The organism is Halomonas sp. SL18_1, assembly GCF_055755715.1.
Window position 1 is genome coordinate 2,725,353 of sequence record NZ_JBVTRK010000001.1, and the last position, 55,990, is coordinate 2,781,342.

Consider the following 55,990-nt stretch of genomic DNA (forward strand, 5'->3'; position numbering starts at 1 on the left):
AGGATGCCGGAGACGACTTGCCTGCCGACACGGCTTCCCCTCCCCCGGCTCAGGCGGCCAGCGAGCGCGTCTTTCGCCCGCTGGACAAGGACAGTGGCGGCGGCGGTGCCCGCGATCTCGACATGATCATGGACATTCCGGTCAAGCTCACGGTGGAGCTGGGACGTACCAAGCTGACCATCAAGCAGCTGCTGGAGCTGACCCAGGGCTCGGTCATCGAGCTCGATGGACTCGCCGGCGAGCCCATGGACATCCTGATCAACGGCTACTTGATCGCTCAGGGCGAAGTCGTGGTCGTCGACGACAAGTACGGTATCCGCATTACCGAGATCATCACTCCCTCTGAACGCGTCCAGAAACTCAACCGATGAGCGCCCCCCTCTCCTCCGAGGTTCAGCCGCCGCCAGCCGAAGCGATTTCGGCCGGCGGCGATGCGCTTTCTGCCGGTGGCGACGCCCTGGTGGGCATGGCCACGCTAGGCAAGACGGCCGCCGCGCTGGCGCTGGTCATCGCCATCATCCTGATCTGTACGGCGCTGCTAAAACGCTGGAGCCCTCAAGGCCGCGCTGCCGGCCATCACTTGCAGGTGATTGGCAGCACGGCAGTGGGTAGCCGCGAGCGTGTCGTGATCGTCGACGTCAAGGGCACTTGGCTAGTGCTGGGCGTCGGAGGGAATCAGATCACCAAGCTTCACGAACTGGAAGCACCGCGCGAGCCGCAAGGGAGTACGAACGCCCACCCCGCGACGTCGGACGATCGCTTTGCGCGTCGTTTCGCCCGTGCCCTCAAGCAGAACGCCGGCCTGGGAGGCCACGGGCGGGACACGCCATGAAGTCGATCAGCCCCAAAGTACTCGCTGCCACTCTGGCGCTGGTGTTGGCGGTCGTGCCGCTCACCTCGCTGGCGCAGCAGTTACCGGGTATCGTCAGCCAGCCGCTGGAAGACGGTGGCCAGCAGTGGTCGATTCAGCTTCAGACGCTACTGCTACTCAGCGCCATGGCCTTCCTGCCGGCGGCACTGCTGATGATGACCGCTTTCACCCGGATCATCATTGTGCTCAGCCTGCTGCGCACGGCCATGGGCACTCAGTCCACGCCGCCCAATCAGGTCATGCTGGGCTTGGCGCTGTTTCTCACCTTTTTTATCATGTCGCCGGTCTTTTCGATCGTCTACGAGACCGCCTGGCTGCCGCTGACGGCCGATGAAATCCACTTCGATGAGTTCCTGCTGGTGGCCCAGGAGCCCTTTCGCGAGTTCATGCTAGCGCAGACCCGCGAGCCCGACCTGGCGCTTTTCGCCCGGCTGGCCGAGGTAGGCCCCATGCAAGGGCCGGAAGACGTGCCGCTGAGGGTACTGGTGCCGGCCTTCGTCACCAGCGAGCTGAAGACCGCCTTCCAGATCGGCTTCACCATCTTCATCCCCTTTCTGATCATCGATCTGGTGGTCGCCAGCACGCTGATGTCGCTCGGCATGATGATGGTGCCGCCGGCGACGATTTCACTGCCGTTCAAGCTGATGCTGTTCGTGCTGGTGGATGGCTGGCAGCTGATCATCGGCTCGCTGGCGGAAAGTTTCTTTATCTAGCGATTGGATGCCGGGGCGACACGCCTCGGCAAGGAGTGACAGATGACACCGGAAATGGTCATGGGCATCGCTTACCAGGGCATGCGCGTCACCCTCTTCCTGGCTGGCCCCCTGCTGATCACCGCTCTGCTGACCGGGCTGACCGTCAGCCTGTTTCAGGCCGCCACGCAGATCAACGAGATGACGCTCTCCTTTATTCCCAAGATCCTGGGCGTGTTTACCGTACTGGTGTTTGCCGGCCCCTGGCTGCTGAAGCTGATCACCGACTTCACCCGTAATCTCTTCTCCAACATTCCCAACATGTTGATGTGAGCCAACCATGGTCGAGGTGACCTTTGCCCAGCTGCACGGCTGGCTAGTCGCGCTACTGTGGCCCTTCATGCGCATCACCTCCTTCCTGGTTGCCTCGCCGCTATGGGGGCATTCCAGCGTGCCCAATCAGGCCAAGATCGGTCTGGCCTTGCTGATTACGATGGTTGTCGCCCCGGTGCTGCCTCCCATGCCCGACGTGCCAATCGTCTCCTGGGCCGGCTTCGGGCTGGTCGTAGAGCAGATGTTGATCGGTGTCGCGATCGGGCTGGTGATGCATGTCGTCTTTGCCGTGGTGCAGGCTGCCGGCGAGTTCATCGGGCTGCAGATGGGCCTCGCATTCGCTACCTTCTTCGATTCCGGCAGCGGCACTAACACCGCCATTCTGTCGCGGATTTTCTTCATGATCACGCTGCTGATGTTTCTTGCGCTGGGCGGTCACCTGATGGTGCTGGAAGCGCTGGTGATGAGCTTCTATAGCCTTCCCATTGGCGTAGGCAGCTTCAACCCGGCCGCCTTCGAGATGCTGGTTCGTTACGGTGGCACCATCTTCGTGTCTGGCATGTCGCTAGCGCTGCCCCTGGTCGGCTCGCTGCTGATCATCAACCTCGCCCTGGGCATCCTCAACCGGTCGGCGCCGCAGCTCACTGTCTTCAATATCGGCTTTCCTACCTCGCTGACCGTCGGCATCTTTCTGCTGGGAGTCTTGATGACCGATATGGGCCGCTTCCTGCAGCGCTTATTCAGTAACGGGCTGAACTTCATGCACCAGCTGATCGAGATGCTGGCCCCGCTCGCTAGCTGATCGCCGTCAAAAAAACCGCCCTGGCAAGCCGGGGCGGGACAGGGCCCTGGTCATACCAGGGCCGGCAGGGAACAGCAATATCAGAAGTTTAGCGACAGCCCATCACATAAAGTTGAACAGCGACATGCCTTTGACATCGACGAAGGCCTTCTGGGCGGCCTGGAGTCCCAACTGACGAAGACTATATTCAGAGATGGCTTCGTTGTAGTCGAGGTCGACCAGGTCGGAAAGCGTCTTCTCATAGCTCAGCATGCGGTTGCCACCGACCGCATCGACCACGTCCAGCTCGTTGAGCCGCGCGCCCATCGAGGCCCGCACGGTGAGTACATTGTCGAGGCTGTTATCGAGTTCGCGCATCACCGATGACAGGGTATTGCGGAAATGGGCGCGGTTCTCGGGCTGACCGCCCTGATCCATCTCCAGCACGTCGATGGCATCCTTCAGCGACTTGAAGAGATCCTGGTTAGCGGCTTCCGCATTGGCCGGACGCAGCTGGATCTGGTCGCCAACCTCGGGCTCACCCTTCAGCGTAATACTGACCCCGCCGAAGCTCACTGTTTGACCGGACTCATAGGGCGCGTCAGTAACCAGGGTACTGGCCACTGTACCATCGTCATTCAGCACGTTGACTGAGTACACTGGCTCGCCAGCATCTTCACCGAACACAAGCTGAAAGGGCTTGCCGAAATCATCATGACTCGGATCGACTCGACTCGGGCCGCTAAAGGTCACCGAGCCTTCGTTGCGCTCGAATCCCGACTGCGTGCCGATGCTGTCGCCACCAGAATCACGCTCGGACCGGGCCACATAGCCGGCCCCGCTGGGCACGCTCTGGAAGATGGTTCCGCCGTTATCGGCCACCGGCATCAGCCGCGAGGCGTCGATGCGCTGGGCACGTACATTGTCATCGCCGTTGTACTGCACTCCGGCGACCCCCTCGCCACCGGTGCGAGCGAAAGGCGGGGCGTCGTCGTTGTAGCCGCCGAACAGATAGCGGCCGTTGCCGTCGGTGGCATTGGCCTGGCCGATCAGCGTCTCGTAGATGCCGCGCAGCTCGGAGGCCACCGACTGACGATCGACATCGCTGAGGGTGTCGCTGGCGGCCTGGATCATCAGCGTCTTGGCACTGGTGACGGCATCGCCAACGCTGTTGAGCACGCTTTCTGCCTGGGCCAGGGAATTGCGCGCGCTGACGCGTGCATCCGCATACTGCTGGGTCACCGCCTTGGCCTGAGCCACCCCCACGGCACGGGAGGCCGCCTGGGGATCGTCGGAGGGGTTGACCACACGCCGACCGCTCGCAATCTGCTGGCTGACCTTGAGGAAGTCGCCCTGCTGACGATTCATGGATGTCATGCTCTGCTCGAACATGGTCACGGTGCTGATACGCATCGCTGGGGACTCCCTTCTGATCAGTTACGCAGGCCGAGGATGGTATCGAAGATGGTCGATGCGGTATCGATCACCCGGGCATTGGCCGCATAGAACTGCTGGAAACGAATCAGGTTCGCCGCTTCTTCGTCGAGGTTGACGCCGGATTCCGACTGCTGCACAGCCTTGAGCTGATCGGTCAGGCCCTGGCGTGCGTCAAGGTTGACCTGGACGATATTGGTCCGGTTGCCCACGTCGCTGACCATGGCACCGTAGAACTGGCTCAGCGTCGACCGCCCACCCACTGTCTGGGCACTCTGAAGGTCCTGCATGGCCAGCGCATTGCGGTTATCGCCGGTGCCGGTTGATGCACGGTCAATCGTCACTTCCTGGCCCGTGCTCAGCCCCTCCCCAAGGCGCAAAGCAACGCCATCGAAGGCAATTTCATCGCCGGACTGCACATTAGAATGGACCGTAGCATTGCCGTCACTATCAGTGACAGTAACGTCAAAGCTGCCGCCCCCATTAACGGCGGTCACCTCGACACTCCATGGCAGATCGTCCGACGCCAGCGCTCCGCTATCGGCGCGCAGACCACCTATCAAGGCCTGGTCACCTTCAATGTCGAGCAGGCTGCCACCGGCAATCTTGTCCAGCTCCCCCACCAGGGTTTCCATCCCCGCAGCGGCACGCCGCACCGGCTGCACCTCGAAACGGTCGTTGTTGGCCAGGTTGTCCACGTCATCGAAGGTCAGGCTGATGCCGCCAAAGGTCAGCGTATTGCCGTCCAGCGCCACGGTACCCTGAAACTCACGCCCGGTATCCTTGCGAGTGATGGTGAAGTCAGCCTCATCAGCCGGCAAGGCCGTGTTGACTCGGATCTCGTAGTCAGTGGCCTGCAGCTGATCCAGAGTGGCGGGATCGAATTGCGTGCTGTCTACGCTAGCCGTGCCAAGATTGCGCTCATTGAAATAGGTCACCGGCTCGCCCAAGCTGAACATGGCCTGACCCTGCTCGCCGTCAAGATCAACCCCTAGCTGGTGCTGCTGGTTAAAGCTGGATGCCAGCGACACGGCGAGCTGGCCGATCTGATTCTGGGTCTTGTCCAGGGTTTCGGCACGGAAGGTCATCAGGCCACCCAAGGTACCGTCCTTGATGGCATTTTCATCCAACGGCGTCACGTTACCGTTACCGGAGGTGCCTTCACGATAGCCTACAACGGTCCGCTGGGGGTCCGTGGGGGATTGCACCGCTTCCAGCCGATAGGCGTTCGTGCCGGCGACCAGCGGCTGCCCATTGGGCAGGCTGATATTGTAGGTCTTGCCGTCCTGGATATTCAGGCGCACGTCCATGCGCTCGCTCAGCTCATGGACCAGCTGGTCACGCTGATTGAGCAATGCATTAGGCGCCTCGCCGTGGCGCGCCCTGGCCAAGGCGATCTCGCGATTCAGGCTGGCCAACTGCTCGGTGGTATTGTTGATCTGCTGGACCTCATCGGCGATCTGGCCGTTGATGCCGCTCTGCATATCCTGGAGATAGCCATCGAAGGCCCGGAACTGCGCCGTCATGGTATCGGCGGTCCCCAGCACCCCCTGGCGGGCCGCCGGGTCGGAGGGCGCGCCGGCCAGGTCCTCCAGGGAGGAGAAGAAATTCTGCATCAGCGGGGCCAAGCCGGCCTCACGGTCGGCGAGCAGGTTGTCGATCTGGCTGATCTGATTCTCGTAGGTCTTCAGCGCACTGGAAGAACTGGTGGCGGCATTGAGCTGAGACGCCACATAGTGGTTGAACTGACGCTGGATATCGTTGACGCGAACGCCGCCGTCGCCCTGCCCTTCGCCCAGCACCGCGATTTCACGGTTATAACCCGGCGTATAGACATTGCTGATGTTGTTGCTGGTAGTGTTCAGGGCATTCTGGGCGGCATTAAGGCCGCTCAGGCCGATGGAAAACATGCTCATGGTGTCGTTCCCTTTCGCCAATGGTCAGTTCATCGGCCCGAATGCGAAAAACTTTAGGACTCTGAAGAGATTTCCCTCAGTAGCGCAGGAAGACCAGTGAATCGCTTCCCGTTTCGACCGGTCCCATGCTGTTCATCACCGCGATCAGCTTCTCAGCATAGGCCGGGTCGGTGGCATAGCCGCCGGCCTGCAGTTCACGAGCGGCCTGTTCAGCGCTGCCTGCCGTGGTCACCGCCGCGTAGCGAGGGTTATCGCCGATCAGCCGCGCATAGTCGGTAAAGGCCTCCTCGAAGGAGTCATAGACGCGGAAGGTGTCGACAAGCCGCGTACGCTGGCCGTTGAGGTATTCATGGGTGACCACGTCGGTGGTCTTGCCCTGCCAGCTGCTGCCGGCCTTGATACCGAACAGGTTGTGGCTGTTGCCACCATCCTGGGTGGCGATCTCATGGCGTCCCCAGCCGGTTTCCAGGGCGGCTTGGGCCAGGATCAGCTCGGCCGGCACGCCGGTGCGACGACTGGCGGCCTGGGCCGGCGCCGCCAGGCGCTCCATGAAGCGTTCGATATGATCATGGCGCTCGCCAGCCCCCTGGGCCGGTGCTGCCGCCTTCACCCCAGGAGTGGGAGGCGAAGCCCGGTCATCCCCCCCCGAGCGCGGCGCGGCCGCGGGCAGCTCGGCCATAAAGCCGCTGACCCCGGCACCGCGACTACCGCTTGCCGCCACCAACTCGTCGAGGAAGCTCCCGGGCATCTCGACGCCGGCCGTGCCAGACGCCTGCTGGGTCGTCTCCTCCGGCTGCAGCGCATCTTTTCAGCACCCGGGGAGTACCGCGGGGAATGCCGGCAATCAGTTCGTTGAGTTCTCTGTCGGCACTCATCGTTTGGCGAGACGGCTCCACGCCCTGCCCCTCCAACTGGGCCACCAGATGATCAGCGAGCCCGATGCCGCGACCGGCCATGGTCTGGGCCCACTGCTGGTCGAGCAGCGACTGGTAGAACTCCGTCTGCTGGCTGTCGAGCAGGCCGGTGGTCGGAATGGCGTCGCGCATGCTCTTCAGCATCATCTGCACGAAGAGCGCCTCGAACTGCTGTGCGGCGTCCTGCAGGCCGGCCGAAGGGTCCTGCCGCGCCGTGTGCTTCAACCGCTGCAGACCCTGCATGTCGAGGGCGAACTGACTGCCGAAGTCCTGAACGCTCATCAGATGATCTCCAACTCGGCGCGAAGTGAGCCAGCGGCCTTGAGCGCCTCGAGAATCGCCATCAGGTCGCTGGGCGTAGCGCCCAGGGCATTGAGGGCGTTGACCACGTCCACTAGGTCGGCCCCTTCCACCATTCGCAGGAAGGCATCCTGCTCCTGAATCTCGATCTCGGTATCCGGCACTACCACGGTCTCACCATCACCGAAGGGCGGCGGCTGGCTGACCAGAAAGCGGGTATCGATCACGATGGAGAGGTTGCCGTGGGCCACGGCAGCACGGCGCAGCGTCACGGCGCTGTTCATGACCACGGAACCGGTGCGGGCGTTGAAAACGACCTTGGCGGGCGCCTCCATGGGCGTCACCCGGATGTTCTCGACCTGGGCCATGAAATTGACCCGCGCATTATCCGTGGGCGGTCCTTCCAGGGTGATCACTCGACCATTGCGCGCGGCGGCCACGGGCCTGCCGAACTCCTGATTGATGGCACTCACCACGCGCTGTGCCGTGCCGAAGTCCGACTCCTTGAGTTCGAGCTCGAGAAAACCACCGTTGGCCCCCAGGTCCAGCGGGACTTCACGCTCGACCATGGCCCCTCCGGCGATACGACCGCCCGCCTGCTGGTTGATCTGCACCGCGGCACCGCCGGCTTCTGCACCCGCGCCGGCTACCAGCAGGTTACCCTGGGCAATGGCGTAGGTGTCGCCGTCGGCACCCTTGAGGGGGGTCATCAGCAAGGTCCCGCCACGCAGGCTGCGCGCATTGCCGATGGAGGAGACATTGATGTCAAGGCGCTGGCCGGGACGTGAGAATGGCGGCAGGTCGGCGGTGACCATGACCGCCGCGACGTTTCTCAGCTGCATGTTGGTGCCGGGCGGCACGGTGATGCCCAGCTGCGACAGCATGTTGGTAAGACTCTGGCCGGTAAACGGCGCCTGCATGGTCTGGTCGCCGGTGCCGTCCAGCCCCACCACCAGCCCATAGCCCACCAGCACGTTGTCGCGCACGCCGGCAAAGTTGGCGATCTCGCGGATGCGCTCGGCCTGGGCGGGCAGCGTCAGCAGACAGCTCACCATCAGCACCAGGGCGATGCTGAACTGCCTGACGGTGAAACACTTGGGGAACATCATGCGGGCGCCTCGGTAACCATCGAACATCAATAGGGCGATACGTTGAGGAAGAAGCGCTGCAGCCAGCCCATATGCTGCGCCTCGTTGATGTAGCCGTCTCCCACGTACTCGATGCGCGCATCGGCCACCGCCGTAGAGGGAACGGTGTTCTGCCCGGTAATGGTGCGCGGGTTGACCACACCGGAGAAGCGGATGAACTCGACCCCCTGGTTGATGGCGATCTGTTTCTCACCGCGTACCCGCAGGTTGCCGTTGTGCATCACCTCGAGCACCGAGACGGTAATGGTGCCCGTCAGGGTGTTGTTCGCCTGGGAGCTCCCCCCGCCGGAAAAGACGTTTTCACCGGAGATATCAAACCCCAGGTCTTCCAGGAAATCGATGGCATCGGGAACCTGTGCGACATCCAGGCTGCCTGAGCCGCTGCGGGTGGCACTGCTCTGGGAGTTCTTGCTGGCGCTGACCTGCTCATCGAGCACGATGGTCAGGATATCGCCCACCATGCGCGGGCGACGATCCTCGAACAGCGGCTGCGAGCCGCGGTGGGCCTGGTAGATCGCTCCGTTGGCCTGACGCGGCGGCGGCTCGGCGATGCGAATCTGCTCCTGCTCGCCCACCACGGAGGCGCGCGGTATCTGCGCACAGCCGCTCACGACCAGCAGGGCCAGAAACACCGTGCCCCACCTTGCTATCACACTAGCTGCCACGTTCATGCTCTCTCACTTGCTCACCCTATCGCCAGGAGCGGTTACTCAACGCGCCGATCAGAGCTGGCTCAGCCGGGCCAGCATCTCGTCGCTGGTCTGCACGGCACGGCTGTTGATCTCGTAGGCGCGCTGGGTCTGGATCATGCTGACCATCTCTTCCACCACGTTGACGTTGGAGGTCTCAACGAAGCCCTGGAAGAGTCGCCCCGCGCCGTCCATGCCGGGCACCGCCTGGTTGGCAACGCCCGAAGAGGTGGTTTCCTTGTAGAGATTGCCGCCCACGGATTCCAGGCCCGTGGGGTTGATGAAGGTGGTCAGGGTAATCTGGCCGATATCCTGAGCTTGGGCCACCCCCGGCTGGGTGATGGACACCGTGCCGTCCTCACCAATCGTCACCGACAGGGCGGTTTCCGGGATGAAGATAGCGGGCTCCAGCGGATAGCCGTTGGCGGTGACCATCTGGCCGTTTTCATCGATCTGGAAGTTGCCGTCGCGGGTATAGGCGGAGGTACCGTCCGGCATCTGGATCTCGAAGAAACCGTTGCCGTTGATCGCCAGGTCGCGGGAGTTCTCGGTGCGCTCCAGGTTGCCCTGGGTGTGCAGCCGCTCGGTGGCCACCGGGCGCACGCCGGTCCCCACCTGCATGCCGGAAGGAAGCCGATTGAGGGCATCGTTCTGGGCGCCAGGCTGACGCATGTTCTGGTAGAGCAGATCTTCGAATACGGCGCGGCTGCGTTTGAAGCCGTTGGTGCTGACGTTGGCCAGGTTGTTGGAGATTACGTCCAGCTTGACCTGCTGGGACTCCAGGCCGGTCTTGGCCGTCCAAAGCGATTTGATCATGTCATGTTTCCTTGTCTTTCAGGCCATCAGCCCTGGATCGACAGCAGATTGTTGGCGCGCTGGGCGTTCTCGTCGGCAGTGCTGATCACTTTCATCTGCATCTCGTAGCGGCGCGCCACGTCGATCATCGAGACCATGGCATCGATGGCGCCGACGTTGCTGCCTTCGAGCACGCCGGTCGCCACCCGGGCCTCTTCTTCGGCCGCCAGCTGCGCCACATTGCCTTCGGCGTCCGGCAGTGGACGAAACAGCCCATCGTCGCCGCGCACCAGGTCGGCCTGTGGGGTAACCAGCTTGATACGTCCGATATCGGCCAGGGCATCGGGACCCTCGCCTTCGCCGATGGCGCTGAGGGTGCCATCGGCCCCCATGTAGAGCTGAGAGCCCGGGGTATCTGTATCGGGCCACCGTCGCCCATGACCGGACGGCCCCCCACCATCAGCACGCCGTCTCCGGCAATCTGCAGGTCGCCGCGGCGGGTATAGGCCTCGCCTTCTTCGCTCTGCACCGCCAGCCAGGCATTGCCCTGCATGGCCACGTCCAGCTCTCGGCCGGTGGCATTCATGGGGCCCGGTGCAAAGTCGCTGCCCGGCGTGGTGCCCGCCACGGAGACCCGGGTGGGCAGCGCGGCGTCGCCCTGAACCGGTACGGCGCGCATGGCGTGCAGCTGGGCGCGAAACCCGGCGGTGTCGAGGTTGGACAGGTTGTGGCTGACCACCGCCTGCTGATCCATGCTCTGCTTGGCGCCGCTCATGGCGGTGTAGAGAATGCGATCCATCATGCCCCTTGCTGTCTGCTCCGCCACCACCGGGCACTCACCCGGTGACGGCCTCTCGCTGCGTGGCCGGTCGATCAGAGCTGGATGACCGTCTGCAGCAGCTCATCCTGGGTGCTGATGGAGCTGGAGTTGGCCTGGTAGGCGCGCTGGGCCACGATCATGTCCACCAGCTGCTTGGCCAGGTCCACGTTGGAGTTCTCCAGCACGCCGGACTCGATGGTGCCGAACACCCCGGTGCCCGCGACGCCGACGATCGGCAGCCCGGAGGCATTGGTCTCACGCCAAGCGTTGTCGCCGACCGGCTGCAGCCCCTCGACATTGGCGAAGCTGGTGAGCACGACCTGGCCGGCGTCGCGGCGCTCTTCATTGGTGTAGTTACGAATCACGCGGCCGTCGTTGGTAACCTCGATACCAGCAAGGCTGCCCGAGCTATAGCCATCCTGGCTCAGGCTGTTCTGAACGGAGTTGTTGCTGAACTGCGTGGTGCCAGTCAAGATAAAGTCGTGACTGAGCGGATTGGCCCCCTCGCCAACGGTAAAATTCAGTTCTGCCCTGTCACGCGTCAACGCCGCATCATCTACCGAGGCCTGATCAAATGCAGTCGCCAGATCCGCACCAAGTGCAGAAGCATCAGCTTCATCGTAAATTGGCTCTACGCCAAAATCGAGCTGATAACCAGCCGCCGCCACCCCTACGATATCGTCGGCATTCCGTGCATTATTATCTGCTGCATCCAGGTCTGAATACCGTGCAAGCTGCCCGTTCTCGTTGAAACGCATCCAGAAGGCATTCTTCATGTCCTGTGCAGCACCGGCTTCCCCAGCAAACTCCAGTTTCCCATCAACCGCCTGGAAAACGCGCCAAGCGTTCGTGTCGTCATCAGCCTTTTCAAAATAAACGGTTATGTTCCGCGCATTACCCAAGGAATCATAGGCGGTAAAGCTGTTGGAATAGTGGTAAGTCACGTCCAGTTCAAGCGACTCACCATCAGCATCATAGTTGCCAGCATTGTCAACCGTTATAACATCACCGTTTTCGTCCACCGCCCCAAGCGAAATGGTCTGTAGTTGCTCGCCGGCTCTCGCACTGGAGTCGAGATTATAGGTAGCGCTTACTTCGGTGGTAGCATTGGCCGGAATATCATCGGTGGGAATCCGAATCGGCTGAGGGGCGCCGCCGGCTACCACGGCAGAGAAGGGGTCGTTAGGGTCGGTCAGGCCATAGCCGGTCAGCCGTTGACCGTTGGCATTCACGAGAAAACCGTCGGCATTCTGACTGAACTGGCCATTGCGAGAATACACCACCTCACCGCCCGGCTGCTCAAGGCGGTAGAACCCTTGGCCGGCGATGGCCAGGTCCAGGTTGCGGCCGGTATTTTCTAGATCACCCGACTCGAAGTTCTGAGTCACGGCGGCGACGCGCGTGCCCAGGCCAACCCGGCTATCGGCGCCAGCAAAGACGTCGGCAAAGGCGACACCGCTGCTCTTGAAGCCTACCGTCTGGGAGTTGGCGATATTGTTGCTGATGACCTTGAGATTTTCGGACTGGGAGGCCAGACCGCTGAGGGCTTGTGAAAAGCTCATTGAATTATCCTCGTTCCCTGCTGCGCGATTACAGAATCTGCTTGATATCGTTGAGGCCGACCTGGCCATAGACGGCGCCGAGATCCAGGCGCACGTTCCCGTTGTTATCCTTGGGCGTGACGCCGCCCACCATGGCGTAGTTCAGCGCCTGGGCGCCGACGGCCTCACCATCGGCATCGGTGGCCTCGAGCCTGACGCGATAGGACCCGGGGCAGCACTCTCGCCCTCCGATGTCTTGCCGTCCCACTGGAACGACTCCACGCCGGCCTTCACCGAGCCGATGTCGTAGCGGCTGACCACCTGGCCGCTAGCGTTGGTGATCGTCACCCGCACGTTGTCGGCCGGCTTCTCCAGCTCGATACCAAAGGGCGTGGTATGGGCCTGGCCATCTTCGGTCTGCTCAAGCAGCACGCGATCACCCTTGACCAGCACGCCCTGGCCGATCAGGTGAGTCGCCTGCATGGCCTGGTTGGCATCCATCTGTGCGGTGATACCTTTCAGGGTCTGGTTGAGCTGCTCGATGCCGCTGACCGTATTGATCTGGGCGATCTGCGAGGTCATCTCATGATTTTCCAGGGGGTTGAGCGGGTCCTGGTTCTGCAGCTGCGTGGTCAGCAGCATCAGGAAACTCTCCCTAAGCTCATCCGACTGGCTCTGGTTCAGCTTGGACCCACCGCCGTTGATATTGGCCAGCGCCGTGGGATCAATTCCACCCACCATGATCAGCCCTCCCCTAGGGTCAGTGTCTTGAGCATCATCTGCTTGCTGGTGTTCATGACCTCGACGTTGGCCTGGTAAGAGCGCGAGGCGGAGATCATGTTGACCATTTCATGCACCGGCTCGACGTTGGGCATGGTCACATAACCCTCTTCGTTGGCCAGCGGGTGCGCGGGGCGATACTCCATGCGCATCGGCGAGGGGTCCTCGACAACCTCACGCACCCCGACACCGCCGATACCATGGCGCCCCTGCAGCCGCGACTCGAACATGACCTGCTTGGCGCGATAGGCCTCGCCGTCGGGTCCGGCCACGCTGTCGGCGTTAGCCAGGTTGCTGGCGGTGACGTTCATGCGCTGCGACTGGGCGCTCATGGCCGAGCCGGAGATATCGAATACGGAAAACATCGACATGATGAGCTCTCTCTGGTTATGCGCCCACGATCACTCGGGCTGCATGGCGCCTTTCAGCCCCTGAATGCGGCTGTTGAGGATGGTCAGTGCCGCCTGGTAGCGCACCGCGTTGTCGGCAAACTGGGTACGCTCGCGATCCATGTCCACGGTATTGCCGTCCAGGCTCGGCTGGTCCGGCACCCGATAGAGCAGGTCGTGCCCCGGCGGAGCGAAGGCCTGGCCGGCAATGTGTCGTTCGCTGGTGCGAGCCAGGGACATGCCGCTGCCAGACGCGCGGCCATGCTCTACCGCCTTCTTCAGCTCGCTGGCAAAGTCCATGTCGCGCGCCTTGTAATTGGGCGTGTCGGCATTGGCGATGTTGCTCGCCAGCACCTTGTGGCGCTCCTGGCGAAGCCCCAGGGCCTGCTGGTGGTAGTTGAAGGCGGACTCGAGCTGGTCGATCATCCCGGCGCTCCCCGTATGCGGAACCAGTAAAACGTATGCGGAACTTGTTGATGCTGAAGAATAGCCACGGAGGTGTCATCTCAATGGCAAGAACAGGAGGGTTTTCCGCGGCCATTTCACCTGTTTTGCGCCCCCCGGGCCGGGATAGAATCGAGTTGACTCCGTCATCAGCGGCACTGACCGACCCCCATGGCCTACTCCTTCTGCCTCAAACGCCTAACCATGCGCCTCAGCGGATGTCTGCTGCTTGGCCTGATACTGCCAAGCACGGCATTGGCGGACGATGACGCTGCCCTGCTACAGGCAGTGCACGGCTTCCTGCACGAACAGGCCCAAAGCCTGGGTGACGAGATCATCGTCGAGCTTCACCCCCCCTCGGCCAGGCTGCCCGCCTGCGAGGCACCAGCCCCCTTCCTGACCCGCGAAGGAGCGCTGCCGTTAGGGCGCATATCGGTGGGCGTGCGCTGCGGCAGCGACGGCAGGCAGGTGCGCTACCTGCAAGCCGACATCGGCGTGATCGGCCCCTACCCGGTGCTCAATCGTTCACTCTCCGCCGGGGAGAGCGTTCAAGCGGGAGACCTGGATGAGCGCGAGGGCAATCTGGCCGACCTGCCCAATCGCGCCCTCCTGGATGGAGAAGCGATCGTAGGCCAACAGGCCACTCGCCCCCTGCGCCCCGGAGAACCGCTTCAGGAGCACCAGTTTCGCGCCCTGCCGCTGGTGGAGCGCAACCAGCGGGTCTCGATCGAGGCACACGGCTCGGGCTTTCGGATCGCCCGGGAGGGGCAGGCACTGGAGCCCGGCGGCCTGGGTGACAAGGTAAGGGTCCGCCTAGGCTCACGGGAGATCATTACCGCGGAGGTCATTGGAGACGCCACCCTGATCGTGGACTTCTAGCGCCAACTGCGGCACGCTTTAAGGGTGCGCCGTGCGCGCCCTCGCTAGCCGTGCCTAACGACTCTTTTCCCTAAAGTTCTGCCGCAGCCAGCCGATAGCGTGAGAAAGCACCGGTCATGAGGCCCCATCGTGAAGATCAACAGCCACAACCCCCTATCTCGCCCCGCGCCAACAACGCCGCGCGAGGAGGCTTCCAAGACGCGCGAAGGCGATCGTCCGAATCAGCCTGAAAGCACCACGGCGGCCAAGACCCACCTTAGCCAGGCCGGCACCGACGCGTCACGCGATATCGATACCGCCAAGGTCGAGGAGATTCGCGAGGCCATTCGCGAGGGGCGCCTTGAGATTCGCCCCGAGCGCATCGCCGATGGCCTGATCGAATCCCTTCAGCAAACTTCTGGCAGCGACAACCCATGAGCCTCAGCCAACTGCTCGCCGAACAGCGGCAACGCCTTGATTCACTGATCGCGCTCCTTGAGCAGGAACGCGAACTACTGGCTGCCGCCGACATCGACGGCCGACGCCTGGCTACCATCGCCGAAGAAAAGGGGCAGTGCCTCGAACAGCTGGAAGCGACGGAGTCCCTGCGTCAATCCGTGCAGCGTCGCCTCGGCTACACAGAGGGGCTGGAAGGCGCCAACCAGGCCGCCCGAGACGCCAACTGCCAGGACGCCTGGGAACAAACCCTGGAGCATACTCGCAAGGCGCATCGTCTCAACACGCTCAATGGCCAGCTGGTCAGCCTGCGCATGAGCCAGAACAAGCGTTTGCTGGACTTCATCCATGACGCGGCAGAAAAGACCGTCTATCGTGCCAGCGGCCGAGTTGCCGCCCAGCCCGGGCGCCTCAACACTTCGGTCTGAGCCCCACCCTAGGTCAGCATGTCGAGCTAAAACAGCTCATCGATTTCATCCGACCGGCACACGCCATCCAGCGACTCACTGACCATCACGGCATTTCGCCCCTTGGCCTTGGCCTGATAGCAGGCGGCATCGGCGCGTGACAGCACGTCGTCAATCGCCGCATCCGTCTCCTGAAACGCAGCGAGCCCGATACTCAGGGTCACCCTGAACTCCTTGCCTTCATGCACCACCCCAATATCGGCTACCGCCTGTAGCAGCGAGTCGGCAATCTTGGTTGCCTGGCGCAGCGTGCAGCTAGGCAGCAGAATGGCGAACTCATCGCCCCCTGTCTTGCCACATGGTCGCTACGACGCACTTCCCAGGCCACTACCTGGGCGATTCGGCGAAGCATCTCATCGCCCAGCGCGTGCCCACCCTGATCATTGATCGGCTTGAAGTGGTCGAGATCGAAAAGGATCAGCACGGAGGGCGTACCGGTCTTGGCGTATTCCGCGAGCGCCTCTTCGAGACGGCGCTCGAAGCCGCGCCGATTGAGCAGCCCCGTCAAGGGATCATGCTCGGCCTCCCAGCGTTGTAGCGCCTCTTGCTGGCGACGCTCGGTGATATCCTTGACCATACCGACAAAGCCCAGCGGCTGGTCGCTACCCCGCACCTGGCTGGCATGCACCTCCAGCCACAGCGTCTCGCCATGACCATCAAAGAAGCGCAGCTGGCGGACGAAGTCGCTGCCGGTTGCCAGGGTATGACGCCACATGTCCTCGGTGCCCTGACGATCATCGCGATGGATGCGCTCCCACCAATCATGACTGTCCTTAACCCTACCCAGCCCCAGAAGCTCGAGCAGTGCCGGATTCATGTAGGTCAACCTGCCATCGAGATCCGCTACGAACATTCCCAGCGGAGTGGAGCCCAGCACGGCATCGAGGAAGGCCTGACGATCCTTGAGATGCTCCAGCGCTGCAAGACGCTCACCCTCGAGCCGATTGAACGTATTGGCCACCTGCCTGAGCTCATCCATGTGGGTGGAGAGCGCTAGGTAGCGTCGCTCGCCAGCGCCCACCTCGCCAATTTGACGCTCGAGCCGATGCAGCGGCGTCAGGAGCTTCCTGACCAGCCAGTACATGCTGACCAGCAGCATCAATGCCATGCCCAGCCAGGCCCACCAAAGCCTGGCCAGGAAGCTACCGAGCGGCTCATACACCTGGGTCTTCGGCAGCACGACACCAACGACCCACCCGGCCGGCCATATCTGCCGATAGGCGACCAGCGCCGACTCGCCGTAGACACCGCGAGACGCCGCCTCACCCTGCCAGCCGTCCAACGCTAGCTCGAGCATCCCGTGATCCTGCTCGCCGCCGGGCCGACCACCCACCGCTAAGTCCCGACGCGGATGAAACAGCATTTCGCCGGATGCCGTGAACACCGAGACATAGCCCCCCTTCCCCAGCCTGACAGCCTCCAGGCGCCGAAAAAGGCCGCCCTGGGCGAGGTTCACCATCCCCCTACCACGCCGAGAAACTCGCCGCGCTCTCCTAATCGTGGCACTAGCATCAACACCAGCGGGTCTCCGCTGGCCCGGCCCACGAAGGGCTGACTGACATAGGGCCAAGGAGAATGACGCACCATGCGGAAGTACTCGGTTGACGCTGTCTCCAGGCCTACGCGACCCTCCACCACCGGCCAATCTGCGAGCACCCGGCCTTCCGGGCCGGTGACCATGATGCCTTCAAACCACTCCATCAACGCCTGATTGTCTTCCAGCAGCGACTTCAGTTCGCCTGACTCATGCGTCTCCAGCCGCGAAGCCAGGCGCTCGAGGGCGGCGAGCCGACGATTCACATTTTCGGTGAGGCCATCGGCGATCAGCTGCGACTCGTAGCGCAGATGCGCGACGTTGGCATCCTCCACCAGATCCTTGCCGAACAACCAGGCAAGCACCAGCAGCAGTCCGACGATAGCCAGCCAGGTGGTGACCAGCCCCACCAGCAGCCGCCCCTGCAGCGAGTAGAGCCGCCGCAGGGTCGAGCCGATGAGAGGAGATAATCTGGAGGTCAATAGGCGCAACGCACTCTCTCTTCAGTCAAGGGTAGAAATGATGGTAGCGGCGCAACGGAAAGAAGCGCAAAGCCGAGGAGATACCTGAGGCCCGACTATCGCTCACCTAATGCCTGGACCTATTCCTACATATCGGCAGGACTCCCCCACCTTTAGATCACAGCAGGGGCGCTCACTCCATCTCCAGCACAAAGGCAGAACAAGCCACGCCACTCCCCTTAAATCCATACAAGAAAAAATAAAAAGCAAAGTACCCTAAAGTCCTGGACGGGTATGGACGATACACAGGAGTGATTCCACCGGACAGGATGTCGAAGATGGAAACGATTCACTAGCCCCGATGCGAAGAGCGATGAGCAAACAGCCCAGCCCCCCTCCGTCCAAGCGTGTCAGCTCGCTGGCAACGCACCCTGTCAGGCTCATCCAGAAGGGCTTTGAACAGGGACAGACAGGCATGGCGATCACCGACCCCCGCGGGCTGATCGTGCTGGCCAACCCGGCCTTCTATCGCCTGACCGGGAGCGAAGCGTCCTCTGCCATCGGCCGCCCCATCGAACATTTTTTGCCTCACTGCACGAGCCGACCAACCTGCCCGATGCAACGAACCACTCCCACCCGCCAAGGGCCACCAATTCCTGGCAGCAGGAGGTCTTGTGCCGCCGGCAGGACGGCGAGTCACTGCCAACCTTGATGACGGTTGACACCCTTCTCGACGACAAGGGACGCCCGGGGCACTTCCTTCGCACCTTCATCAGCCTCGTGTCCCAGGACAGCAATCGCTTCGGCGGCCGGCACTGGGTACACGTCGACTCCATGACGGGGCTACCTAACTGGCTACTACTCTGTGACCGGCTCAACCACGCACTGGCACAGGCCGAACGCGCCGATCAGAGCATGGCGCTGCTGTTCATCGATATCGACCGTTTCAAAGCGGTTAACGACGCCGCCGGCCACCTGGAAGGCGACCGAGTGATGGGCGAGCTGGCCCGTCGCCTGAACGGCTCGCTGCGCAGCAAGGACACGCTGGCCCGGCTGGGCGGCGATCAATTCGTGATCTTGCTGGAGAAGGATGGCACGGCCGAAGCCGCTCAGGCGGTGGCAGAACGCTTACAGGAAGCACTGGAGCCTCCCTTTATCGCCAACGGCAAGCGGCTGCTGCTGACCGCCTCAATCGGCATTTCGCTTTTCCCCGGTGACGCCCGAGATGAGGAATCACTGATCACCGGAGCACGCAGCGCTATGTACACGGCGCGCCGCCGGGGACCCGGGCGCCTGGCCTTCGTCAATCAGCGGCTGACGACTCAGCTCAAGGAGAAACATCGGCTGGAAAGCCAGCTCAGCGAGGCCGCCCACCTGCCCGAACAGTACTTCGAAATTCACTACCAGCCCGAGCTGGCCCCCACGACTGGCCACTGCACCGGGCTGAAGGCCGTGCTGCGCTGGCGCCAGACGCGCCGAGGGCCACGCATCCCAGCGGACTTCATGGATACCATCAACCGTCTGCGACTCGGCGTGCGCCTTGATCGCTGGGCCATCGAGCGCACCATCGCCGACCGACAGCGCCGAATCGAGCGAGGCCTGCCAAGCGGCGCACTCCCCGTTTCGATCACGCTGAGCGAATCCCATCTGGCCCACGACACCTTCGACCGCCGACCGCTGGATCATTTCCTGCGCAGCCAGGGCCGGGCGCCGCTTGAGTGGCTATTGCTGGAAGTTCCGGCTCACGCCCTGACGGGGCGTCTCGAAGAGGCCACCCACATGCTCAAGCGCATCGACAAACTGGGGGCGCGGCTGGCCGTGAGCGGCCTGGGCTCGCAGCCACTCGACCTCGCCTGGCTAACCCGCCTGCCTTTCTGCCAGGCCAGGCTGAGCGCGACCCTTACCTCGCATGACAGCCAGCTGAAGCTGACCAAGGCGCTATGCCAGCTGCTCGATACACTCGATATCGAAACGGTCATTACCGACGTCAACGATGCCGACAGCGCTGCCCTGGCGGCCACCCTACCCGCAGCTAGCATGCTGGGAGACTATTTTGGCCCGGCGCTGCCACCCAAGGCCATCGACGAGTGGCTGGACGCCCATATTACCGCTGACCCGAGCCGCTACCCCTAAGAGCGCAGCGGAAACGGCGTGGAGTTTTCCCAGTTTTTTACCAGCGCACGAAAAAGCCGCCTGGCGGTGTTCGCTAAGCGGCTGATTCATAATGTCTTGTTGGTGGAGCCTAGCGGGATCGAACCGCTGACCTCAACACTGCCAGTGTTGCGCTCTCCCAGCTGAGCTAAGGCCCCACATGTCCTCGCCCTGCGAGAACGAGGCACATATTACTCAGCCGGCACCAAGACGTCAAGAGCCCATGCGGCGTTTGTCCCATATAGACCAAAATGACGCTACTTGAACTCAAGTCAATTTGCCTTATTGACTGAGTGTGGCAAGCTCTAAGCGCTGGGCGCCACCGGCTCGTCCCGGCTGCCCCGATTACAGAACCCTGTACCACGGCGCCCCCGTGGGATCCGTTCAGCAACGCCGAGGAGCGTCAGCCTTGATCAAGGTTCTCATTGTCGACGACCATCATCTGGTGCGCACCAGCCTCGCCCGCCTGCTCGACAGTGAGCAGGATATCGAGGTGACCGGAGAGGCCGCCAGCGGTGAACAAGCCATCAACCTTAGCCGCGCCCTGACGCCGGACGTGGTGCTGATGGATCTGCGCATGCCCGGCATAGGCGGCCTGGAAGCCACCCGCAAGATTACCCTCACCTGCCCTGACGTTCGCGTCCTCGCCTTGACCGGCTTCATGGAAGACAACTTCGCCCAGCGTCTGCTCGAGGCCGGCGCCAGCGGCTTCATCAGCAAGGACACCCAGCCACTCGACATGATCGACGCCATTCGCAGCGTCTTTGCCGGCCAGCGCTACATCAGTTCGGACATCGCCCAGCGCCTGGTGCTGTCCCGCTTCAACCCGGAGGAGAACCCCTTCGACCAGCTGTCACAGCGCGAACTGCAGGTGGCAATGATGATCGTCAACTGTCAGCGCGTCGCAGAAATTTCCGATCGGCTGTTTCTCAGCCCCAAGACCGTGAACACCTATCGGTACCGGATCTTCGAGAAGCTGGGCGTTGAGACCGACGTGGAGCTCACCCATCTTGGCCTGCGCCACGGCCTGGTAGAGGGCTTCAGCACCGCCAACTGAGCCGGTCGATCTGGTACCCTAATGGTCCATCGACCAGTACCCGGCACGCGATGAGCTTCGATTCCCGGCAATTTCTTGCCAACCTTACCCAGGCACCGGGCATCTACCGCATGCTCGATGCCCGCGGCGATACGCTCTATGTCGGCAAGGCCAAGCGGCTGAAAGCGCGCCTGGCCAGCTACTTTCGCGGCACCCTGAATGCCAAGACCCAGGCGATGGTGTCGCGAATCGCCGATATCCAAGTCACGGTAACCCGTAGCGAGATCGAGGCACTGCTGCTCGAGCAGACCCTGATCAAGGAGCTACGCCCGGCCTATAACATCCTGCTGCGTGACGACAAGTCGTACCCCTTCGTTTTCGTGACCGATCGGCACCCCTACCCGGCGCTCGAATACAAGCGTGCCAGAAAGCGGCACGATGACGGCCGCTACCTGGGGCCCTACCCTAGCAGCGGTGCCGTACGCGAAAGCCTATCGCTAATGCAGAAGATTTTTCGCATTCGCAACTGCGAGGACAGCGTCTTCGCCCATCGCACGCGCCCCTGCCTGCAATACCAGATCCAGCGCTGCAGCGCCCCCTGCGTCGGCTATATCAGCGAGGCCGACTACCGCCGGGACCTCGAGCATGCCGTCATGTGCCTGGAAGGACGCAGCGAGCAGGTCACCCAAGAGCTGACCGAGGCCATGGAAACCGCCAGCCGCGAGCTTGCCTTCGAGGACGCGGCACGGCTGCGCGACCAGATTCAGCACCTCCGCCAGCTGCAGCAGCGACAGTTCGTCGACACCCAGGGCGGCGATGCCGACATCTTCGCCCTGGCCAGCCGACCAGGCGCCCTGTGCATTTCCGTGCTGTCGGTGCGCCAGGGGCGCTTGCTGGGCGCGCGTCATCACGCACCCGACAATGGCCTCGACCTTGACCCGGAGGCCCTGCTCGGCGACTTCATCAGCCAGTACTACCTGGGCCAGGGACGGGTGATCCCCCGGGAAGTCATCACCAGCCTGCCGCTGGCCGATCACGACATCCTGGAGCGTGCCCTCTGTACCCGCGCCGATAGCCGCATTCGCCTGACCCACCGCGTCCGCGGGCATCGCAGCCAGTGGCTCGAACTGGCGCGAACTAATGCCGAACAGCAGCTCGCCGGCCAGCTGGCTAGCCAGACCCAGCTGGCACGACGCTTCGAAGCCCTGCGCACGGCCCTGAACCTACCCCAACCGCCCCAGCGGCTCGAGTGCTTCGACATCAGCCACAGCCATGGCGAGGCCACCGTCGCTTCCTGCGTGGTCTTCGACCGCGACGGTCCGCGCAAATCCGACTACCGCCGCTTCAATATCGAAGGCGTGCCCGCCGGAGACGACTATGCCGCCATGCGCCAGGCCCTGGAACGACGCTTTCGACGCCTGGCGGATGGAGAAGGCCAGGTGCCCGACATTCTGCTCGTGGACGGGGGCAAGGGACAACTGAACCTGGCCCGGGACATCTTGGCCCAGCTAGAGCTCCCCGATGTATTGCTGCTCGGTGTCGCCAAGGGGACGACCCGCAAGGCCGGCCTGGAGACCCTGTTCCTGGAAACCGTCGACCGCCAGCTCGACCTGGACGCCACCTCACCGGCACTGCATCTGATTCAGCACCTGCGCGACGAGGCGCACCGATTTGCCATCACCGGCCATCGCACACGGCGCGACAAGACGCGACGCAGCTCGACCCTGGAAGGCATTGCCGGCGTCGGCCCCAAGCGGCGCCGGGAGCTGCTGCGCTTTTTCGGCGGCCTGCAGGGCGTGAAGGAGGCCAGCCGAGAGGAGCTGGCGCGAGTACCGGGGATCAGCGCCACCCTGGCCGAGACGATTCATCGCGCCCTGCATGGATGAAGCCGCCGCCTGAAGATAGAATAGGGTTCTTCGCACTTTAGCGTGAACATGTCTGGCAGGTTTCATGGTGGGAGGCCGGCTCTGCCGGGCGAAGGTGCCGCAGGCGCCCCATGGGTAGCGCTGCGCACTACTTCGCGAGCTGAAGCTCCCTCCCACAGGGCAAGTTCACGCCAGTTTGCGATGAACCAAGAAAGTGCCCCATTTCGGTATTCCAGACTTTCGGCAAGGACCCCGCCCATAATGAACATCCCCAACATCCTGACGCTGGCCAGAATCGCCTTCATCCCGCTGCTGGTGGTGTTCGTCTATCTCCCCTACGCCTGGAGCATGCCGGTGGCGGCGGGGCTGTTCGCCCTGGCGGCGGTGACCGACTGGCTGGATGGCTACCTGGCCAGGCGCTGGGACCAGGCCACCCCCTTCGGGGCCTTCCTCGACCCGGTCGCCGACAAGCTCATGGTTGCCGTTGCCCTGGCGCTATTGATCGAGCGCTTCGACAGCGTATGGCTGACGCTCCCGGCCCTGGTCATCATCGGCCGCGAGATCGTGATCTCCGCCCTGCGCGAGTGGATGGCCGAAATGGGCAAACGCGGCAGCGTCGCCGTCTCCTGGCTGGGCAAGGTCAAGACCACCTTTCAGATGACCGCCCTGCTGCTGCTGCTGGCCTTCACGCCCGGCTCCGCCCTGGCCTACGTGGGGATTGCGACCCTCTATGTGGCCGCCATCCTCACCCTGTGGTCCATGGCGCTCTACCTGCGCGCCGCCTGGCCGCACCTGAGCCGCTCGATGTAACCCGGTGATCAACAACCATTTGACAGCTACGCACTTATCCGTATAATTCGCTCTCGAGTCGAGCGGGAATAGCTCAGTGGTAGAGCATCGCCTTGCCAAGGCGAGGGTCGGGAGTTCGAATCTCCTTTCCCGCTCCAGACTTGCATCGAGTCAGATGCGTGGTAGCGAGGGTCGCGAGCCGGTGCGCCGGTCCGATCGAATCTCCTTTCCCGCTCCAGACTTGCATCGAGTCTGACCTACGACTCTTAGAGGCTGGATGGCAGAGTGGTTATGCAGCGGACTGCAACTCCGTGTACGCCGGTTCGATTCCGACTCCAGCCTCCACTATTTCCCTTCAGCATCCTGCTCGACACCGTGCCGCCCGGATGGCGAAATTGGTAGACGCAAGAGACTTAAAATCTCTCGGTGGCAACACCGTGCCGGTTCGAGCCCGGCTCCGGGCACCAGGCGCCTCACCCGATTTTCCCCGACGGCTCGATAGGCCTCCCGCTCGACAGGGCTGATGCAACGCGCTCCAGCGAGAACACGCATGCTCCGTAGCGAACACGATGTTCTGGTGATCGGCGGCGGCGTCGCCGGCCTAACTCTGGCCCTGCATGCCGCGGATCGGCGTCGCGTCACCTTGGTGCGCCCCGCCAGCGATGATCAGGGCGCCAGCCGCTGGGCACAGGGCGGTATCGCGGCAGTGCTCTCTCCCCAGGATGATTTCGACGCCCACGTGGCGGACACCCTGGTGGCCGGCGATGGGCTATGCGACGAAGGCGCCGTTCGGTTTACCGTAGAGCAGGGGCCGGCCGCCATCGAATGGCTGCTGTCGCTGGGCGTTCCCTTTACGCGCGACCCCAGCCCCGACGCCGGCTATCCCTACCACCTCACCCGGGAAGGCGGCCACGGCGCCAGGCGCATCATTCACGCCGAGGACGCCACCGGACGCGCCGTGCTCGAGACCCTGATGGAGCACGCCCAGGCACATCCCGCCATTACGGTACGCGACGATCTCACCGCCATCGGCCTGATCGGCGACACCCTCGGCCAGTGTCGCGGCGCCCGCTGCCTGGACCGAAGCGCCAACCTCATCGAGCTGATGGCGACGGATACGGTGCTGGCGACGGGCGGCGCCAGCGGGCTCTATCGCCATACCACCAGCCCCCAGCCCGCCAGCGGCGAAGGCATGCTGATGGCCGCCGAGCTGGGTGCCGAGCTGATGAACCTGGAGTTTCAGCAGTTCCACCCCACTTGCCTCTATGATCCACAAGGCCCACCCTTTCTCATCAGCGAGGCAGTGCGAGGCGAAGGCGGCAAACTGCTCAACGCTGCGGGCGAGCGCTTCATGCCCGCGCTGGACCCTCGCGCCGAGCTCGCCCCGCGCGATATCGTCGCCCGCGCCATCGATGCCGAGATGCAGCGCACCGGCCATGACCACGTCTACCTGGATGTCCGCCACCTAGGGGAAGCGGCGATTCGCCACCACTTCCCCACCATTCACGCCCACTGCGCCAGCCGCGGGCTGGACATCGCCCAGCGCCCGATTCCCGTCGTGCCTGCGGCCCATTACAGCTGCGGCGGCGTCGCCACCGACCTCGACGGTGCCTCGAGCGTGCCCCGCCTCTACGCCATCGGCGAGGTGGCCTGCACCGGACTTCATGGCGCCAACCGCATGGCCAGCAACTCGCTGCTGGAATGCCTGGTCTTCGCCCGCAGCTGCGCCAAGCGCCTTTCCCAGCGCCGAGAGGCGACCACCGCCCCGCTACCGCCCTGGCAGGCCGGCGATGCCCCCCAGACCGGGAGCGACTCCGTCAATGGCGGCTGGCGATGCGCGATATCATGAGCGCTCGCGTGGCCATCGTGCGCCGCGACAGCGGTCTCCAGCGGGCGGCAGACGAACTCGAGCAGCTGGCGGCGGAAGTGGCAAGGGACGTGAATCGGACCCGCCCCGACGCCGGCCTGGCCAGCCTGTGGCATGCGCTTCGCCTGGCCAGGCTCACCGTGGCCAGCGCTCGGTCGCGTCGCGAATCGCGTGGACTGCACTACAACCCGGACTGCCCGCGACAGGTGGACGACGCCCTCCGCCCCAGCCCTTCGCGGATTCGCCTGACCGACCTGCCCGCGCCGACCCGTCCGGAGTGACACCCGGCGCCGCCCGACCGGTCGACGGGGGCGGCGCAGGCGCCCCGTTAGCCGTGCTGCACCAGCCAGTGCCGAAGTCGGCGAAGCGACTCGCGACCGCTGCTGTCCGGCCATAGCCAGAGGGTATGCTCCACGCCTCCCAGCTGCAGGGCGATCAGCCAAGGCCCCAGGTAGCGACAGCGCAGCGTCACCTCCCGATAGGCCTCCCCGGCCGAGGCTCGCCAGTACCAGCGATCACGACCGCCCTGCTCCGGTACCTGGCGCAGATCCCCGCACTGGGGACGAAGGCGAGATAGCCCATGGAAAGCGCCAGCCAGGCCAGCCCCGCCATCGCCAGCGGTGCCCCACTGTAATACGCCAGCACCGCCACCACGGCCACGCCCAGCAGGCCATGGCTCCAGCCGGCGAGCCTAGACGGGGCGACGAGGATCGTTATCGGCGTTTTCGGCATGGGCCTGGATCAGCGCCACGATGCGACAGAATGCCGCGTTGGTGGGGCGCTCCCGACGCATCAGCCACGCAAACAGATCCTGATCCTCTTCCTTGATCAGCTCGCGATAGGCAGCCTGGTCGGTATCGTCCAAATCGTCGTAGCAGTGCTCTAGAAAGGGAACCAGCAGCAGGTCCAGCTCCCACATGCCGCGGCGGGAGTGCCGATAGAGACGCTTGCGCAGGGCTGCGGCATCCGGGTTAGTCGCTTCGCTCAACGTGGGCCTCGAGTGTCCGGGTGAATGGACCGCCAGTATACCGGAGCCACTGCGACGCGGCAGCCTCATCCGCCACATCGAGCTCACTGCTTGACCATGGTCGTAGTGCGTTGTTTTATCACGATTTGAGCAGTATGCTGAAGACACAACAAGAATGCCGCCCACATCCACCCGGACTCGGGGACCGCCTGGAGATAGCCGATGACCAAATCCGAGTTGATCGAGCAGATCGCAATGCGACAGCCCGAGCTTTCGATCAAGGAGGTCGAATCCTCGGTTCGCCTCATTCTTGACGACATTACCGATACCCTTGCCGAAGGCGGCCGAGTGGAGATACGCGGCTTCGGTAGCTTCTCGCTCCATTACCGGGAGCCTCGCGTCGGTCGCAACCCCAAGACCGGCGAGCCTGTCGCGCTGGAGGGCAAGTTCGTGCCACACTTCAAACCCGGCAAGGAGCTGCGCGAGCAGGTCAATGCCAGCCGAGCGCTCGGCTACTAACGACTCCATCATTCACAAGGGATAGACACATGCGTTGGCTCAAAGGCCTGATCCTGGCCATCATACTGCTGGGGGTGCTGCTGGTCGGCATCCTGTTCGCCGTCAACAATCAGCAAACGGTCCCCCTCAATCTGATCTGGGTCGAGCTGCCGCCGATTTCGCTCTCTGTCTGGCTGCTGGCATCGCTGGCCAGCGGGGTGATACTGGGCATGCTGGCCATGACCGGCGTATGGCTGCGGCTGCGCACCACGCTGTCCCGCGCCCAGCGATTGAATCGTCAGCAGCGCAAGGAGCTCGACCGACTCCGCGTTCAGGAGCTCAAGGAACTGCCGTAAATGCCCGATGCACTGCTGCTGACCCTGTTGGCGGCAGCCGTTGCCATCGGCTGGTGGCTTGGCCGCCGAGATCGACAGGACGCCCCAGATCCCGCGCGGCCCTCATCGCTGTCGCGGGATTATTTCGTCGGCCTGAACTATCTGCTCAACGAGCAGCCGGATCGCGCCATCGAAGCCTTCGTCTCGGCCCTGGAGGTCAACAGCGAGACCATCGACACCCACATCACTCTGGGCAATCTGTTTCGCACTCGCGGCGAGGCCGACCGCGCCGTCAAGATTCATCAGAACCTGCTGGCCCGCCCCACCCTGACCTCCGCGCAAAGCGATCAGGTCCAGCTGGAACTGTCGCGAGACTTCCTGCATCTGGGCCTCCTCGACCGCGCCGAGCGCCTGCTGCAGCAGGTCATCCGCGAGTCCCATCACGAACCGAGCCGCCTGGCCGCCAAGCGCCTGCTGGCCGACCTCTTCGATCGCGAGGGCGAGTGGCAGTCAGCGTTCGAGGTGGCCCACCCGGTGCTGGTTCGCGAGCATGACGACATTCGACGCGCCGCGGCCCACTGGCTGTGTGAACTGGCCCACCAGGAGCGCCACTCGGTAAGCCCAGGGCTTGCCCGCAAGCACTTGCGCAAGGCGCTATCCATCGACAAGCAGTGCGTACGCGCCAACCTGCAGCTTGCCGAGCTGGAGCAGGACACCGGCCACTACCGGGAGGCAATTCGTCTGCTGATGCGCATTCCCGAGCAGGACAGGGCCTTCGTGCCGACTCTGCTCCCCCCTGCAGCACGCCTACGAGATGCTAGATGACGAAGCTGGCCTGGCCGACTGCCTGCAGCAGCTACTCGACCGCGAGCCCTTCACCAGCCTGATCATCCTGCTGGCCGAAGTGCGCCGCAAGCGCGAGGGGCTTGCGGCGGCCATCGACCTGGTCACCGAACAGCTCGATCGCGAGCCGAACCTGGGAGCGCTGGACTATCTTCTGGACCTCTATCAGCATCAGCAACTCGAGCAGGGCGAGCCGGACTCCCGGATCCGGCTGCTCAAGCAGCACACCCATACGCTGCTCGCGGCCAGGCCCCGACATCGCTGTGGCCGCTGCGGCTTTTCCGGCGAGCCCCTGCACTGGCAGTGCCCGCGCTGTCGCAGCTGGGGAACGACCCGGCCCATCACCGGTATCGAGGGAGAGTGATCATGCCAGCTCCTGCTCGATGGCCGCCAGCGCCGCCATGGGGTCCTTGGCCTGAGTCACCGGTCGACCCACCACCAGGTGAGTGCTGCCGGCATCGACCGCCTCTCGCGGCGTCATGATACGCCGCTGATCTCCGGCGGCGGCAAAGCTGGGACGAATCCCCGGCGTCACCTTGAGAAAGTCGGCACCGCACAGCTCACGCAGCCGCGCCGACTCCTGGGCCGAGCACACCACGCCATCCATGCCGCTCGCCTGGGCCAGCTGCGCCAGCCGTTCGACCTGAGTGACCGGATCGGCCGTCACCCCCACCTCCACCAGATCCGCGGCCTCCATGCTGGTCAGCACGGTCACCGCGATCAGCCGCGTCGAGAGCCCATGGCGATCCAGCCGTTCCCGGGCCGCTTCCATCATCCGCCGCCCGCCGCCGGCATGCACATTGACCATCCACACCCCCTGCTCGGCGGCCGCCTGGACCGCCCCCGCCACGGTATTGGGGATATCATGGAACTTGAGATCGAGAAACACTTCGAAGCCGCGCCCATGGAGGGCCTCGACGACATCCGGGCCACTGCGGGTGAACAGCTCCTTGCCCACCTTGAGCCGACAGCGAGCGGGGTCCAGGCCGTCGGCCAGGCAGAGGGCCGCGTCCAGGGAGGGATGGTCGAGGGCGATGATCAGCGGCGATTCACTAGACACTGTGCGGGCTCCGGTCGTGGTTACGAAAGGTTGGCGCCACGGTATATCAGCCACCTCCATTATCCGTCGGCGATCAGCTGGTCTATGCTCAGTTGACATAGGCTCACACTATGCAGCGGCCTCGCCCCGCCATGCGTGCACCTGATGGATCGGGAGGTTTCCATGACCAGTGATCACCGCATCGGCCCCCTCGCCCTGCCGGACACCCGTGCCAAACGGGTACTTGACGCCCTACTCGAAGGCTCCGGCGTGTCCCTCAACGGCCCCGCCCCCTGGGACCCGCAGATCTACCATCCCGACTTCTGCGCTCGCGTCCTGCGTCAGGGCAGCCTCGGGCTCGGCGAGGCCTACATGGATGGCTGGTGGGAATGCGAGCGTCTCGATGAGATGACCTGCCGCCTGCTGCTGCATGGGCTGGGCGAACACGCGCACACCCCCTCCGAGCGGCTGATGTACCGCCTGCAGGCTGGGCTGATCAACCTGCAGAGCAAGGCTCGCGCCTATATCGTCGGCGAGACCCATTACGACCTCGGCAACGACCTCTTCGAACGCATGCTGGACCCTAGCCTCTGCTATTCCTGCGGGTACTGGAAGACAGCCAACACCCTATACGAAGCCCAGCGAGCCAAGCTCGAACTGGCCTGTCGAAAACTCGAACTTCGCCGGGGATGCGCGTGCTGGACATCGGCTGCGGCTGGGGAAGCTTCGCCGAACACGCCGCCCGTCAACACGGCGTCAACGTGACCGGCATCACCATCTCACGCGAGCAGGCCGACCTGGCCCGCAAGCGCTGTGCCGGACTGCCGGTGACCATCGAGCTGATGGACTACCGGGATCTGGGCGGGCGGTTCGACCGCATCGTCTCCATCGGCATGTTCGAGCACGTCGGGCATCGCAACTATCGGACCTACTTCGAGACCGTGAGACAGCTGCTGGAGAAAGACGGTCTCTTCGTGCTGCACACCATCGGTTCCAATCGCAGTGAGGTCAGTATCGACCCCTGGATCCATCGCTATATCTTCCCCAATGGCATGCTGCCCTCGGCCAAGCAGATCGCCGAGGCCAGCGAAAGCCTGCTGCTGATGGAGGACTGGCAGAACTTCGGCGCCGACTATGACACCACCCTGATGGCCTGGCTGCACAACGTCGATAGCCGCTGGCAGGAAATCGCCGACCGCTACGCCGAGCGGACTCGGCGCATGTTTCGCTACTATCTGTCGGTGTGTGCCGGCGCCTTTCGAGCCCGCGACCTGCAGCTCTGGCAGGTCGTGTTCTCACGAGACCGTCCCGGCCGCTATGACGCCCCGCGATGAGCTCCGCCCACCTACGCCCAGGCTTACACCCACTGTCGGCAATGTCTTACAGACGTGGGGGACTGCCTTACACTTCAATACATTGTATATTAGTAGATTGTCCACTTATTGGCCGCTCGACTTCCTCACGGCATGCCGACCGTCACTGCCTGATGTGGGCGCCGAATCCGGCCACTCAGCGTAAGTCTTCACAATAATCTGTTCCGAACCTCGGGCACGAACTGCCTGGGTTCAGAGCCATTACGGGAACGCCCGCATGCCTGAGAACATCATCATGCCGGGTGGGGGCTGGATGAATCGGATCGCGCTCACCGCTTTACCGAGCGCGTGCCCGGTATCATCTTCCAATTTCATCGTGACCCAAAGGGCCACATGCACTTCCCCTACCTGGCCGGTAGCGGGGCCGCGCTGCCGGGCATTGACCGCCAGCAGCTGGCCCACAGTGCCCGCCCTCTGCTCGATCGCCTCGACGACGACGACTACCCGCGCCTGATGGCGGCCATCGAGCGCTCTGCGCGCTTTCGCCTGCCCATCGCCACCAAGTTTCGCTTCCGGCTGCCCAGCGGGCGCTGCCGCTGGGTGGCCGTGCGCGCCCAGCCGGAAGATGCCGAAGGCGGCGTGCTGTGGCATGGGCTGATGATCGACATCACCGAACAGATGGCCGAGGAGGCGCGCCTGCGGCGACTCTCCGACACCGATGACCTGACCGGGCTTGCCAACCGCCGCAAGCTGATCAACCGGCTCAATGAAGAAATGTCGCTGTGCAACCGCCACGGCACCCCGCTCTCGCTCATGCTGCTCGATCTCGACCATTTCAAGCGGATCAACGACACCTGGGGACACTTGCAGGGTGACCAGGTGCTGATCGAAGTCGCCGCCCTGTGCCGGGAGCTGCTGCGCGAAGAGGATACCGTGGGTCGCCTGGGCGGGAGGAATTTGCCGTGGTGCTGCCGCTCACCCCCATGGTACGCAGCCGCCCACTGGCCGAACGGCTTCGCCAGCGGATTGAAGGGCATGATTTTGGCATCGAGCCGGGACGGATCACCGTCAGCATCGGCCTGGCCGAGTACCGCCTCGGTGAGCCACGCGATGCGCTCATCGAGCGCGCCGACCGCAGCCTCTACGCCGCCAAACACCAGGGTCGCAACCGGGTGATGGCATGAGTCGAAGGCATGCGGGCTCAGTGCAGCAGGCCGCGGCGCTGCAGTAGCCGCATCAGGCCGTGCACCGGCAGATAGACCACCAGCGGCCAGGCCAGCATCAGACCCACCAGATAGACAAGCGGGTGGAGGATGTCCTGGGGTGAGCCGAAGGGACCATGCACCCAGTTGATATTGCGCTCGGCCTCGGTGAACAGAAACGTCAGCGGCACCACCAGCCAGGTCAGCACCGTCTGCCACAGCAGCGCCCGGCGCACATAGCCAAGCCGTAGTACCGCAAAGCCGGCCACCAGCGGCAGCACCAGGTGGTAGAAGGACAGGGCCTTGGCCAGCGTCGGGTGGTCGGGGTCGAACATGTACTCGGTGCCGCCGATGGGGTGCACCCCGGTCAACCAGGCCCCCAGCACGTCCAGCCCCCAGAGGGTACCCACCAGCAGCACGGCCAGCAGCTGCATCGATAGCAGCAGCCGATGTTCCCACCACAGGCCCGCAAGAATCAGAAAGCTGGCCAGGTTACACAGCCAGAAGTAGTTCTGGGCCCCCAGCATGACGGCGAAAGCCGGCGCCCACAGGACGATCCAGAGCGTGAACAGCCACTTAAGCCATAGCGGCAGCGATGCATTCGATTCCTTCATGCAGACCTCCCATTGCGCTTCGCCTGTCACTGTAGCAAGACCGGCGAGTGGCAGTTCATCGAGCGCAATGGCATCATGGGGGATGCTTGAGTTTCATTCTTGCCGCCAGAACCGACGAGGTTACGAAATACATGTTCGAACACATTGAGCGGGTTCCCGGGGACGCCATCCTCGGTCTGATCGAGGCCTTCAAGAAGGACACCAACCCCCAGAAGGTCGATCTCGGCGTCGGCGTCTACAAGGACGCCCAGGGCAACACACCGGTGATGCGCGCCGTCAAGGAAGCCGAGGCCCTGCTGCTCAAGAACGAGACCACCAAGACCTATATCGGCTCCCACGGCGCTCCGGCCTATGGCGAAGTGGTACTGCCCATGGTGCTGGGCGAGGGCTCGCCGGTACTGGCCGCCAAGCGCGCCAGCGCCACCCAGTCACCCGGCGGCACAGGCGCGCTGCGCCTGGCGGCGGATTTCATCGCCCACCAGCTTCCCGGCAAGGACATCTGGGTCAGCGACCCGACCTGGCCGAACCACCTGGGTATCTTCCCGGCCGCCGGCCTGACGCTGCACAAGTACCCCTACGTCGACGCCGATAACCGGCTGGACTTCGACGGCATGCTCGCGGCCCTGAAGCAGATCCCCGAAGGCGACGTGGTGCTGCTCCACGCCTGCTGCCACAACCCCACCGGCTTCGATCTCTCCCGGGAGCAGTGGCAACAGGTGCTCGAGGTGGTACGTGAGCGCCGCCTGCTGCCGCTGATCGACTTCGCCTACCAGGGCTTCGGCGAAGGGCTCGACGAAGACGCCTACGGGGTTCGGCTGATGGCCGAGAGCCTCGACGAGGTGATCATCACCAGCTCCTGCTCCAAGAACTTCGGCATCTACTGCGAGCGTACCGGCTGCCTGATCATGGTGGCCAAGGACAGCGAGCAGATGGAGAACGTGCGCTCCCAGATCGCCATCGTCGCCCGCGAGAACTACTCCAACCCGCCGGCCCACGGCGGCGCCATCGTCAGCGAGATCCTGCACTCCGCCGAGCTTGCCGCGGTGTGGCGCGAAGAGCTCACCGAAATGCGCGACCGCATCAACACCCTGCGTCGGGACTTCGTCGAGGCGCTCAAGCCCTACGGCCTCGATCAGAAGTACGCCTGTGTCGCCGAGCAGCGCGGCATGTTCTCCTACACCGGCCTGACGCCGGAGCAGGTCGACCGCCTGCGTGACGAATTCGGCATCTACATGGTCCGCTCGGGCCGCGCCAACGTGGCGGGCTTCTCCCACGAGAACCTGCCCTACCTGGCCAAGGCGATCGCCGCGGTCAACTGATCGGCCGCTCCCTGCCAGCCTCGACGCCCGGGCCCTGCCCGGGCGTTTTCGTTTCGCGTAGAATACCGCTCGATTTTTGGTTCATCGCAGACTGGCGTGAACTGGCTCTGTGGGAGGGAGCTTCAGCTCGCAAAGTAGCGCGCAGCGTTACCCATGGGGCGCCTCCGGCGCCTTCGCCCGGCAGAGCCGGCCTCCCACCATAAAACTTGCCAAACTTGTTCACGCTAAAGTGCGAAGAGCTCGATTTTTCGATGCATCAACCGCCGGGGGTGCGGTGCGCCTCTGTGCGCTCCCGGCAACGACAGACTTGACCGATCAGTCAGATCGAGTCCAGACTGCAAGTTGCCTTGTATACAACCACACAACCAAGAGGCTCCCCATGGCGGCAACTCCCGATACCCCTTCCGTCCACTATCCGTGGTACAAGAAGGAGGATACCGATGCCTTCTTCGCCCTCTTCCAGAACAATATCGCCAACTTCGTCATCATCGCCATCACCATGCTGGGGATGGGCTTTCCCGCCTCCATCGTCTTTGGCCAGGTGCTGCCCGGCGCCGCCGTGGCGGTCATGGTGGGCAACTTCTACTACGCCTGGAGCGCGGCGCGGCTGGCCCGTCGGGAACAGCGCACCGACGTCACCGCCCTCTCCTACGGTATCTCGACGCCGGTGATGTTCGTCTTCCTGTTCGGCGTGCTGCTGCCGGCCATGCAGCTCACCGGTGACGCCGAGCTGGCCTGGAAGGTGGCGGTCGCCGCCTGCTTCATCAGTGGGGCCATCGAGGCGTCCATCAGCCTGATCGGCCGCTGGGTCCAGCATCATCTGCCGCGGGCGGCGATGCTGGGGGCGGTCGCTGGCGTTGCCTTGACCTTCATCGCCGGCGAGATGCTGTTCAAGACCCTGGAGATTCCGGTTATCGGGCTGCTGGTGCTGGCGATCATCATCGTCGGCCTGATCGGCCGGGTGACGATGCCGTTTCGCATTCCCACCTCGCTGTTTGCCATCGTCATCGGCACGGCCCTCGCCTACCTGATCGGCGCCACCGAGGAGGGGCAGTTCAGCGACGCCTTCACCCATCTGGGCTTCTACCCGCTGCTGCCGACCCTGGCCTGGTTCGAGGGGCTTGGCCTGCTGTTCACCGGTATGCTGGCGGTCCTCACGGTGGTGCTGCCGATCACCCTGTACAACGCCATCGAGACCATGAACAACGTCGAAGCCATGGAGGCCGCCGGCAACAAATACGATGTCCGCGAGTGCCAGGCGGTGGACGGTGCCGGCACCATGATCGGCGCGCTGTTCGGTGGGGTCTTCCCCACTACGGTATACATCGCCACCGTGGGGGCCAAATGGATGGGCGCCGGCCGCGGCTACAGCATTCTCAACGGCGCCGTCTATGCGGTGGCCACCATGTTCGGGCTGATCGCGGCCCTCGCCGCCATCATCCCGGTCTCGGTGGTCGCCCCCATCCTGGTGTTCGTCGGCATGTCGATGATCGCCACCGCCTTTCAGAGCAACGACACCCGCTACTATCCCGCCGTGGCGTTGGCCATGCTGCCCTACTTCGCCAACTATGTGATGACCCGCTTCAATCGCGGCGCCGGCGAGGTGGTCTCGGACATCTCCCCGGCCATCGTCTCGCTGGGTCAGGGTGCGATGTTCACTGCCATCCTGATCGGGGCCATGACGGTCTCGGTGATCGACCACCAGTTCCGCCGTGCTGCGGTCTTCGCCGGCGTAGCCGCGGGCTTCTCCTTCATCGGCCTGATGCACGCCCCCGAGCTGGCCTTCTACGCCGCCGGGGACTATATGCTGGGCTATCTGGTCATGGGGGCGCTGTTTCTCTACTTCGCCTGGCAGCAGGAGCGGCTGGCCGCGCCGCGACCGGTCGCTGGCACGCCGCCGTCATCCACCGATTGAGGCGATTGATGAGCAACTAAACGGCCCCCCGCAGCGCCCCGCAGGGGGCTCCATCCCACCCAGGGGGCTGTGTAGAAAGATCGACGGGGCGAGCGCTTTGCCATTCACGCTGCGGGCTGTGCCGCCGTTCCCAGCTCTCGCCGAAGCAGCTGCCAGGCGGCCAAACCCGCACAGAGGTTGCCGAAGGCGGCGCCAGCCGCCAGACCGACCAGCCCCCCAGGGTTGCCCCCAGCCACAGGCACGGCAGGTAGAAGAGAAACAGCCGCGCCCCGGACATCAGCATGGCACGCAGCGGCCAGCCCAGCGCATTGCCGGCCGAGACCACCAGCATGCAGATCCCCAGGGCGGCGTAGCTGGGCAGCAGAAAGCGGATCAGAATGGCCAGCTCGCCCTGCACCTCGGGATTGCCGGACAGCGCCAGGGCCACCCAGGGGGCCGCAAGCGCCATCAATAGGCCCAGCCCCAGCTGCCAGACGACCACCACCTTGAGCGCCAGATGCAGCAGCCGGCGAATCTGCTGCCAGTCGCCGGCCCCGTAGCAGCGCCCCAGCCAGGGGGGCAGCGACATGGTCATGGCCAGCACTACCATCAGCGACAGGGTTTCCAGTCGACTGGCCAGCCCCCAGGCCGCTACCTGAGACTCACCCAGGCCGGCCACCACGGCGATCGCCAGCATGGCCGCCAGCGGGGGCATCAGCTGGCTGACCATGGCCGGCGCCGCGATGCCGGCGAAGGGCCCGGCGGAGCGCCGCAGCTCCTCGCCCAGTCCCTGCCGATCCAGCCAGTCGCTTTGCCGGAGTCGCCGGCCCAGCACCACCAGGCCCACGGCAAAAGCCACTACCGTGGCCCAGGCGGCGCCCGGCAACCCCAGCCCCTCCCAAGGACCGACGCCGAAGATCAGCAGCGGATCGAGGACCAGGTTGACCAGGCTGGTAACCACCATCAGCTTGCCAGGCAGCCGGGTATCCCCGTGGGCGCGAAACAGGCTATAGCCAAAGTAGAGCGCCGCCCCCAGCCATGCCGCCAGCAGCTGCGGCGCCCAATAGGCGTGAATCAGCTCGCGAGTCGCGGCATCGGCTCCCAAGCCGGTAAACACCGGCTCCTGGATCATCCACAGCAGCAGCGCCAGCAGGGCAATGGCAGCGGCCCCGACCAGCAGTACCAGGCTGCCAAGGCGCCTTGCGCGGTCTTCTTCCCGGCCCCCAGGGCGCGGGAAATTAGCGCAGCGATGGCGATGCCGAGCCCCACCTGAATGCCGATGATCAGAAAGGAGAGCGGAAAGGTGAAGGACTGGGCCGCCAGGGGGGCGGTGCCCAGTCGGGCGATAAAGGCGCTGTCCACCAGCTGGAAGCCCAGCAGCGCCAGCACGCCGATGGCCATGGGCCAGGTCTGACGCCAGAGGGTCACACCCAGCGGTGGGCTGTCGTCGAGTCGTCGAGTCACGGTCACTCCGTGGCGGGGCAATGGGTTGCCATTCTAGCCGGACACCCTAACGCCGACACCCCCGGCATGCGGGGGTGTCGGATACCTCAGGCCTGATACCGAGGGGGCGGTCTTACTGGCGAACGCCCTCGAAGGTGACGTAGAGCTCGAGGTCATGCATCACCTCGGGGAAGTCGCTCATGTCGATGCCGAAGTCCGCCAGGGTCAGGGTGGTGGCGCCCTCGAAGCCGGCACGATAGTTGCCCCAGGGGTCCTCGCCTTCGCCCATCAGCGTCACCGGCATCTCGATCTCGCGGGTTTCGCCCTTCAGGGTCAGGTCGCCGGTCAGTACGCCCTCGCTGTCGCCATTGGGGGTGAAGCCGGTGGAGACGAACGTCGCGGTGGGATAGTCGCCGGCACTCAGGAAATCATCGCTGAGGAAGTGGCGGTCACGCTCGGCGTGATTGCTGTTGAGGCTGGTCACGTCGACTTCCATCTCCACGCTGGAAGCCTCGAGGTCGTCGGCATCGTAGTGGAAGCGACCGTCGAACGACTCGAAGTTACCCAGGATGTAGGAGTAGCCCAGGTGGTTGATCTTGAACTGGATGAAGGCGTGCTGGCCGTCAATGTCCACTACGTAGTCGGCGGCCTGGGCCTGGCTCACGCCCACCAGGGCAGCGGTACCCAGAGCGGCGGCGAGGGCGGTCTTCTTGAACATGGGGTTCTCCTTTACAGTTTGACGTTCAGGGGTGTCGGTCGGGGCTCGCTGAGCGAGATGGTGGAGCAGGCTCCCTCAAGAGGCGACGGGAGCGCGCCGGATTGAGCATGCGGGTCAGGGTGTCCTGGCGATCCAGGAAATGGTGCTTGAGGGCGGCGATCAGGTGGCCGCCGGCCAGCACCATCAGCGCGATGGCGGCATACCAGTGGATCTCCCCGGCGATGCTCTCCTGGTTGGGCAGGCGGCTGATCAGCGCCGGCACCTCGAACCAGTCGAAGACGCTGATGCCGCGCCCACGGGCGGTAGAGATCAGATAGCCGCTGACCAGCACCACCAGCAACAGCACGTAGAGCAGCACGTGTCCCAGGTGGGCGGCGAGGCGCTCCAGCCGGCCGCCGTGGGCCGCCGGCGTGGGATTGACGAAGCGCCACACCAGCCGCAGCAGGGTGGCAAACAGCAGCAGCATGCCAATGGAGCGATGCCACCAGGGCGCCAGGTTGTACCAGGGATCGAAATACCCAGCCCGGTCATCCACCAGCCCAGCACGAAAAGCCCGACGATGGTCACGGCGCTGAGCCAATGCAGCGCGATGCTGACGATGCCCCAGCCGATACGGGTATTGCGCCACATGGGGTGGAATCCTCACGCTTGATCAAAGAGTGGCGATAGCTTACCGCAGTGCATCATCGGTATCCGCTGAAAAAAGCCGAATCAACCATTCGGAAAAACTGTTAGCTGGCTAGCGCCTCCAGCAGCAGCCTGGCGGTGGGCGCACTGGAGGCGGGATTCTGGCCGGTGACCAGCAGGCCATCGCGTACCTGGAAAGGGGCGAAGTCCTGGTCACTGCGCTGGTAGTCACCGCCCTGCCCTTTCAGGGCATCCTCGAGCAGGTGCGGCACCGCCTTGACCAGCCCCACGGCCTCTTCCTCGCTGTTGGCGAAGCCGGTGACGCGCCGCCCCTTGACCAGCGGCTCGCCCGCCGGGGTACGGGCCTGAAGCAGCACCGTGGGGCCATGGCAGACCGCGCCCACCGGGCGGTTGGCGGCCAGGAAGCCCTCGATCAGGCGCTTCACGTCGGCATTCTCGCTAAGGTCCCAGAGCGGGCCGTGGCCGCCCGGGAAGAAGAGCGCATCGAAATCGCCCACCTCGACCTCGGCCAGCGGCCGCGTGTCGGCCAGTTGTCGCTTGGCCGTATCATCCGTTTCGAATCGACGCGTCTCGGCGGTGAGCGCCTCCTCGGCCTGGGAGTTGGGGTCCACCGGGGGCTGGCCGCCCCGCGGAGAGGCCAGGGTGATGTCGGCGCCGGCATCCTTGAAGACGTAGTAGGGGGCGGCGAACTCCTCGAGCCAGAAGCCGGTGGGGTGGCCGGTATCTCCCAGGCGGTCGTGAGACGTCAATACCATCAGGATCTTCATCGTGGCTCTCCTCGGGGAACAGTGAACACGTGCCCTGATGTGATGGCGATTCCTGGCGAGAGTTCAAGGGGATATCGATAAGGGAGGGTTCTGCTTTTCCAGATATCCCGCAGTTGCTATGCTAGGGATATACAGGCTGGATATACCTCAAGGAGACACACCATGAAACAAGCCTCCGTATTCAAGAGCAACCAGAGCCAGGCGGTACGGCTCCCCAAGTCCGTGGCGCTACCGGATGACGTCAAGCGGGTCGATGTCATCGCTATTGGCAGGACGCGGATCATTGCGCCGCAGGAGAGTCCTGGGACAGCTGGTTCGAGGGAGATGGGGTCACGGCTGATTTCATGAGCGAGCGAGAGCAGCCGGCTGATCAGACGCGAGAATCATTCTGATGCTGAAGTACATGCTGGATACCAACATCTGCATCTTCACCATCAAGAACCGCCCCCAGCAGGTGAGAAACGCCTTCAAGCGCCATCATGCCCAGCTCTGCATCAGCACCATCACCTTGATGGAGCTGATCTATGGTGCGGAAAAATCGGCTGCACCGGAGAGAAACCTGGAAGTGGTCGAGGGATTTACCGCGCGGCTCGAGGTGCTCTGTTACGACAACGAAGCCGCCGCCCATAGCGGTCAGCTTAGGGCCGAACTGGCCAGAATCGGCCAGCCGATCGGTCCCTACGATCAACAGATTGCCGGCCATGCACGTTCACGGGGACTGGTGCTGGTGACCAACAACCTTCGCGAATTTCGTAGGGTGCCGGGGTTGCGCGTGGAAGATTGGGTAGCGCCCGAGCCTGCACCCTGATGACAACCCCCGCCCCGCCTTGGGCGGGACGGGCGTCGAGTGCATCCAGGCGACGGGTTAGACCAAAGCATCCAGCCCCCGGGCCAGATCGGCGCGGATGTCTTCCAGGTCCTCCAGGCCGACGGCCACGCGGATCAGGCCCTCCTCGATGCCCGCCGCGGCCTTCTGATCATCGGAGAGACGCCCGTGGGTGGTGGTGGCCGGGTGGGTGATCGTGGTCTTGACGTCCCCCAGGTTGCCGGTGATCGACAGCAGGCGGGTCGCGTCAATGACCGACCAGGCCGCTTCGCGGCCGCCCGTCACCTCGACGCCCAGCACCGCCCCGAAGCCTCGCTGCTGACGGGCCGCCAGGGCATGCTGGGGGTGGCTTTCCAGGCCGCTGTAATGCACACGCGCCACCGCCGGGTGCGCCTGAAGCCACTGGGCCAAGGCCAGCGCATTGGCGCAGTGGGCGCGCATGCGCAGGCTGAGCGTCTCCAGTCCCTTGGTGAAGATCCAGGCATTGAAGGGGCTCAGGCAGGGCCCGCAGGTGCGCACCACCCCGAACACCTCTTCGAGCTCCTTGTCGCGGCCGACCACCGCGCCGCCAATCGCCCTGCCCTGGCCATCTAGATACTTGGTGGCCGAGTGGATCACCAGGTCGGCACCCAGCGCGATCGGCGTCTGCAGCGCCGGGGTCAGAAAGCAGTTGTCGATGGCCAGCAGTGCCTCGTGCCGATGGGCGATCTCGGCCAGCGCAGCGATGTCCACCACCTCGGAGAGCGGGTTCGACGGGGTCTCGGCGAACAGCAGCTTGGTGGCCGGGGTGATCGCCGCCTCCCAGGCCACAAGGTCGGAGAGTTCGACATAGCGGGTGGTAATGCCCAGCTTGCCCAGGTACTTGTCGAACAGGCTGACGGTGGAGCCAAACAGCGAGCGCGAGGCGACGATCTCGTCGCCGGCAGAGAGCAGTGCCAGAGCGGTCGCGAGAATGGCCGACATCCCCGAACTGGTGGCTACGCAGCGCTCCCCGCCTTCCAGGGCCGCCAGGCGACGCTCGAAGGTATGCACCGTGGGGTTGGTGAAGCGCGAGTAGACGTTGCCCGGCTCGTCGCCGCCGAACTTGCGGGCGGCTTCGGCCGCGCTGCCGTAGACGAAGCTCGAGGTGGGGAAGATCGGCTCGCCATGCTCCTGCTCATGGGTACGCTGGTGACCGGCGCGAATCGCCAGGGTATCCAGCGCCCAGGCCGCCCCCGGTGTCTGGTCATCGTGCATGCTCGGCCCTCAGTCGTCGATGTCGTCTTGGTTGTGCATGCCCACCAGCGCGTGGTCGCCGGCACTCTGCTGCTGCTTGGCCTGGTCGCTGCGCGACGCTTCCAGGTTGGCCAGATAGCCGTCGTCGATATCGCCGGTAATGTACTGGCCATCGAACACCGAGCAGTCGAAGGCGTCGAGCGCCGGATTGACCTCGCGGCAGGCGGCCTTGAGGTCCTCTAGGTCCTGATAGAAGATGCGATCGGCGCCGATCAGCTCGCCCACCTCCGCCTCGCTGCGGCCATGGGCGATCAGCTCATTGGCGGCCGGCATGTCGATGCCGTAGACGTTCGGGTAGCGCACCGGCGGTGCCGCCGAGGCAAAATAGACCTTGTTGGCGCCGGCCTCGCGGGCCATTTGGATGATCTGCTTGCAGGTGGTACCGCGGACGATGGAGTCGTCCACCAGCAGCACGTTCTTGCCCTTGAACTCGATGTCGATGGCATTGAGCTTCTGGCGGACCGACTTCTTGCGCTGGGTCTGCCCCGGCATGATGAAGGTGCGGCCGATGTAGCGGTTCTTCATGAAGCCCTCGCGGTAGGTCACCCCCAGGTGCTGGGCAAGCTCCAGGGCCGAGGTGCGCGAGGTGTCGGGGATCGGAATCACCACGTCGATGTCGTGCTCCGGCCACTCGCTGCGGATGCGGTCGCCGAGCTTGCGGCCCATCTGCATGCGGGTGCCGTAGACATAGGCACCGTCGAGGATCGAGTCGGGGCGCGCCAGGTAGACATGCTCGAAGATGCACGGCGCCAGCATCGGCCGGTCGGCGCACTGCTGGGTGTGAATCTCGCCCGCCATGTCGACGAAAATCGCCTCGCCGGGGGCGAGGTCGCGATGCAGCTCGAAGCCCCCTACGTCCAGCGCCACCGATTCGGAGGCGATCATCACGTCCTGGCCCTGCCCTTCGTCGCGGGTGCCGAACACCACCGGGCGAATACCGCTGGGATCCCGGAAGGCCACCAGCCCCACGCCGTTGATGATCGCCACCGCGGCATAGCCGCCACGGCAGCGCCGATGCACACGGCGCACGGCGTCGAAGATATCCCCGGCTCGAGGTACGGCCCCTGCTTGCCCAGTTCGTGGGCGAAGACGTTGAGCAGGACTTCGGAGTCGGAACTGGTGTTGATATGGCGCAGGTCGGAGGAGAACAGCTCCTGCTTGAGCTGATCCGAGTTGGTCAGATTGCCGTTATGGGCAAGCGAGATGCCGTAGGGCGAATTGACGTAGAACGGCTGCGACTCCGCCTCGCTGGAGGAGCCCGCCGTGGGATAGCGCACATGGCCGATCCCCAGGTTGCCCTTGAGGCGAGCCATATGGCGAGTGTGGAAGACATCACGCACCAGACCGTTGCTCTTGCGCAGCAAGAAGCGCCCCTCGTTCCAGGTCATCATGCCGGCGGCATCCTGACCGCGATGCTGAAGGACCGTCAGGGCGTCATAGATCGCCTGGTTCACGGCCTGCTTGGCCAAAAGGCCCACGATACCGCACATTCCACCTTACCTCGCTTGCCTTGAAGAGACACCACCGCATGGATGGGTCCCGGATTCGTTTGTCAGGGGGTTGTCGTCGTCTCGCCGTCGCCAGAGCGCTCGCCGCCGGGCAGCGAGATACCACGCAGCGACTCGGGCAGTTCGGGCACGGTGCCATCCCACGCTTCGAGCTGGCTCACCGCCCAGTCGCGCAGCTGCTCGAAGGTCGGTCTGAGCTCGGCCTCCTGCCAGGCTTCCAGCTGGGCCAGCGGCGTCAGGCTGATCAGGATGGTCACTACCACCAGAATGGCCGCGCCGCGCGCCACGCCGAAGCAGGCCCCGGCAACGCGGTTGAAGAAGCCCATGCCGACCCACTCCACCGCCGCGTGCACCATGCGGATCACGATGCCGCAGACCAGCACCACGCCGAGGATCACCAGCACGAAGGCCAGGACCAGCCGAGCGTCGGGGCTGTCGATCACCCCGGACAGCATATCGGCCACCGGCTCGGCCAGCAGCCGGGCCGCCAGCAGGGCAGCGATCCAGGCCGCCAGCCCCAGGCCCTCGCGGATCAGCCCGCGCATGAACCCGGCCAGGGTGGAGACCGCCAGCACGGCGAGGAAGATCCAATCGATCCAAGTCAGCGTCATGGCGTCACTCCCTGACCCGCACCAGCAGGCCCTGCAGGTTGGCCTGCTCCTTGAGCTCTGCCATGGCCCGCTCGCCGGCATCCGAACTCTCGTAGGGCCCCACATAGACCGTGGTCAGGTTGTTGTCGCGCAGGCGACTGTAGGCGCTGAACCCCTGCTCGTTGAGCTGCCCCTCGAGCCGTTCGGCATTTGCGACTTCGCCGAAACTACCGACCTGCACGGCCCACTCGCCCGAGGGCGCGGCCGCGGTGGGAGCTGGCGCGGACTCGGTGGGCTCAGGTTCGGGGGTCGCCTGGCGGTCGAGCCGTTCGGAGGCTGCCCGCGCCAGCTCGGCGATCGGGTCCTCGGCCGGAGCCTCGGGCTCGGGGGATGCCGGTGCCTCAGCCATCTCCTCGGGCGCCTCGTCGCGCTCCGGTTCGATGGCCAGGTCAGGCGAATCCGCCAGCGGCTGGGGCGAATCTGCATCGGCATCGGGCGCCGGGGCCATGGGCGCCACCTCGCCCGGCGCCTGAATCTCACCCAGACTGGCCGGCGGCTGCGGTTCCGGCACCTCGCGCCGCTCCACCGGCACCGGCTGCTCGATGGTCAGCACCGGCTGAGGGCGCTCATCCCGGGGTGCCGGCTCGTCGAACAGCATCGGCACGAAGATCACCGCCAGGGCGATGAGAATCACCGCCCCGCTGATTCGCTCGCGCATTCCGTATTTCATCTTGCCCTCCTGCCCAGGCCCCGGGCGCCGCCAGACGGCTGCGTCATCTGCTCTCTCATTCAGACCGCCCGGTACCGAGAGCCTATCCCGTCAGCCCGCTGACTGCTTCCATGCCAGTATGGCCGCCACGGTGAAGAAAGAGCCACACACCAGCACACGATCCTCGGGCGCCAGCCGCGTGGCCAGCCACTCGGCGCCCGCTTCGGGCGTGGCGGCTCGATGGCGAATCTCGCCCTGCCTCGCCTCGATAGGCGCTGCCAGCTCGGCAGCGCTTCGCGCCCGCTCGCCGTCCAGGCTCACCGTCACCCAGGCATCGGCGATCGGCGCCAGGGCATCGATCACCCCCTCGGCATCCTTGTCGCCCAGCATGCCCAGCAGCACCCAGGTCCGTCCGGCACAGGGACGCTCGCCCAACCGCTCTGCCAGGTAGCCTGCGGCGTGGGGGTTGTGGCCCACGTCCAGGCACCACTGCCCCAGCCACTGCATACGACCCGGCAGCCTGACCTCGGCCAGGGCGCGGCGGCAGGCCGCGGGGACGAGTTCCACACCGGCCAGTGCCAGCGCCTGCAGGGCCGTTGCCGCATTGTCCAGCGGCAGCCCTGGGTCGGGCAAGCGATCCAGGGTGAGGGGCTTGCCCTTCGGGCCACGCCCTTGCCAGCCCCAACCGGCGCTATCGCTCTCGCTGCGCTGGAAGGCGTCGCCCAGGGCGACCGCCTCAGCGCCTAGCTCGGCGGCCACCTCGCGCACGCTGGTCGGCAGCTCGCGCGCGCCCAGCACCGCCGGGCGCCCGGCGCGCAGGATGCCGGCCTTCTCGCGCCCGATCTGGAGGAGGTCATTGCCCAGAAAGGCGGCATGATCCTGGGCGACGGGGGTGATCACCGCCACGTCCGGATCGATGACGTTCACCGCATCCAGGCGCCCGCCGAGCCCCACCTCGAGGATGGCCACGTCGGGGCAGCGCCGGGTGATCGCCTGCAGCGCTCCCAGGGTGCCGACTTCGAAATAGGTGAGGCTGACCGGCTCGCCGTCGAGCCGCACGGCCTCGACCGCCTCGAAGCCAGCGATCAAGGTCGCGTCGTCGGCCTCTTCGCCATCGAAACGCAGCCGCTCGTTGTAGCGCAGCAGATGCGGCGAGGTATAAGTGGCGGTCGTGAGCCCGTGGGCCAGGGCCAGCGCCTCGAGCATGGCCACGGTGGACCCCTTACCGTTGGTGCCGGCCACGGTGATCACTCGACGTGCCGGACGGCCATCGAGCAGGCCCATGCGGCGGGCGACCTCGGCCACCCGCTCGAGGCCGAGGTCAATGCCCACCGGATGCGCCGCTTCCAGTCGGGCCAGCCAGGCGTCCAGGCTGGCGGGGAGTGAGGGAGACGTCACAGGCGGTATCAGCGCGGCGTCTCGGAGCGCTCGGTGCCGTCATCCAACGGCCGGGGCGCCTCCTCGGACTCGACGCCGCGCGTCTCCTGCGGCTCGCCGCTCTCCTCCCACACCGGCTCCTGGTGCTCGTTGGTTGCCGGCTCCGCCTCGGCGGGTTCGGCCTGTTCGGCGGCATCGACCAGGTCCGGCTGGGCGAGTATCTCGTCGCCCAGGCCACTGGGCGGCTGATGGGTCAGCTTGCGCAGCACCCGGCCCAGCCGATCGCGCATCTCGCCGCGTGGCACGATCATGTCCACGGTGCCATGCTCGAGCAGAAACTCGCTGCGTTGGAAACCTTCCGGCAGCTTCTCGCGTACCGTCTGCTCGATGACCCGGGGCCCGGCGAAGCCGATCAGGGCATTGGGCTCGGCGACATTGATATCACCGAGCATGGCCAGCGACGCCGAGACACCGCCGAAGACCGGGTCGGTGAGCACCGAAACGTAGGGCACCCCGGCCTCGCGCAGGCGCTCCAGCGCCGCCGAGGTCTTGGCCATCTGCATCAGCGAGAACAGCGCCTCCTGCATGCGCGCCCCCCCGAAGCGGAGAAGCAGATCAGCGGCAGGCGCTCTTCCCGCGCCAGGGTGGCCGCGCGGACGAACTTCTCGCCCACCACGGCGCCCATGGAGCCGCCCATGTAGGTGAACTCGAAGGCCACCACCACCACCGGCAGGCCGTCGAGGCTCCCGCGCATGGCCACCAGGGCGTCCTTCTCGCCGGTCTCCTTCTGGGCCGCCGCCAGGCGATCCTTGTACTTCTTGGAGTCGCGGAACTTGAGGCGATCGATGGGCTCCACCTCAGCGGCGATTTCCTCGCGCCCCTCCTTGTCGAGGAACCAGTCGAGTCGCTTGCGGGCCGTCAGGCGCAGGTGGTGATCACACTTGGGGCAGACGTTATGGTGCTTCTCGAGTTCCGGGAGATAGAGCACCGCCTCGCACTTGGGGCACTTGCGCCACAGGCCGTCGGGCACGCTGGCCCGGCGGTCCTTGCGCTGGATGCGGCCCATGGAAGGTACGATCTTGTCAAGCCAGCTCATGTCAGAAAGGCTTCCGTATGCTGTTGTGCCCGGCAGCGGCCGGGCATCATGAATCGAGTCGGGTCGCGAGGGTCGCCTCAGCGCTTACCCAGGGCATCCAGGGCGGCGCGCATCTCGCCGAGCACCGCCTTGAGCTCGCCGGGAATGACCTCCGGCGTCTCGACGTTGGCGGCGATACGGCTGACCAGGGCCGAGCCGACGATCACGCCGTCGGCCACCTTGCCCACCTCGGCCGCCGAGGCGCCGTCGCGGATGCCGAAGCCCACGCACAGCGGAAGCGTGGTCTGCTCGCGCAGCGGGGCCAGATGGCTGGCCACGTCCTCGGCGTTGAGCGTCGCCGCCCCGGTCACGCCCTTGAGTGCCACATAGTAGAGGTAGCCCTCGCCGTGGGCGCATATTGTAGCGGCCCGCTCATGGGAAGTGGTAGGGGCGACCAGAAAGATCGAGGCCAAACCGCGCGCCTTGAGAATCGGCCCGAACTCTTCGGCCTCCTCCGGGGGCATGTCCACGGTAAGCACGCCGTCGATCCCCGCCTCGGCGGCCTGATCGGCAAAGGCCTCGAGACCGATACGCTCCACCGGGTTGAGATAGCCCATCAGCACCACCGGGGTGGCGCTATCGCGGCGGCGGAACTCGCGCACCATCTCGAACAGGTGGGCCAGACGCGTGCCGTGCTTGAGCGCACGCTCACACGCCTTCTGGATCACCGGGCCGTCAGCCATGGGGTCGGAGAAAGGAACGCCGAGCTCGATGATGTCGGCACCCGCCTCCACCAGGGCATGCATGAAGCCCACGGTGTGCTCGGGCGCCGGGTCGCCGGCGGTGATAAAGGGAATCAGCGCCCGGCGGCCATCGGCCTTGAGGGCGGCAAAACGTTGGTCGATACGATTCATCGGCATCCTCAGAACTCTATTCCGTCGAGCTTGGCGACCGTCATGATGTCCTTGTCGCCCCGCCCCGAGAGGTTGACCACGATCTGCTGGTCGGGGCGCATCGTCGGCGCCAGCACCTTGGCATGGGCCAGGGCGTGGGCAGACTCCAGCGCCGGCATGATGCCTTCGACGTGGGTCAGCTCGCGAAACGCCTCGAGCACCGCGTCGTCGTTGGCGGCCACGTACTGGACCCGGCCGACGTCCTTCCACAGGGCGTGCTCCGGCCCGACCCCCGGATAGTCCAGGCCGGCGGAGATCGAATGGGTGTCGGAAACCTGGCCCCCCTCGTCGGACATCAGGTAGGTGCGGTTGCCGTGCAGCACCCCGCGCGGCGCACCGGAGGCCAGGGGCGCGGCGTGACGCCCGGTCTCGACGCCGTCGCCGCCGGCTTCGACGCCGTACATGGCGACCTCGTCATCCTCGACGAAGGGATAGAAGAGCCCCAGGGCGTTGGAGCCGCCGCCGACGCAGGCGATCAGCGCATCGGGCAGCTTGCCGAACTCCTCCAGCGACTGGCGACGCGCCTCGCGGCCCACCACGGCATTGAAGTCGCGCACCAGCATCGGATAGGGGTGCGGGCCGGCCACGGTGCCGATGATGTAGAAGGTGTCGTCGACGTTGGTGACCCAGTCGCGCAGCGCCTCGTTCATGGCGTCCTTGAGGGTGCGGGTGCCGGACTCCACCGGAATCACGTTAGCTCCGAGCAGGCGCATGCGGTAGACGTTGAGCTTCTGGCGCTCGACGTCGGCGGCGCCCATATAGACGTCACAGGAGAGGCCCAGGCGAGCCGCCACGGTGGCGGTGGCCACGCCGTGCTGGCCGGCGCCGGTCTCGGCGATCACCCGCGGCTTGCCGCTCTTCTTGGCCAGCAGCGCCTGGCCGATGGTGTTGTTCACCTTGTGCGCGCCGGTGTGATTGAGGTCCTCGCGCTTGAGCCAGATCTGTGCCCCACCCAGCTGCTTCGACCATCGCTCAGCATGATAGAGCGGCGAAGGCCGGCCCACGTAATGGGCCAGGTCGTAGTCGAATTCCGCCTGGAAGTCGGGATCGTCGCGAAGACTCAGATAGGTCTTCTCCAGATCGTCCAGGGCGAAGCTCAGGGTCTCCGAAACGAACCGGCCGCCGTAGGCACCGAAATGGCCGCGGGCATCCGGCAGTCGGGTCAGGTCACTGAACTTGCTCACTAAGACACCTCGTCGGGTCGTCAGAAGGGACAGGGATAAAGGGATTGAAGGTCACCGGCGGCAGCGAGTTCAGACTCGCCCGGCATCGGCGTCTTTCACCGCCGCGATAAAGGCCTCGAGCCGCTCGACATCCTTGTGGCCGGGGGCCGCTTCGACGCCGCCCGACACATCCACCGCGAAGGGGCGCACGGCGGCGATGGCGTCGGCCACATTGTCCGAGTGCAGGCCTCCGGCAAGGATAACAGCTTTCGCCAGGGTATCGGGAATTCGCGACCAGTCGAAGGTCTCGCCGGTCCCCCCGGCACCCCGGGGCGGTAGGCGTCGAGCAGCAGCGCCCGGGCGCCGCGGTAGGCCTCCGCGGCGGCGTGCAGGTCGAGCCCCTGGCGCATGCGCAGCGCCTTGATCCAGGGGCGGCCGAAGGCGTCGCAGAAGGCCGGCGATTCATCACCGTGAAACTGCAGCAGATCGAGGTGGGGCGCGCAGCGCTCGATCAGCGCCGGCTCCTGGTCGACGAACAGCCCCACCCGGGTCACGAAGGCCGGCACCCGGGCCGCGAGCTCGGCCAGGCGCACCTCCTCCAGCGCACGCTTGCTGCCCGGCCAGAGCACGAAACCCAATGCATCGGCGCCGGCCGCCACGGCGGCGTCGATATCGGCCTCACGGGTCAGGCCGCAGATCTTGATGCGGGTGCGGGACTGGGATTGCTGGCTGCAGTGCAAGGATGACTCCTTCAAGGTTATTAATCTTGGACCGCGGCGGAGCTGGCCACCGGCCTACCCCGCCGGAACGCCACCATGGGACAGTCGGGCAGCGGCCGCTCGCCGGTCCATTCACCCAGGAAGGCGAGAAGGTTAGGGCCCAGCGGCTCCCGGGGCAGGCCCCAGCGCTCGTCGTAGAGGGAGTCGACGAAGTGCAGGCCGCAGGCCGGCGCGGTGACATCGGCCAAGGTGCGGTCCTTGAGCGCCATCAGCTCGGCCAGGTAGTCGTCGCCCCGCTCGCCGCGACCCACGGTGACCAGGGCACCGACGATGTTGCGGATCATATGGTGCAAGAAGGCGTTGCCCTGGACGTCGACCACCACCAGCGGGCCGTGGCGATGGACCTCGATAAAGTGCAGATGGCGCCAGGGGGTCTTGGACTGGCAGCCGCCGGCGCGAAAGCTCGAGAAGTCGTGCTCGCCGACCAGCGCCTGGGCCGCGCGATGCATGGCGTCGGCATCCAGGGGGTCGCGGCACCAGGTGACGTTGGCGCGCTCCAGCACCGGACGGCTGGGCTGATTGAGGAGCACGTAGCGATAGCGCCGGGCCAGTGCCTTGAAGCGAGCGTGGAAGTCGTCGGGCACCTCGCGCACCCAGCGCACGGCGACATCCCGGGCAGATTGGCATTGACGCCGAACACCCAGGCCTTCTGAGAGCGCGGCGCCGGCGGGTCGAAGTGGACGATCTGGCGGGTAGCGTGCACGCCGGAGTCGGTGCGGCCGCTGGCGTGCACCGTCACCGAGTGGTTGGCCACCTTGGCCAGCGCCGCCTCCAAGGCCCCCTGAACCGAGGGCGCGTGCTTGAGTCGCTGCCAGCCACAGTAGGCGCTGCCGTCATACTCCACGCCGAGAGCCAGGCGGCCACTCAGCGCTCGGCGTTCATCGAGGGGTTGGAACAGGGTCATTCGGCCGTCTACGTCGCTCGTGTCGGGGTGGGTCGTATCGGCCGGGACCAACTCACAGCCGATAGCGGTCGATCAGCTCCTGGGCCTGCATTCTCAGCCGGGGGTCGTCGGCGCTGTCCAGCAGCGGTTCGAGCAGCCCTCTGGCCCGCTCGGTATCACCAACCTCCAGCAGGCGACGCGCCTCGTCGAGGTCATCAAGCTGCTCGGAACTGTCTTGGGAGCCGCCATTATCCTGATCCAGAGGAGGAAACGCCACCTCCTCCACGTCCCACTGCGCCGCATCGTCCCGCCTCGCCGCCAGCTCGGCGCCGTCACTGCCGCTCTGTTCACTCGATGCCGCGACGTCGCTCTCGCCTCTCTGCGTGGTGAACTCGACGCTGGGCTGCATGGGCGTCTCCTCGCGCGCGGCCGGCTCGGGATCCAGGGGCGGCGGCTGATAGTCGATCACTTCCGGGGCCGACTGCTGGCGGGAAAGGGGCGGCGGCTCCGCCTCGACATCGGCACCCTCGCCTTCCCACTGCGCATCGCGGCTGGCGGTATCATTGTCGTGTTGTTCGGTACCGTCCGATTGAGCGGTCAAGGACGATTCCGCCAGCTCGGCGTCCGGATCCTGATGCGGCGCGTCAGGCGCAGCGAAGGTCTGACGCTCGCTCTCCCGGCAGGAGACGGGCTGTCCACATCGCGCTCAGGCGCTGGGGGAGCCTGCGAGGCGGCATCCGTGGGGCTGGTGGCCGGGTCGCCGACAAAGGAAAGCCTGTCATCGCCTGTGCCGGTCTCGCCTGCAGCGTCTCGGCCGGGGCCTGCCATCAGGCGCTCGACCTCGCCGCGAATCGCCGGGTCCTGGCTCTCGCGCAGCCGGTCGGCCTGCCCCTGTGCCGCCTGCCAGTCGCCTTGCTCCAGGTAGGCGATCAGCAGCTTGAGCCGCAGATCCTCTCGCCCTGGCTCCCTCTCCAGCCCGGTCAGCAGCACGTCACGGGCCTGATCATAGCGGCCGTAGGCCATGAAGATGTCCGCTTCGCTGATCACTTCTGCGTGCGGCATGGCGCCCGTGCCAGGAGCCGCCGTGGTCATGCCGGGCACCGTCGGCGGCTCGGGACTCGCCGCTGTCGCACTCGTAGAGCCGATGCCGCCTGACGCCGGGGCGGACACCGCACCCGGCGACGGCATGGCGCCATAGGGCCCGTGCGGCATCGTGGCAAAATCGGCGGCGCGGTGAGTGTCACGATGGCGACGTCGCCTGACCAAGAGCCACAGCCCTAGCAGGCCCGCCACCCCGGCCGCGCCGAGCACCAGGGTGCGGTCCATCTCGGCCTGGTAGACGGCGCCCCACCAGGGCGAGTCACCGTCGACCGGCGCGCTGCCCGGGGGACCACGCCGCCGGCACCGTCACCCTCCACGCCGGCGCCGCCGGCCAGCAGCTCGGCCAGCTGCTGGCGCAAGACGTCCATCTCTTCGCGCAGGTCGCTCACCTGCTCCTGCAGCGCATCGCGCTCCTGCTGGACGGCCTCCAGCGCCTGGCGACTCGCCAGCCAGCTCCGCTCGAGACGCGCCAGCCGCTGCGCCTCATTTGGCTCGATCAGGCCCTCGGCGCCCAGCGTGGCCAGCACCGCCGGATCAAGCCCCTGACCGGCCGACGCCTCACCTTCGGCACCTGCCTCGTCGGCCGCCACCGCCTCGGCCGTCTCGGCAGCGGCTGCATCCAGTCCAGCGGCTTCGGCTGCCACCTCGGCATCGGTCAGCAGGGTGAGGTGCGGCCCGGTATCCGCGTCGGCATCGGCCACGGTGTCTGTCGCGCCCACCGCTTCAGCGGCCTCCACGGCTTCGCTGTCGGCCACCAAGGCGTCGGCCGGCGTGGTTTCGTCAGTGGGCGACTCCGGCGCCCTGGCCACGGCAGCCGGCGCCTCGGCCTCGCCGCCCAGCGGCACCCGTGCAGGAGCGCCGCTGCCACGGTTGGCCCAGGCCTGGTTCATGGCCTGGACGAGTCGAGACGCCTCCTCGCCGCTGCGCGCCATGATGGCGTCCCGGGATGGCACCGCCAGCGAATGCCCGGCGCGCATGGCGTTGATATTGCCGGAGGGAAAGACATCCGGATTGGCCTCGATCAGCGCCACCATCATCTGGTGCATGCTGATATCGCTATCGGGCCGCAGGCGCCCGGCCACCGACCATAGGGTGTCGCCGCTCCCCACCCAGGCCGCATCGCCGCGCTGGCCAGTCGCCGCCTGTCGCGCCACTGGCCGCGCGGCTGGCTCCGGCGTGGGCGAGGATGATGAAGAGACAGTGTGGGGGGCCGCCGCCGCGCCGGCCAGCACCGGCAGCTGATCATAGTCGGGGGATCGAGCAGTAGCGTCACCTCCCGCAGGGACTGACCGCCCGGCCAGTCGAAGCGCAGCATCAGATCCAGCCAGGGCTCACGAATGGCCCGCTGGCTCGTGAGATCGAGCATCAGCTGGCCCTGATGCTCACGCACCGCCAGCCCTACGCTTGCCGCCAGCGGCGTACGCTCGAGACCGGCCGCTCGGAACTCGCCTGCCTCGGCCACCGATACATCGAGCCGATCCGGCTCCATCCCGGCAGTATCGGTCAATGGAATGGTGGCCCGCAGCGGCGCATTGAGCGACGAGCGGACCTCGGCCTCCCCCAGCCCGAGCGCCACTGCCTGCGAGCTGGCAGCAGACAGCGTAAGCAGCATGGTGAGTGTCAGCTTGCGTCTCATGGAGTTCCCTTGCGTTGCCGGCGCGGTGGCCGCCGATCGTCGATTGATCTTTTCATATTATGGTGGCGTAAGTCGTTACGAAATATGTACCACATCTGGTTACTGCACGCGTCCTACCGGGGTCAAACCGAGGGTATTTCGTTCAACGCAGCGCCGAGCTCAGCGCCCAACAGCCCACCAAAGCGAAGCGGGGCACCTCCACCTGGATGGAGATGCCCCGCTTCAGGTCAGTGCACCTCGAAAGGCGCACTTGGCAGGGGTTACTGCTCGCGCAGGATCTTCAGCATCCGCTTGAGCGGCTCGGCGGCGCCCCACAGCAGCTGATCGCCGACGCTGAAGGCGGAGAGGTACTCGCCACCCATGGCCAGCTTGCGCAAACGGCCCACGGGAACCTCCATGGTGCCGGTCACCGCGGCCGGCGTCAGCCCGGCAATGGTGGCGTCCTTGTCATTGGGAATCACCTTGACCCAATCGTTGTGCTTGGCGATCCGATCCTCGATCTCATCAAGGGGCACATCGCGCTTGAGCTTGATGGTGAACGCCTGGCTGTGGGAGCGCATGGCACCGATGCGCACGCAGAGGCCGTCGATGGGGATGGGGCTGTCCTGCAGACCGAGGATCTTGTTGGTCTCCACGGTGCCCTTCCACTCTTCCTTGCTCTGACCGTTGTCGAGCTTGGTGTCGATCCAGGGCAGGAGGCTGCCGGCCAGCGGCGCGGTGAAGTTTTCGGTGGGGAAGTCGCCGAGCGCATCGCTGCGGTGACCTTGCGGTCGATATCCAGGATGGCGCTGGACGGGTCGGCCAGCTCGGCGGCGGTGCTGTCACGCAGTGAGCCCATCTGATCGAGCAGCTCGCGCATGTGCTTGGCACCGGAGCCGGAGGCCGCCTGATAGGTCATCGAGGTCATCCACTCGATCATGTCCGCCTCGAACAGACCGCCCAGGCCCATCAGCATCAGGCTGACGGTGCAGTTGCCGCCGACGAAGGTCTTGGCACCGCGCGCCAGCTGATCGTCGATCACCTTGCGATTGACCGGATCGAGGACGATGGTCGCCTCATCCTCCATACGCAGGGTGCTGGCGGCATCGATCCAGTAGCCCTTCCAGCCGCTGGCGCGCAGATCGCCATAGACCTGCTTGGTGTAGTCGCCACCCTGGCAGGTGATGATCACGTCCAGCACCTTGAGCTCATTGATGTCGGTGGCATCCTTGAGCGGAGGCACTTCGACGCCCACATCGGGGCCGGGCTGGCCAGCCTGGGAGGTGGTGAAGAAGATCGGCTCGATGCCCTTGAAGTCACCATCTTCCAGCATGCGCTGCATGAGCACGGAACCGACCATGCCGCGCCAACCGACGAAACCGACTTTCAACATGTGAAGTCCTCCAGCAATCGAATGTGAGACACATTATACAGAAAGCGGTGCCGAGCGCCGAGGGGCGAGGGGCGAGGGGCGAGGGGCGAGGGGCGAGGGGCGAGGAAGCATGGTGCTTCTCGAACCTCGTACCTCGAACCTCGAACCTCGTACCTCGAACCTCGCACCTCGCACCTCGAACCTCGAACCTCGAACCTCGAACCTCGAACCTCGTACCTCGTACCTCGCACCTCATACCTACTGAGCCTCGAAAGCCGCCAGCACGGCGTCGCCCATCTCGGCGGTGGAGACGGTGCGGGTGCCGTCGGAGGCGATATCCGCGGTGCGCAGGCCGTCGTCCAGCACCTTGCCCACGGCGTCTTCGATGCGCTGGGCGAGCGCCGGCTCGTCCAGGGAGTAGCGCAGCATCATGGCCACCGAGAGAATGGTGGCCAGCGGGTTGGCGATGCCCTTCCCGGCGATGTCCGGGGCGCTGCCGTGACACGGCTCGTACATGCCCTGGCCGCTCTCGTTGAGCGAGGCCGAGGGCAGCATGCCGATGGAGCCGGTGAGCATGGCGGCGGCGTCGGAGAGGATGTCGCCGAACATATTGCCGGTGACCATGACGTCGAACTGCTTGGGCGCGCGCACCAGCTGCATGGCGGCATTGTCGACGTACATGTGGGAGAGCTCGACGTCCGGGTACTCCGACGCCAGGCGCTCCATCACTTCGCGCCAGAGGATGGTGACCTCGAGCACGTTGGCCTTGTCCACGGAGCAGAGCTTCTTACCGCGCTTCTGCGCCATCTCGAAGGCGACGCGGCCGATGCGCTCGATCTCGCTCTCAGAGTAGACGTAGGTGTTGAAGCCGACCCGCTCGCCGTCGCGCTCCTCGATGCCGCGGGGCTGACCGAAGTAGATGCCGCCGGTGAGCTCGCGCACGATCATGATGTCGAGGCCCGCCACCAGCTCGGGCTTGAGGCTGGACGCCGAGGCCAGCTGGGGGTAGGTGATGGCCGGGCGCAGGTTGCCGAACAGGCCGAGGTTCTTGCGCAGGCCGAGCAGGCCCTTCTCGGGGCGCTTGGCGAGGTCCTCGATCGCGTCCCACTTGGGCCCACCCACGGCGCCGAGCAGGATGGCGCGGGCCGCCTTGGCCTTCTCTAGGGTCTCGGCGGGCAGCGGCTCGCCTTGCGCGTCGTAGGCGCTGCCGCCCACCAGGGCCTCTTCCACTTCCACATCGAGGCCGCGGGCCTGGCAGGCGGCCAGGATGCGGCTAGCCTGAGCGGTGATCTCGGGGCCGATGCCGTCACCCGGCAGTACCAGAATCTTCTGAGTCATCTTTTCATCAATCCTTGTTGTAAGCCGTAAGCCGTAAGCCGTAAGCCGTAAGCCGTAAGCCGTAAGCCATAAGCCGTAAGCCAGTATGGCGACACCCAACGTTGCAGCAAGGGGGTTACTTACCGCTTAAAGCTTATAGCTTACCGCTCCGGGCGAAGCCCGGTTAGGCGCGGAACAGCCAGGGCCGCGCGGCGCGGTGCTTTTCCTCGAAGGCGCGGATCGCCTCCTCGTCCTGCAGGGTGATGCCGATGTCGTCGAGGCCATTCAGCAGGCAGTGCTTGCGGAAGGCGTCCACCTCGAACTCGAGGATCTCGCCGGAGGGCGTGATTACCCGCTGGTTCTCCAGGTCCACGTCGAGGCAATAGCCTTCATTGGCCTCGACCTCGGCGAACAATCGATCGACCGTCTCCTCGGGCAGGGTGATCAGCAGCAGGCCGTTCTTGAAGGCGTTGTTGTAGAAGATATCGGCGAAGCTCGGCGCGATCACCACACGAA

The 55,990-nt window shown here is 65.0% G+C and carries 48 protein-coding genes, 4 tRNA genes and 14 pseudogenes (2 of these 66 only partly in view); 26 read left to right on the forward strand and 40 right to left on the reverse strand.

The window, feature by feature from the left end; all coding sequences use genetic code 11:
• The 5 genes in view from fliN to fliR are tightly spaced (at most 42 nt apart) and all read left to right on the forward strand, a layout consistent with a single transcriptional unit that may run on beyond the window.
• Nucleotides 1-371: the 3' portion of a flagellar motor switch protein FliN gene (fliN, locus tag ACSJDS_RS13855; RefSeq protein WP_473033791.1), read on the forward strand. Its footprint begins 211 nt before the window's first position; only the last 371 of its 582 coding nucleotides appear in the window; its start codon lies off the left edge, out of view; it ends in the stop codon at nucleotides 369-371.
• The gene (gene fliO, locus ACSJDS_RS13860; RefSeq protein ID WP_473033792.1) at nucleotides 368-832 is read left to right on the forward strand and encodes a flagellar biosynthetic protein FliO; all 465 of its coding nucleotides are present in this window, start codon (nucleotides 368-370) and stop codon (nucleotides 830-832) included. Before fliN ends, fliO begins: the two co-directional genes overlap by 4 nt.
• Entirely contained in the window at nucleotides 829-1,584 is a 756-nt protein-coding gene (gene fliP / locus ACSJDS_RS13865; protein ID WP_473033793.1) for a flagellar type III secretion system pore protein FliP, read from the forward strand. The genes fliO and fliP overlap by 4 nt, the downstream gene beginning before the upstream one ends.
• A gap of 42 nt (nucleotides 1,585-1,626) precedes the next feature.
• Nucleotides 1,627-1,896, forward strand: coding sequence for a flagellar biosynthesis protein FliQ (fliQ, locus tag ACSJDS_RS13870; protein WP_238974858.1), 270 nt, complete (start codon nucleotides 1,627-1,629; stop codon nucleotides 1,894-1,896).
• A 7-nt stretch (nucleotides 1,897-1,903) separates the two neighbouring features.
• Nucleotides 1,904-2,698, forward strand: a complete 795-nt coding sequence (gene fliR / locus ACSJDS_RS13875) for a flagellar biosynthetic protein FliR (protein ID WP_473033794.1) — start codon at nucleotides 1,904-1,906, stop codon at nucleotides 2,696-2,698.
• Nucleotides 2,699-2,800: 102 nt separating this feature from the next.
• On the opposite strand, the gene flgL is transcribed toward fliR, so the two are convergent.
• The 12 genes and pseudogenes from flgL to flgB form a co-directional block, all read right to left on the reverse strand.
• Nucleotides 2,801-4,090: a flagellar hook-associated protein FlgL gene (gene flgL, locus ACSJDS_RS13880; protein ID WP_473033795.1), complete on the reverse strand. Its 1,290-nt coding sequence runs from the start codon at nucleotides 4,088-4,090 to the stop codon at nucleotides 2,801-2,803.
• 20 nt (nucleotides 4,091-4,110) lie between these two features.
• Entirely contained in the window at nucleotides 4,111-6,027 is a 1,917-nt protein-coding gene (gene flgK, locus ACSJDS_RS13885) for a flagellar hook-associated protein FlgK (protein ID WP_473033797.1), read from the reverse strand.
• A 76-nt stretch (nucleotides 6,028-6,103) separates the two neighbouring features.
• On the reverse strand, nucleotides 6,104-6,775 hold the full coding sequence (flgJ, locus tag ACSJDS_RS13890) for a flagellar assembly peptidoglycan hydrolase FlgJ (protein WP_473033798.1): 672 nt from the start codon (nucleotides 6,773-6,775) through the stop codon (nucleotides 6,104-6,106).
• Entirely contained in the window at nucleotides 6,732-7,223 is a 492-nt protein-coding gene (locus ACSJDS_RS13895) for a rod-binding protein (RefSeq protein ID WP_473033799.1), read from the reverse strand. The genes flgJ and ACSJDS_RS13895 overlap by 44 nt, the downstream gene beginning before the upstream one ends.
• Entirely contained in the window at nucleotides 7,223-8,296 is a 1,074-nt protein-coding gene (locus tag ACSJDS_RS13900; RefSeq protein ID WP_473035038.1) for a flagellar basal body P-ring protein FlgI, read from the reverse strand. The genes ACSJDS_RS13895 and ACSJDS_RS13900 overlap by 1 nt, the downstream gene beginning before the upstream one ends.
• Nucleotides 8,297-8,376: 80 nt before the next feature.
• Entirely contained in the window at nucleotides 8,377-9,060 is a 684-nt protein-coding gene (locus ACSJDS_RS13905; protein WP_473033800.1) for a flagellar basal body L-ring protein FlgH, read from the reverse strand.
• A 51-nt stretch (nucleotides 9,061-9,111) separates the two neighbouring features.
• The gene (flgG, locus tag ACSJDS_RS13910; RefSeq protein ID WP_473033801.1) at nucleotides 9,112-9,894 is read right to left on the reverse strand and encodes a flagellar basal-body rod protein FlgG; all 783 of its coding nucleotides are present in this window, start codon (nucleotides 9,892-9,894) and stop codon (nucleotides 9,112-9,114) included.
• A gap of 26 nt (nucleotides 9,895-9,920) precedes the next feature.
• A pseudogene (locus ACSJDS_RS13915) lies at nucleotides 9,921-10,672 on the reverse strand (flagellar basal body rod protein FlgF).
• Between the two features lie 74 nt (nucleotides 10,673-10,746).
• Nucleotides 10,747-12,255 carry a flagellar hook protein FlgE gene (gene flgE, locus ACSJDS_RS13920; protein ID WP_473033803.1) on the reverse strand — a complete coding sequence of 503 codons (1,509 nt, stop codon included), beginning with the start codon at nucleotides 12,253-12,255 and terminating at the stop codon, nucleotides 10,747-10,749.
• A gap of 141 nt (nucleotides 12,256-12,396) precedes the next feature.
• Complete coding sequence (locus ACSJDS_RS13925; RefSeq protein ID WP_473033804.1) at nucleotides 12,397-12,975, reverse strand: flagellar hook assembly protein FlgD; 579 nt, start codon at nucleotides 12,973-12,975, stop codon at nucleotides 12,397-12,399.
• A 2-nt stretch (nucleotides 12,976-12,977) separates the two neighbouring features.
• A complete protein-coding gene (gene flgC / locus ACSJDS_RS13930; RefSeq protein ID WP_473033805.1) occupies nucleotides 12,978-13,385 on the reverse strand; it encodes a flagellar basal body rod protein FlgC in 408 nt (135 codons plus the stop codon).
• Between the two features lie 30 nt (nucleotides 13,386-13,415).
• On the reverse strand, nucleotides 13,416-13,829 hold the full coding sequence (gene flgB / locus ACSJDS_RS13935; protein WP_473033807.1) for a flagellar basal body rod protein FlgB: 414 nt from the start codon (nucleotides 13,827-13,829) through the stop codon (nucleotides 13,416-13,418).
• A gap of 222 nt (nucleotides 13,830-14,051) precedes the next feature.
• On the opposite strand from flgB, the gene flgA reads away from it, so the two are divergent.
• From flgA to ACSJDS_RS13950, 3 genes are all read left to right on the forward strand, one after another.
• Nucleotides 14,052-14,726: a flagellar basal body P-ring formation chaperone FlgA gene (gene flgA / locus ACSJDS_RS13940; protein WP_473033808.1), complete on the forward strand. Its 675-nt coding sequence runs from the start codon at nucleotides 14,052-14,054 to the stop codon at nucleotides 14,724-14,726.
• A gap of 129 nt (nucleotides 14,727-14,855) precedes the next feature.
• A complete protein-coding gene (flgM, locus tag ACSJDS_RS13945; RefSeq protein ID WP_473033809.1) occupies nucleotides 14,856-15,143 on the forward strand; it encodes a flagellar biosynthesis anti-sigma factor FlgM in 288 nt (95 codons plus the stop codon).
• A complete protein-coding gene (locus tag ACSJDS_RS13950; RefSeq protein WP_473033810.1) occupies nucleotides 15,140-15,589 on the forward strand; it encodes a flagella synthesis protein FlgN in 450 nt (149 codons plus the stop codon). The genes flgM and ACSJDS_RS13950 overlap by 4 nt, the downstream gene beginning before the upstream one ends.
• A 26-nt stretch (nucleotides 15,590-15,615) precedes the next feature.
• On the opposite strand, the pseudogene ACSJDS_RS13955 reads toward ACSJDS_RS13950, so the two are convergent.
• Both ACSJDS_RS13955 and ACSJDS_RS13960 read right to left on the reverse strand, forming a co-directional pair.
• Nucleotides 15,616-17,087: pseudogene (locus ACSJDS_RS13955) on the reverse strand (diguanylate cyclase).
• On the reverse strand, nucleotides 17,081-17,653 hold the full coding sequence (locus ACSJDS_RS13960; protein WP_473033811.1) for a PDC sensor domain-containing protein: 573 nt from the start codon (nucleotides 17,651-17,653) through the stop codon (nucleotides 17,081-17,083). The pseudogene ACSJDS_RS13955 and the gene ACSJDS_RS13960 overlap by 7 nt, the downstream one beginning before the upstream one ends.
• 343 nt (nucleotides 17,654-17,996) lie before the next feature.
• Between ACSJDS_RS13960 and ACSJDS_RS13965 the strand changes: the two genes are divergently transcribed.
• Together ACSJDS_RS13965 and ACSJDS_RS13970 are read left to right on the forward strand one after the other, a co-directional pair.
• Entirely contained in the window at nucleotides 17,997-18,335 is a 339-nt protein-coding gene (locus ACSJDS_RS13965) for a PAS domain-containing protein (protein ID WP_473033813.1), read from the forward strand.
• Nucleotides 18,335-19,756, forward strand: coding sequence for a diguanylate cyclase domain-containing protein (locus tag ACSJDS_RS13970; protein ID WP_473033814.1), 1,422 nt, complete (start codon nucleotides 18,335-18,337; stop codon nucleotides 19,754-19,756). The genes ACSJDS_RS13965 and ACSJDS_RS13970 overlap by 1 nt, the downstream gene beginning before the upstream one ends.
• Before the next feature lie 100 nt (nucleotides 19,757-19,856).
• On the opposite strand, the gene ACSJDS_RS13975 is transcribed toward ACSJDS_RS13970, so the two are convergent.
• Nucleotides 19,857-19,932 (reverse strand) — tRNA-Ala (locus ACSJDS_RS13975).
• Between the two features lie 251 nt (nucleotides 19,933-20,183).
• On the opposite strand from ACSJDS_RS13975, the gene uvrY reads away from it, so the two are divergent.
• The 7 genes and pseudogenes from uvrY to nadB all read left to right on the forward strand — a co-directional run bounded on the left by uvrY (nucleotide 20,184) and on the right by nadB (nucleotide 25,612).
• Nucleotides 20,184-20,831 (forward strand): UvrY/SirA/GacA family response regulator transcription factor, encoded by a 648-nt coding sequence (gene uvrY / locus ACSJDS_RS13980; protein WP_473033815.1) that lies wholly within the window; start codon nucleotides 20,184-20,186, stop codon nucleotides 20,829-20,831.
• 50 nt (nucleotides 20,832-20,881) lie between these two features.
• Nucleotides 20,882-22,696, forward strand: coding sequence for an excinuclease ABC subunit UvrC (gene uvrC, locus ACSJDS_RS13985; protein WP_473033817.1), 1,815 nt, complete (start codon nucleotides 20,882-20,884; stop codon nucleotides 22,694-22,696).
• Nucleotides 22,697-22,936: 240 nt separating this feature from the next.
• Nucleotides 22,937-23,485 carry a CDP-diacylglycerol--glycerol-3-phosphate 3-phosphatidyltransferase gene (pgsA, locus tag ACSJDS_RS13990; RefSeq protein ID WP_473033818.1) on the forward strand — a complete coding sequence of 183 codons (549 nt, stop codon included), beginning with the start codon at nucleotides 22,937-22,939 and terminating at the stop codon, nucleotides 23,483-23,485.
• Nucleotides 23,486-23,547: 62 nt separating this feature from the next.
• Nucleotides 23,548-23,622, forward strand: a tRNA-Gly gene (locus ACSJDS_RS13995).
• 113 nt (nucleotides 23,623-23,735) lie between these two features.
• Nucleotides 23,736-23,809: transfer RNA gene (locus ACSJDS_RS14000), tRNA-Cys, on the forward strand.
• A gap of 35 nt (nucleotides 23,810-23,844) precedes the next feature.
• Nucleotides 23,845-23,931: transfer RNA gene (locus ACSJDS_RS14005), tRNA-Leu, on the forward strand.
• 83 nt (nucleotides 23,932-24,014) lie between these two features.
• Nucleotides 24,015-25,612: pseudogene (gene nadB, locus ACSJDS_RS14010) on the forward strand (L-aspartate oxidase).
• A 47-nt stretch (nucleotides 25,613-25,659) separates the two neighbouring features.
• On the opposite strand, the gene ACSJDS_RS14015 reads toward nadB, so the two are convergent.
• Nucleotides 25,660-25,803, reverse strand: coding sequence for a hypothetical protein (locus ACSJDS_RS14015; protein WP_473033819.1), 144 nt, complete (start codon nucleotides 25,801-25,803; stop codon nucleotides 25,660-25,662).
• Nucleotides 25,804-26,022: 219 nt separating this feature from the next.
• The gene (locus ACSJDS_RS14020) at nucleotides 26,023-26,319 is read right to left on the reverse strand and encodes an FAD assembly factor SdhE (protein ID WP_473033821.1); all 297 of its coding nucleotides are present in this window, start codon (nucleotides 26,317-26,319) and stop codon (nucleotides 26,023-26,025) included.
• A gap of 201 nt (nucleotides 26,320-26,520) precedes the next feature.
• On the opposite strand from ACSJDS_RS14020, the gene ACSJDS_RS14025 reads away from it, so the two are divergent.
• From ACSJDS_RS14025 to lapB, 3 genes and pseudogenes are all read left to right on the forward strand, one after another.
• Nucleotides 26,521-26,817: an integration host factor subunit beta gene (locus ACSJDS_RS14025; protein WP_238974905.1), complete on the forward strand. Its 297-nt coding sequence runs from the start codon at nucleotides 26,521-26,523 to the stop codon at nucleotides 26,815-26,817.
• Between the two features lie 29 nt (nucleotides 26,818-26,846).
• Nucleotides 26,847-27,152: a LapA family protein gene (locus tag ACSJDS_RS14030; RefSeq protein ID WP_473033822.1), complete on the forward strand. Its 306-nt coding sequence runs from the start codon at nucleotides 26,847-26,849 to the stop codon at nucleotides 27,150-27,152.
• Nucleotides 27,153-28,338 (forward strand): annotated as a pseudogene (gene lapB / locus ACSJDS_RS14035) (lipopolysaccharide assembly protein LapB).
• Here lapB and pyrF read toward each other — a convergent pair.
• Nucleotides 28,339-29,034, reverse strand: a complete 696-nt coding sequence (pyrF, locus tag ACSJDS_RS14040) for an orotidine-5'-phosphate decarboxylase (protein WP_473033823.1) — start codon at nucleotides 29,032-29,034, stop codon at nucleotides 28,339-28,341.
• A 450-nt stretch (nucleotides 29,035-29,484) separates the two neighbouring features.
• Here pyrF and cfa point away from each other — a divergent pair.
• Together cfa and ACSJDS_RS14050 are read left to right on the forward strand one after the other, a co-directional pair.
• A pseudogene (gene cfa, locus ACSJDS_RS14045) lies at nucleotides 29,485-30,347 on the forward strand (cyclopropane fatty acyl phospholipid synthase).
• A 372-nt stretch (nucleotides 30,348-30,719) separates the two neighbouring features.
• A pseudogene (locus ACSJDS_RS14050) lies at nucleotides 30,720-31,510 on the forward strand (GGDEF domain-containing protein).
• Between the two features lie 17 nt (nucleotides 31,511-31,527).
• Here the strand turns inward: ACSJDS_RS14050 and ACSJDS_RS14055 are convergent.
• Nucleotides 31,528-32,142 (reverse strand): hypothetical protein, encoded by a 615-nt coding sequence (locus ACSJDS_RS14055; RefSeq protein WP_473033824.1) that lies wholly within the window; start codon nucleotides 32,140-32,142, stop codon nucleotides 31,528-31,530.
• A 131-nt stretch (nucleotides 32,143-32,273) separates the two neighbouring features.
• Between ACSJDS_RS14055 and ACSJDS_RS14060 the strand changes: the two genes are divergently transcribed.
• The gene (locus tag ACSJDS_RS14060) at nucleotides 32,274-33,461 is read left to right on the forward strand and encodes an amino acid aminotransferase (RefSeq protein ID WP_473033825.1); all 1,188 of its coding nucleotides are present in this window, start codon (nucleotides 32,274-32,276) and stop codon (nucleotides 33,459-33,461) included.
• 379 nt (nucleotides 33,462-33,840) lie between these two features.
• Nucleotides 33,841-35,376 (forward strand): NCS2 family permease, encoded by a 1,536-nt coding sequence (locus ACSJDS_RS14065; protein ID WP_473033826.1) that lies wholly within the window; start codon nucleotides 33,841-33,843, stop codon nucleotides 35,374-35,376.
• Between the two features lie 104 nt (nucleotides 35,377-35,480).
• Here ACSJDS_RS14065 and ACSJDS_RS14070 read toward each other — a convergent pair.
• From ACSJDS_RS14070 to ACSJDS_RS14085, 4 genes and pseudogenes are all read right to left on the reverse strand, one after another.
• Nucleotides 35,481-36,756, reverse strand: a pseudogene (locus tag ACSJDS_RS14070) (MATE family efflux transporter).
• A gap of 175 nt (nucleotides 36,757-36,931) precedes the next feature.
• Nucleotides 36,932-37,516 (reverse strand): YceI family protein, encoded by a 585-nt coding sequence (locus tag ACSJDS_RS14075; RefSeq protein ID WP_473033827.1) that lies wholly within the window; start codon nucleotides 37,514-37,516, stop codon nucleotides 36,932-36,934.
• A gap of 25 nt (nucleotides 37,517-37,541) precedes the next feature.
• A pseudogene (locus ACSJDS_RS14080) lies at nucleotides 37,542-38,146 on the reverse strand (cytochrome b).
• 101 nt (nucleotides 38,147-38,247) lie between these two features.
• On the reverse strand, nucleotides 38,248-38,931 hold the full coding sequence (locus ACSJDS_RS14085) for a type 1 glutamine amidotransferase domain-containing protein (RefSeq protein WP_473033828.1): 684 nt from the start codon (nucleotides 38,929-38,931) through the stop codon (nucleotides 38,248-38,250).
• Between the two features lie 162 nt (nucleotides 38,932-39,093).
• Between ACSJDS_RS14085 and vapB the strand changes: the two genes are divergently transcribed.
• Nucleotides 39,094-39,279 carry a type II toxin-antitoxin system VapB family antitoxin gene (gene vapB / locus ACSJDS_RS14090; protein ID WP_473033829.1) on the forward strand — a complete coding sequence of 62 codons (186 nt, stop codon included), beginning with the start codon at nucleotides 39,094-39,096 and terminating at the stop codon, nucleotides 39,277-39,279.
• Between the two features lie 43 nt (nucleotides 39,280-39,322).
• A complete protein-coding gene (gene vapC, locus ACSJDS_RS14095; RefSeq protein ID WP_473033831.1) occupies nucleotides 39,323-39,739 on the forward strand; it encodes a type II toxin-antitoxin system tRNA(fMet)-specific endonuclease VapC in 417 nt (138 codons plus the stop codon).
• 57 nt (nucleotides 39,740-39,796) lie between these two features.
• On the opposite strand, the gene ACSJDS_RS14100 is transcribed toward vapC, so the two are convergent.
• The 17 genes and pseudogenes from ACSJDS_RS14100 to leuD form a co-directional block, all read right to left on the reverse strand.
• Nucleotides 39,797-40,993, reverse strand: coding sequence for an O-succinylhomoserine sulfhydrylase (locus tag ACSJDS_RS14100; protein WP_473033832.1), 1,197 nt, complete (start codon nucleotides 40,991-40,993; stop codon nucleotides 39,797-39,799).
• A 9-nt stretch (nucleotides 40,994-41,002) separates the two neighbouring features.
• A pseudogene (gene purF / locus ACSJDS_RS14105) lies at nucleotides 41,003-42,522 on the reverse strand (amidophosphoribosyltransferase).
• A gap of 62 nt (nucleotides 42,523-42,584) precedes the next feature.
• Nucleotides 42,585-43,151 carry a CvpA family protein gene (locus tag ACSJDS_RS14110; RefSeq protein WP_473033833.1) on the reverse strand — a complete coding sequence of 189 codons (567 nt, stop codon included), beginning with the start codon at nucleotides 43,149-43,151 and terminating at the stop codon, nucleotides 42,585-42,587.
• Between the two features lie 4 nt (nucleotides 43,152-43,155).
• On the reverse strand, nucleotides 43,156-43,860 hold the full coding sequence (locus tag ACSJDS_RS14115; RefSeq protein ID WP_473033834.1) for an SPOR domain-containing protein: 705 nt from the start codon (nucleotides 43,858-43,860) through the stop codon (nucleotides 43,156-43,158).
• Between the two features lie 90 nt (nucleotides 43,861-43,950).
• Nucleotides 43,951-45,237, reverse strand: coding sequence for a bifunctional tetrahydrofolate synthase/dihydrofolate synthase (gene folC / locus ACSJDS_RS14120; protein ID WP_473033835.1), 1,287 nt, complete (start codon nucleotides 45,235-45,237; stop codon nucleotides 43,951-43,953).
• An 8-nt stretch (nucleotides 45,238-45,245) separates the two neighbouring features.
• Nucleotides 45,246-46,312, reverse strand: a pseudogene (accD, locus tag ACSJDS_RS14125) (acetyl-CoA carboxylase, carboxyltransferase subunit beta).
• Between the two features lie 77 nt (nucleotides 46,313-46,389).
• Complete coding sequence (trpA, locus tag ACSJDS_RS14130) at nucleotides 46,390-47,205, reverse strand: tryptophan synthase subunit alpha (protein ID WP_473033836.1); 816 nt, start codon at nucleotides 47,203-47,205, stop codon at nucleotides 46,390-46,392.
• Nucleotides 47,206-47,213: 8 nt separating this feature from the next.
• Nucleotides 47,214-48,428 (reverse strand): tryptophan synthase subunit beta, encoded by a 1,215-nt coding sequence (trpB, locus tag ACSJDS_RS14135; protein ID WP_473033837.1) that lies wholly within the window; start codon nucleotides 48,426-48,428, stop codon nucleotides 47,214-47,216.
• 69 nt (nucleotides 48,429-48,497) lie between these two features.
• Nucleotides 48,498-49,147, reverse strand: a pseudogene (locus ACSJDS_RS14140) (phosphoribosylanthranilate isomerase).
• A 20-nt stretch (nucleotides 49,148-49,167) separates the two neighbouring features.
• Nucleotides 49,168-50,090: pseudogene (truA, locus tag ACSJDS_RS14145) on the reverse strand (tRNA pseudouridine(38-40) synthase TruA).
• A 52-nt stretch (nucleotides 50,091-50,142) separates the two neighbouring features.
• Nucleotides 50,143-50,670, reverse strand: a complete 528-nt coding sequence (locus tag ACSJDS_RS14150) for a hypothetical protein (protein WP_473033838.1) — start codon at nucleotides 50,668-50,670, stop codon at nucleotides 50,143-50,145.
• Complete coding sequence (locus ACSJDS_RS14155) at nucleotides 50,667-51,395, reverse strand: tetratricopeptide repeat protein (RefSeq protein ID WP_473033839.1); 729 nt, start codon at nucleotides 51,393-51,395, stop codon at nucleotides 50,667-50,669. Before ACSJDS_RS14155 ends, ACSJDS_RS14150 begins: the two co-directional genes overlap by 4 nt.
• On the reverse strand, nucleotides 51,347-52,216 hold the full coding sequence (locus ACSJDS_RS14160) for a FimV/HubP family polar landmark protein (protein WP_473033840.1): 870 nt from the start codon (nucleotides 52,214-52,216) through the stop codon (nucleotides 51,347-51,349). Before ACSJDS_RS14160 ends, ACSJDS_RS14155 begins: the two co-directional genes overlap by 49 nt.
• A complete protein-coding gene (locus ACSJDS_RS14165) occupies nucleotides 52,204-52,806 on the reverse strand; it encodes a type IV pilus assembly protein FimV (protein ID WP_473033841.1) in 603 nt (200 codons plus the stop codon). The genes ACSJDS_RS14160 and ACSJDS_RS14165 overlap by 13 nt, the downstream gene beginning before the upstream one ends.
• 260 nt (nucleotides 52,807-53,066) lie before the next feature.
• Nucleotides 53,067-54,178 (reverse strand): annotated as a pseudogene (asd, locus tag ACSJDS_RS14170) (aspartate-semialdehyde dehydrogenase).
• A gap of 237 nt (nucleotides 54,179-54,415) precedes the next feature.
• A complete protein-coding gene (gene leuB, locus ACSJDS_RS14175) occupies nucleotides 54,416-55,495 on the reverse strand; it encodes a 3-isopropylmalate dehydrogenase (protein ID WP_473033843.1) in 1,080 nt (359 codons plus the stop codon).
• Nucleotides 55,496-55,658: 163 nt separating this feature from the next.
• A pseudogene (leuD, locus tag ACSJDS_RS14180) lies at nucleotides 55,659-55,990 on the reverse strand (3-isopropylmalate dehydratase small subunit); it runs 309 nt beyond the window's last position.

Coding starts and splice junctions, on each gene's coding strand:
- fliO (WP_473033792.1), top strand. CDS start 368: ATGAGCGCCCCCCTCTCCTCCGAGGTTCAGCCGCCGCCAGCCGAAGCG.
- fliP (WP_473033793.1), top strand. CDS start 829: ATGAAGTCGATCAGCCCCAAAGTACTCGCTGCCACTCTGGCGCTGGTG.
- fliQ (WP_238974858.1), top strand. CDS start 1,627: ATGACACCGGAAATGGTCATGGGCATCGCTTACCAGGGCATGCGCGTC.
- fliR (WP_473033794.1), top strand. CDS start 1,904: ATGGTCGAGGTGACCTTTGCCCAGCTGCACGGCTGGCTAGTCGCGCTA.
- flgL (WP_473033795.1), bottom strand. CDS start 4,090: ATGCGTATCAGCACCGTGACCATGTTCGAGCAGAGCATGACATCCATG.
- flgK (WP_473033797.1), bottom strand. CDS start 6,027: ATGAGCATGTTTTCCATCGGCCTGAGCGGCCTTAATGCCGCCCAGAAT.
- flgJ (WP_473033798.1), bottom strand. CDS start 6,775: ATGCCCGGGAGCTTCCTCGACGAGTTGGTGGCGGCAAGCGGTAGTCGC.
- ACSJDS_RS13895 (WP_473033799.1), bottom strand. CDS start 7,223: ATGAGCGTTCAGGACTTCGGCAGTCAGTTCGCCCTCGACATGCAGGGT.
- ACSJDS_RS13900 (WP_473035038.1), bottom strand. CDS start 8,296: ATGGTGAGCTGTCTGCTGACGCTGCCCGCCCAGGCCGAGCGCATCCGC.
- ACSJDS_RS13905 (WP_473033800.1), bottom strand. CDS start 9,060: ATGAACGTGGCAGCTAGTGTGATAGCAAGGTGGGGCACGGTGTTTCTG.
- flgG (WP_473033801.1), bottom strand. CDS start 9,894: ATGATCAAATCGCTTTGGACGGCCAAGACCGGCCTGGAGTCCCAGCAG.
- flgE (WP_473033803.1), bottom strand. CDS start 12,255: ATGAGCTTTTCACAAGCCCTCAGCGGTCTGGCCTCCCAGTCCGAAAAT.
- ACSJDS_RS13925 (WP_473033804.1), bottom strand. CDS start 12,975: ATGGTGGGTGGAATTGATCCCACGGCGCTGGCCAATATCAACGGCGGT.
- flgC (WP_473033805.1), bottom strand. CDS start 13,385: ATGTCGATGTTTTCCGTATTCGATATCTCCGGCTCGGCCATGAGCGCC.
- flgB (WP_473033807.1), bottom strand. CDS start 13,829: ATGATCGACCAGCTCGAGTCCGCCTTCAACTACCACCAGCAGGCCCTG.
- flgA (WP_473033808.1), top strand. CDS start 14,052: ATGCGCCTCAGCGGATGTCTGCTGCTTGGCCTGATACTGCCAAGCACG.
- ACSJDS_RS13950 (WP_473033810.1), top strand. CDS start 15,140: ATGAGCCTCAGCCAACTGCTCGCCGAACAGCGGCAACGCCTTGATTCA.
- ACSJDS_RS13965 (WP_473033813.1), top strand. CDS start 17,997: ATGAGCAAACAGCCCAGCCCCCCTCCGTCCAAGCGTGTCAGCTCGCTG.
- ACSJDS_RS13970 (WP_473033814.1), top strand. CDS start 18,335: ATGACGGTTGACACCCTTCTCGACGACAAGGGACGCCCGGGGCACTTC.
- uvrC (WP_473033817.1), top strand. CDS start 20,882: ATGAGCTTCGATTCCCGGCAATTTCTTGCCAACCTTACCCAGGCACCG.
- pgsA (WP_473033818.1), top strand. CDS start 22,937: ATGAACATCCCCAACATCCTGACGCTGGCCAGAATCGCCTTCATCCCG.
- ACSJDS_RS14025 (WP_238974905.1), top strand. CDS start 26,521: ATGACCAAATCCGAGTTGATCGAGCAGATCGCAATGCGACAGCCCGAG.
- ACSJDS_RS14030 (WP_473033822.1), top strand. CDS start 26,847: ATGCGTTGGCTCAAAGGCCTGATCCTGGCCATCATACTGCTGGGGGTG.
- ACSJDS_RS14055 (WP_473033824.1), bottom strand. CDS start 32,142: ATGAAGGAATCGAATGCATCGCTGCCGCTATGGCTTAAGTGGCTGTTC.
- ACSJDS_RS14060 (WP_473033825.1), top strand. CDS start 32,274: ATGTTCGAACACATTGAGCGGGTTCCCGGGGACGCCATCCTCGGTCTG.
- ACSJDS_RS14065 (WP_473033826.1), top strand. CDS start 33,841: ATGGCGGCAACTCCCGATACCCCTTCCGTCCACTATCCGTGGTACAAG.
- ACSJDS_RS14075 (WP_473033827.1), bottom strand. CDS start 37,516: ATGTTCAAGAAGACCGCCCTCGCCGCCGCTCTGGGTACCGCTGCCCTG.
- ACSJDS_RS14085 (WP_473033828.1), bottom strand. CDS start 38,931: ATGAAGATCCTGATGGTATTGACGTCTCACGACCGCCTGGGAGATACC.
- vapB (WP_473033829.1), top strand. CDS start 39,094: ATGAAACAAGCCTCCGTATTCAAGAGCAACCAGAGCCAGGCGGTACGG.
- vapC (WP_473033831.1), top strand. CDS start 39,323: ATGCTGAAGTACATGCTGGATACCAACATCTGCATCTTCACCATCAAG.
- ACSJDS_RS14100 (WP_473033832.1), bottom strand. CDS start 40,993: ATGCACGATGACCAGACACCGGGGGCGGCCTGGGCGCTGGATACCCTG.
- ACSJDS_RS14110 (WP_473033833.1), bottom strand. CDS start 43,151: ATGACGCTGACTTGGATCGATTGGATCTTCCTCGCCGTGCTGGCGGTC.
- ACSJDS_RS14115 (WP_473033834.1), bottom strand. CDS start 43,860: ATGAAATACGGAATGCGCGAGCGAATCAGCGGGGCGGTGATTCTCATC.
- trpA (WP_473033836.1), bottom strand. CDS start 47,205: ATGAATCGTATCGACCAACGTTTTGCCGCCCTCAAGGCCGATGGCCGC.
- ACSJDS_RS14155 (WP_473033839.1), bottom strand. CDS start 51,395: ATGGACCGCACCCTGGTGCTCGGCGCGGCCGGGGTGGCGGGCCTGCTA.
- ACSJDS_RS14160 (WP_473033840.1), bottom strand. CDS start 52,216: ATGCACCAGATGATGGTGGCGCTGATCGAGGCCAATCCGGATGTCTTT.
- ACSJDS_RS14165 (WP_473033841.1), bottom strand. CDS start 52,806: ATGAGACGCAAGCTGACACTCACCATGCTGCTTACGCTGTCTGCTGCC.
- leuB (WP_473033843.1), bottom strand. CDS start 55,495: ATGACTCAGAAGATTCTGGTACTGCCGGGTGACGGCATCGGCCCCGAG.